At 73.8% G+C, this 53,892-nt stretch carries 53 protein-coding genes and 3 pseudogenes (1 of these 56 cut by a window edge); 19 read left to right on the top strand and 37 right to left on the bottom strand.

Annotated features, from left to right (window positions below):
- On the bottom strand, positions 1-1,614 hold the 5' portion of the coding sequence (locus AB0G32_RS21765; protein ID WP_361165502.1) for a dihydroxy-acid dehydratase. Its footprint begins 108 nt before the window's first position; the window shows 1,614 of its 1,722 coding nt (coding positions 1-1,614); it begins with the start codon at positions 1,612-1,614; the stop codon falls past the left edge of the window.
- Positions 1,615-1,624: 10 nt separating this feature from the next.
- Positions 1,625-2,611 carry an ABC transporter substrate-binding protein gene (locus AB0G32_RS21760; RefSeq protein WP_361165499.1) on the bottom strand — a complete coding sequence of 329 codons (987 nt, stop codon included), beginning with the start codon at positions 2,609-2,611 and terminating at the stop codon, positions 1,625-1,627.
- 201 nt (positions 2,612-2,812) lie between these two features.
- Here AB0G32_RS21760 and AB0G32_RS21755 point away from each other — a divergent pair, with 201 nt between their 5' ends.
- Positions 2,813-3,601 carry an IclR family transcriptional regulator C-terminal domain-containing protein gene (locus AB0G32_RS21755; RefSeq protein ID WP_361165496.1) on the top strand — a complete coding sequence of 263 codons (789 nt, stop codon included), beginning with the start codon at positions 2,813-2,815 and terminating at the stop codon, positions 3,599-3,601.
- Positions 3,602-3,715: 114 nt separating this feature from the next.
- Here AB0G32_RS21755 and AB0G32_RS21750 read toward each other — a convergent pair whose 3' ends face one another.
- From AB0G32_RS21750 to AB0G32_RS21720, 7 genes and pseudogenes are all read right to left on the bottom strand, one after another.
- The gene (locus tag AB0G32_RS21750) at positions 3,716-4,720 is read right to left on the bottom strand and encodes a helix-turn-helix domain-containing protein (protein WP_361165493.1); all 1,005 of its coding nucleotides are present in this window, start codon (positions 4,718-4,720) and stop codon (positions 3,716-3,718) included.
- 69 nt (positions 4,721-4,789) lie between these two features.
- Positions 4,790-5,752 carry an alpha/beta hydrolase gene (locus tag AB0G32_RS21745; RefSeq protein WP_361165490.1) on the bottom strand — a complete coding sequence of 321 codons (963 nt, stop codon included), beginning with the start codon at positions 5,750-5,752 and terminating at the stop codon, positions 4,790-4,792.
- Between the two features lie 287 nt (positions 5,753-6,039).
- Positions 6,040-6,438 (bottom strand): nuclear transport factor 2 family protein, encoded by a 399-nt coding sequence (locus tag AB0G32_RS21740; RefSeq protein ID WP_361165487.1) that lies wholly within the window; start codon positions 6,436-6,438, stop codon positions 6,040-6,042.
- A 246-nt stretch (positions 6,439-6,684) separates the two neighbouring features.
- Positions 6,685-7,593: a formyltetrahydrofolate deformylase gene (purU, locus tag AB0G32_RS21735; RefSeq protein WP_361165484.1), complete on the bottom strand. Its 909-nt coding sequence runs from the start codon at positions 7,591-7,593 to the stop codon at positions 6,685-6,687.
- The gene (locus AB0G32_RS21730; protein WP_361165481.1) at positions 7,590-8,462 is read right to left on the bottom strand and encodes a methylenetetrahydrofolate reductase; all 873 of its coding nucleotides are present in this window, start codon (positions 8,460-8,462) and stop codon (positions 7,590-7,592) included. The genes purU and AB0G32_RS21730 overlap by 4 nt, the downstream gene beginning before the upstream one ends.
- A gap of 138 nt (positions 8,463-8,600) precedes the next feature.
- Positions 8,601-9,947 carry an aminomethyl transferase family protein gene (locus AB0G32_RS21725; protein WP_361165478.1) on the bottom strand — a complete coding sequence of 449 codons (1,347 nt, stop codon included), beginning with the start codon at positions 9,945-9,947 and terminating at the stop codon, positions 8,601-8,603.
- A gap of 465 nt (positions 9,948-10,412) precedes the next feature.
- Positions 10,413-11,059 (bottom strand): annotated as a pseudogene (locus AB0G32_RS21720) (hypothetical protein); the annotation flags it as partial.
- On the opposite strand from AB0G32_RS21720, the pseudogene AB0G32_RS21715 reads away from it, so the two are divergent.
- Together AB0G32_RS21715 and AB0G32_RS21710 are read left to right on the top strand one after the other, a co-directional pair.
- A pseudogene (locus tag AB0G32_RS21715) lies at positions 11,058-11,330 on the top strand (LacI family DNA-binding transcriptional regulator); the annotation flags it as partial. The pseudogenes AB0G32_RS21720 and AB0G32_RS21715 overlap by 2 nt on opposite strands.
- A gap of 115 nt (positions 11,331-11,445) precedes the next feature.
- Positions 11,446-12,171, top strand: a complete 726-nt coding sequence (locus AB0G32_RS21710; RefSeq protein WP_361165475.1) for a substrate-binding domain-containing protein — start codon at positions 11,446-11,448, stop codon at positions 12,169-12,171.
- Between the two features lie 213 nt (positions 12,172-12,384).
- On the opposite strand, the gene AB0G32_RS21705 is transcribed toward AB0G32_RS21710, so the two are convergent.
- Positions 12,385-13,365 (bottom strand): pirin family protein, encoded by a 981-nt coding sequence (locus AB0G32_RS21705; RefSeq protein WP_361165472.1) that lies wholly within the window; start codon positions 13,363-13,365, stop codon positions 12,385-12,387.
- A 93-nt stretch (positions 13,366-13,458) separates the two neighbouring features.
- Between AB0G32_RS21705 and AB0G32_RS21700 the strand changes: the two genes are divergently transcribed.
- Complete coding sequence (locus AB0G32_RS21700) at positions 13,459-13,917, top strand: carboxymuconolactone decarboxylase family protein (protein WP_361165469.1); 459 nt, start codon at positions 13,459-13,461, stop codon at positions 13,915-13,917.
- Between the two features lie 65 nt (positions 13,918-13,982).
- Here the strand turns inward: AB0G32_RS21700 and AB0G32_RS21695 are convergent, their stop codons facing one another.
- The 3 genes from AB0G32_RS21695 to AB0G32_RS21685 form a co-directional block, all read right to left on the bottom strand.
- On the bottom strand, positions 13,983-15,497 hold the full coding sequence (locus AB0G32_RS21695) for a PLP-dependent aminotransferase family protein (RefSeq protein ID WP_361165466.1): 1,515 nt from the start codon (positions 15,495-15,497) through the stop codon (positions 13,983-13,985).
- Positions 15,498-15,779: 282 nt separating this feature from the next.
- The gene (locus tag AB0G32_RS21690) at positions 15,780-16,382 is read right to left on the bottom strand and encodes a LysE family translocator (RefSeq protein ID WP_361165463.1); all 603 of its coding nucleotides are present in this window, start codon (positions 16,380-16,382) and stop codon (positions 15,780-15,782) included.
- Between the two features lie 118 nt (positions 16,383-16,500).
- Complete coding sequence (locus tag AB0G32_RS21685) at positions 16,501-17,979, bottom strand: glutamate--cysteine ligase (protein ID WP_361165460.1); 1,479 nt, start codon at positions 17,977-17,979, stop codon at positions 16,501-16,503.
- 264 nt (positions 17,980-18,243) lie between these two features.
- Here AB0G32_RS21685 and AB0G32_RS21680 point away from each other — a divergent pair, with 264 nt between their 5' ends.
- Positions 18,244-18,594 carry a hypothetical protein gene (locus AB0G32_RS21680; RefSeq protein WP_361165457.1) on the top strand — a complete coding sequence of 117 codons (351 nt, stop codon included), beginning with the start codon at positions 18,244-18,246 and terminating at the stop codon, positions 18,592-18,594.
- A 67-nt stretch (positions 18,595-18,661) separates the two neighbouring features.
- Here AB0G32_RS21680 and AB0G32_RS21675 read toward each other — a convergent pair whose 3' ends face one another.
- From AB0G32_RS21675 to rpmG, 4 genes are all read right to left on the bottom strand, one after another.
- A complete protein-coding gene (locus tag AB0G32_RS21675; protein WP_361165454.1) occupies positions 18,662-19,105 on the bottom strand; it encodes a DUF3093 domain-containing protein in 444 nt (147 codons plus the stop codon).
- A gap of 95 nt (positions 19,106-19,200) precedes the next feature.
- Positions 19,201-20,130 (bottom strand): GNAT family N-acetyltransferase, encoded by a 930-nt coding sequence (locus AB0G32_RS21670; protein ID WP_361165451.1) that lies wholly within the window; start codon positions 20,128-20,130, stop codon positions 19,201-19,203.
- 61 nt (positions 20,131-20,191) lie between these two features.
- Positions 20,192-20,314 carry a type B 50S ribosomal protein L36 gene (gene ykgO / locus AB0G32_RS21665; RefSeq protein WP_361165448.1) on the bottom strand — a complete coding sequence of 41 codons (123 nt, stop codon included), beginning with the start codon at positions 20,312-20,314 and terminating at the stop codon, positions 20,192-20,194.
- Between the two features lie 23 nt (positions 20,315-20,337).
- Positions 20,338-20,502, bottom strand: a complete 165-nt coding sequence (rpmG, locus tag AB0G32_RS21660) for a 50S ribosomal protein L33 (protein ID WP_361165445.1) — start codon at positions 20,500-20,502, stop codon at positions 20,338-20,340.
- Between the two features lie 157 nt (positions 20,503-20,659).
- Between rpmG and AB0G32_RS21655 the strand changes: the two genes are divergently transcribed.
- Both AB0G32_RS21655 and AB0G32_RS21650 read left to right on the top strand, forming a co-directional pair.
- Entirely contained in the window at positions 20,660-21,127 is a 468-nt protein-coding gene (locus AB0G32_RS21655; protein ID WP_361165442.1) for a MarR family transcriptional regulator, read from the top strand.
- A gap of 66 nt (positions 21,128-21,193) precedes the next feature.
- On the top strand, positions 21,194-22,918 hold the full coding sequence (locus AB0G32_RS21650; RefSeq protein WP_361165439.1) for an MFS transporter: 1,725 nt from the start codon (positions 21,194-21,196) through the stop codon (positions 22,916-22,918).
- 41 nt (positions 22,919-22,959) lie between these two features.
- On the opposite strand, the gene AB0G32_RS21645 is transcribed toward AB0G32_RS21650, so the two are convergent.
- Positions 22,960-23,379 carry a tautomerase family protein gene (locus AB0G32_RS21645; protein WP_361165436.1) on the bottom strand — a complete coding sequence of 140 codons (420 nt, stop codon included), beginning with the start codon at positions 23,377-23,379 and terminating at the stop codon, positions 22,960-22,962.
- Positions 23,380-23,450: 71 nt separating this feature from the next.
- On the opposite strand from AB0G32_RS21645, the gene AB0G32_RS21640 reads away from it, so the two are divergent.
- Entirely contained in the window at positions 23,451-24,359 is a 909-nt protein-coding gene (locus tag AB0G32_RS21640) for a LysR family transcriptional regulator (RefSeq protein WP_361165433.1), read from the top strand.
- Positions 24,360-24,398: 39 nt separating this feature from the next.
- On the opposite strand, the gene AB0G32_RS21635 is transcribed toward AB0G32_RS21640, so the two are convergent.
- Genes AB0G32_RS21635 through AB0G32_RS21625 form a run of 3 tightly spaced genes read right to left on the bottom strand, consistent with a single transcriptional unit; the run spans position 24,399 to position 25,800 of the window.
- Positions 24,399-24,665 carry a hypothetical protein gene (locus AB0G32_RS21635; RefSeq protein WP_361165430.1) on the bottom strand — a complete coding sequence of 89 codons (267 nt, stop codon included), beginning with the start codon at positions 24,663-24,665 and terminating at the stop codon, positions 24,399-24,401.
- Between the two features lie 41 nt (positions 24,666-24,706).
- Positions 24,707-24,940, bottom strand: coding sequence for an MbtH family protein (locus AB0G32_RS21630; protein WP_361165427.1), 234 nt, complete (start codon positions 24,938-24,940; stop codon positions 24,707-24,709).
- A complete protein-coding gene (locus AB0G32_RS21625; protein ID WP_361165424.1) occupies positions 24,937-25,800 on the bottom strand; it encodes a hypothetical protein in 864 nt (287 codons plus the stop codon). Before AB0G32_RS21625 ends, AB0G32_RS21630 begins: the two co-directional genes overlap by 4 nt.
- A 220-nt stretch (positions 25,801-26,020) precedes the next feature.
- On the opposite strand from AB0G32_RS21625, the gene AB0G32_RS21620 reads away from it, so the two are divergent.
- Positions 26,021-27,349, top strand: a complete 1,329-nt coding sequence (locus AB0G32_RS21620) for a lysine N(6)-hydroxylase/L-ornithine N(5)-oxygenase family protein (protein ID WP_361165421.1) — start codon at positions 26,021-26,023, stop codon at positions 27,347-27,349.
- Positions 27,350-27,391: 42 nt separating this feature from the next.
- Complete coding sequence (locus AB0G32_RS21615; protein WP_361165418.1) at positions 27,392-27,721, top strand: antibiotic biosynthesis monooxygenase; 330 nt, start codon at positions 27,392-27,394, stop codon at positions 27,719-27,721.
- Positions 27,722-27,766: 45 nt separating this feature from the next.
- Here the strand turns inward: AB0G32_RS21615 and AB0G32_RS21610 are convergent, their stop codons facing one another.
- Together AB0G32_RS21610 and AB0G32_RS21605 are read right to left on the bottom strand one after the other, a co-directional pair.
- Entirely contained in the window at positions 27,767-29,557 is a 1,791-nt protein-coding gene (locus AB0G32_RS21610; RefSeq protein WP_361165415.1) for an aminotransferase class I/II-fold pyridoxal phosphate-dependent enzyme, read from the bottom strand.
- Positions 29,558-29,652: 95 nt separating this feature from the next.
- Entirely contained in the window at positions 29,653-30,882 is a 1,230-nt protein-coding gene (locus AB0G32_RS21605; RefSeq protein ID WP_361165412.1) for a styrene monooxygenase/indole monooxygenase family protein, read from the bottom strand.
- Between the two features lie 634 nt (positions 30,883-31,516).
- Between AB0G32_RS21605 and AB0G32_RS21600 the strand changes: the two genes are divergently transcribed.
- Positions 31,517-32,455 carry a TauD/TfdA family dioxygenase gene (locus AB0G32_RS21600; protein WP_361165409.1) on the top strand — a complete coding sequence of 313 codons (939 nt, stop codon included), beginning with the start codon at positions 31,517-31,519 and terminating at the stop codon, positions 32,453-32,455.
- Positions 32,456-32,523: 68 nt separating this feature from the next.
- Here the strand turns inward: AB0G32_RS21600 and AB0G32_RS21595 are convergent, their stop codons facing one another.
- On the bottom strand, positions 32,524-34,071 hold the full coding sequence (locus AB0G32_RS21595; RefSeq protein WP_361165406.1) for a carboxylesterase/lipase family protein: 1,548 nt from the start codon (positions 34,069-34,071) through the stop codon (positions 32,524-32,526).
- Positions 34,072-34,279: 208 nt separating this feature from the next.
- On the opposite strand from AB0G32_RS21595, the gene AB0G32_RS21590 reads away from it, so the two are divergent.
- Positions 34,280-34,744 (top strand): MarR family transcriptional regulator, encoded by a 465-nt coding sequence (locus AB0G32_RS21590; protein ID WP_361165403.1) that lies wholly within the window; start codon positions 34,280-34,282, stop codon positions 34,742-34,744.
- A 5-nt stretch (positions 34,745-34,749) separates the two neighbouring features.
- On the opposite strand, the gene AB0G32_RS21585 is transcribed toward AB0G32_RS21590, so the two are convergent.
- Together AB0G32_RS21585 and AB0G32_RS21580 are read right to left on the bottom strand one after the other, a co-directional pair.
- Positions 34,750-35,211 (bottom strand): anti-sigma regulatory factor, encoded by a 462-nt coding sequence (locus AB0G32_RS21585; protein WP_361165400.1) that lies wholly within the window; start codon positions 35,209-35,211, stop codon positions 34,750-34,752.
- A 191-nt stretch (positions 35,212-35,402) separates the two neighbouring features.
- The gene (locus tag AB0G32_RS21580) at positions 35,403-36,587 is read right to left on the bottom strand and encodes a PP2C family protein-serine/threonine phosphatase (protein ID WP_361165397.1); all 1,185 of its coding nucleotides are present in this window, start codon (positions 36,585-36,587) and stop codon (positions 35,403-35,405) included.
- A 121-nt stretch (positions 36,588-36,708) separates the two neighbouring features.
- Between AB0G32_RS21580 and AB0G32_RS21575 the strand changes: the two genes are divergently transcribed.
- Positions 36,709-37,143, top strand: coding sequence for a MarR family transcriptional regulator (locus tag AB0G32_RS21575; RefSeq protein ID WP_361165563.1), 435 nt, complete (start codon positions 36,709-36,711; stop codon positions 37,141-37,143).
- Positions 37,144-37,304: 161 nt separating this feature from the next.
- On the opposite strand, the gene AB0G32_RS21570 is transcribed toward AB0G32_RS21575, so the two are convergent.
- The 6 genes from AB0G32_RS21570 to AB0G32_RS21545 form a co-directional block, all read right to left on the bottom strand.
- Positions 37,305-38,273: a threo-3-hydroxy-L-aspartate ammonia-lyase gene (locus tag AB0G32_RS21570; protein WP_361165394.1), complete on the bottom strand. Its 969-nt coding sequence runs from the start codon at positions 38,271-38,273 to the stop codon at positions 37,305-37,307.
- Positions 38,274-38,754: 481 nt separating this feature from the next.
- Complete coding sequence (locus AB0G32_RS21565) at positions 38,755-38,991, bottom strand: hypothetical protein (protein ID WP_361165391.1); 237 nt, start codon at positions 38,989-38,991, stop codon at positions 38,755-38,757.
- Positions 38,992-39,102: 111 nt separating this feature from the next.
- Positions 39,103-40,101 carry a mechanosensitive ion channel family protein gene (locus tag AB0G32_RS21560; RefSeq protein ID WP_361165388.1) on the bottom strand — a complete coding sequence of 333 codons (999 nt, stop codon included), beginning with the start codon at positions 40,099-40,101 and terminating at the stop codon, positions 39,103-39,105.
- A 94-nt stretch (positions 40,102-40,195) separates the two neighbouring features.
- Positions 40,196-41,185, bottom strand: coding sequence for an MASE1 domain-containing protein (locus AB0G32_RS21555; RefSeq protein WP_361165385.1), 990 nt, complete (start codon positions 41,183-41,185; stop codon positions 40,196-40,198).
- A gap of 122 nt (positions 41,186-41,307) precedes the next feature.
- Positions 41,308-42,138, bottom strand: coding sequence for a PP2C family protein-serine/threonine phosphatase (locus AB0G32_RS21550; RefSeq protein ID WP_361165382.1), 831 nt, complete (start codon positions 42,136-42,138; stop codon positions 41,308-41,310).
- A gap of 82 nt (positions 42,139-42,220) precedes the next feature.
- Positions 42,221-42,670 (bottom strand): hypothetical protein, encoded by a 450-nt coding sequence (locus AB0G32_RS21545; RefSeq protein ID WP_361165379.1) that lies wholly within the window; start codon positions 42,668-42,670, stop codon positions 42,221-42,223.
- Positions 42,671-43,454: 784 nt separating this feature from the next.
- Between AB0G32_RS21545 and AB0G32_RS21540 the strand changes: the two genes are divergently transcribed.
- From AB0G32_RS21540 to AB0G32_RS21525, 4 genes are all read left to right on the top strand, one after another.
- Entirely contained in the window at positions 43,455-44,330 is an 876-nt protein-coding gene (locus tag AB0G32_RS21540) for a helix-turn-helix transcriptional regulator (RefSeq protein WP_361165376.1), read from the top strand.
- On the top strand, positions 44,327-44,563 hold the full coding sequence (locus tag AB0G32_RS21535) for a DUF397 domain-containing protein (protein ID WP_361165373.1): 237 nt from the start codon (positions 44,327-44,329) through the stop codon (positions 44,561-44,563). Before AB0G32_RS21540 ends, AB0G32_RS21535 begins: the two co-directional genes overlap by 4 nt.
- 60 nt (positions 44,564-44,623) lie before the next feature.
- Complete coding sequence (locus tag AB0G32_RS21530; protein WP_361165560.1) at positions 44,624-45,439, top strand: SAM-dependent methyltransferase; 816 nt, start codon at positions 44,624-44,626, stop codon at positions 45,437-45,439.
- 94 nt (positions 45,440-45,533) lie between these two features.
- Positions 45,534-46,118 (top strand): GNAT family N-acetyltransferase, encoded by a 585-nt coding sequence (locus tag AB0G32_RS21525; protein WP_361165369.1) that lies wholly within the window; start codon positions 45,534-45,536, stop codon positions 46,116-46,118.
- Positions 46,119-46,132: 14 nt separating this feature from the next.
- Here the strand turns inward: AB0G32_RS21525 and AB0G32_RS21520 are convergent, their stop codons facing one another.
- From AB0G32_RS21520 to AB0G32_RS21510, 3 genes are all read right to left on the bottom strand, one after another.
- Complete coding sequence (locus tag AB0G32_RS21520) at positions 46,133-46,897, bottom strand: class I SAM-dependent methyltransferase (protein ID WP_361165366.1); 765 nt, start codon at positions 46,895-46,897, stop codon at positions 46,133-46,135.
- A 219-nt stretch (positions 46,898-47,116) separates the two neighbouring features.
- The gene (locus AB0G32_RS21515) at positions 47,117-48,610 is read right to left on the bottom strand and encodes an MFS transporter (protein WP_361165363.1); all 1,494 of its coding nucleotides are present in this window, start codon (positions 48,608-48,610) and stop codon (positions 47,117-47,119) included.
- A 196-nt stretch (positions 48,611-48,806) separates the two neighbouring features.
- Entirely contained in the window at positions 48,807-49,292 is a 486-nt protein-coding gene (locus AB0G32_RS21510; RefSeq protein WP_361165360.1) for an ATP-binding protein, read from the bottom strand.
- 559 nt (positions 49,293-49,851) lie between these two features.
- Here AB0G32_RS21510 and AB0G32_RS21505 point away from each other — a divergent pair.
- Positions 49,852-50,727, top strand: coding sequence for an SDR family oxidoreductase (locus tag AB0G32_RS21505; RefSeq protein ID WP_361165357.1), 876 nt, complete (start codon positions 49,852-49,854; stop codon positions 50,725-50,727).
- Positions 50,728-50,829: 102 nt separating this feature from the next.
- Positions 50,830-51,111 (top strand): annotated as a pseudogene (locus AB0G32_RS21500) (type 1 glutamine amidotransferase); the annotation flags it as partial.
- Between the two features lie 64 nt (positions 51,112-51,175).
- Here AB0G32_RS21500 and AB0G32_RS21495 read toward each other — a convergent pair.
- Both AB0G32_RS21495 and AB0G32_RS21490 read right to left on the bottom strand, forming a co-directional pair.
- Entirely contained in the window at positions 51,176-52,654 is a 1,479-nt protein-coding gene (locus AB0G32_RS21495) for a sialate:H+ symport family MFS transporter (RefSeq protein ID WP_361165354.1), read from the bottom strand.
- A 23-nt stretch (positions 52,655-52,677) separates the two neighbouring features.
- On the bottom strand, positions 52,678-53,607 hold the full coding sequence (locus AB0G32_RS21490; protein WP_361165351.1) for a dihydrodipicolinate synthase family protein: 930 nt from the start codon (positions 53,605-53,607) through the stop codon (positions 52,678-52,680).
- Between the last annotated feature and the right edge of the window lie 285 nt (positions 53,608-53,892).

Genomic DNA, 53,892 nt, shown 5'->3' with positions numbered 1-53,892 from the left:
GCCGGGGGTGCGGACGGTCTCCGCGGTGGCGGGCTCGCGGGCGGCCAGGACGTCCGGGTCGACCTCCAGGTCGACCGTGCGGGTGACGAGGTCGATGCTGATCACATCGCCGTCGTGGACCCGGCCGAGCGGGCCCCCGGTGGCGGCCTCGGGTGAGACCTCGCCCACCACGATGCCCTTGTTGACCAGTCCGGAGAGCTGGCCGTCGGTGACGACCGCGACCTTCTCGCCGAGCTGGGCGCCGTCGAGGGCGAACACGAACGCCGAGGCCATGGCCATGCCGGGGCCGCCGTGCAGGCCCATGCCGCGCAGTACGACGACGTCGCCGGCCTGCACCTCACCGGCGGCGAGGCCCGCGATGGCCGTCTCCCGGGAGGGGTAGCAGCGGGCCGGGCCGCGGAAGCTGGTGGGCCGTTCCTCGTCGGCCGGCAGCTTGACGATGGATCCCTCGGCGGCCAGGGAGCCGCGCAGGATCACGATCGAGGGCCGGCGGGTGAACGGCTCGGAGAGCGGGCGGATGAACTCCGGGTCGGGGGCCGGCGTCCCGGCGACGAGTTCGCCGAGCGGGCGGCCGGTGACCCCGACGGTGTCCAGGTCCAGCAGCGGTGCCAGGGCGGCGAGGACGCCACGGGTGCCGCCGGCGTCGTCGAGCTGCTCGATGAGGTGCGGGCCGTTGGGCCGCACCGCGGTGATGACGGGGACCCGGTCGGCCAGTTCCTCGTAGGTGCGCCACACGTCGATGTCCAGTCCGGCTTCGACGGCGACGGCCTGGAGGTGCTTGACGGAGTTGATCGAGCCGCCCACGGCGAGCATCACGGTGACCGCGTTGCGGATCGCGGCCGGGGTGAGCACCGACCGGGCGGTGCGCTGCTCGCGGACCATCTCCACGATGCGCTGTCCGGCCGCCCGTACGGCGTCCCACATGACGGTGCCGTTGGCACGGGTGGGGGTGGTGCCGGGCAGCGTCATGCCGAGCACCTCGGCGGCCATGTGCATGGTGTTGGCGGTGCCCATGCCCGCGCACACTCCGGGGCCGCGGATGGCGGTCTCGGACATGGCGAGCAGGTCGTCGGCGGAGGTCCGGCCCAGCGCGGTGTTGCTGGCGTGCAGGAAGACGTCCTCGATGTCGGCGCCGCCCTCCTCGTGCAGCGCGCTGCGCTGGTAGCCGCAGGCGACGAGCAGGGTGGGCAGGTCGAGTCGGCCGCCCGCCATCATGTGGGCGGGGGCGGTCTTGTCGCAGGAGCTGAGGCACACCATGCCGTCGAGCAGGGCCCCCTCCACGACCACTTCGATGTCGTTGACGATGAGGTCGCGGGTGGGAAGTATGTACCGGCCGCCGACGCCGGCGCTGGTGACGAAGTCGGACGGGGCGGCGGTGCGGATCTCGAAGGACAGGCCGCCCGCCCGGCGGATGGCCTCCTTGAGCACCGGCACGATGTCGTCGAGGTGGGCGAAGCAGGCGGCCAGGTCGGACGAGGAGTTGACGATGGCGATCTTGGGCCGGGCCATCTCCTCGTCGGTGATGCCCAGCGAGCGCCATTGGGCCCGCCGGACGGCCCAGCGGGAACTGCCGACCGGGAGGTCGCTGCGCAGCCCGGTCGTCGGCTCACTCATGTCGGTCATGTCAGCCTGCCGCTCCCGACCACACCAGGTCGCTGTAGGAGATGTCGTTGTCGATGAGGCCCTGGGCGCGGGCGGCCTTGGCGAACGCCTCGACCGACGCCTTGGAGATCTTCGGTGAGAATGTGGGGAGCGTGACCTTCTGGGCCACGCCCGCCTCGATCGTCATGAACGAGGCCAGCTGGGCGCGGGTCTCCCGGGGATGGGCCTGCGCGTAGGCGAGGGACTCGTCGATGGCGGCCTTCAGCGCGGGGAACAGCTTGGGGTTCTTCTTCAGCTGATCCTCCGAGGCGCAGTAGACCGACGTGGTCAGACCGGTCTTCGCCATCTCCAGGTAGGGCGAGGCGATGACTCGGGTGTCCCCTTCCGCGGCGATGGTGTCGAACGGCTCGGCGGTGATCATCGCGTCGATGTCGCCCTTCTTAAGCGAGGTGATCGCGTCCGGGAAGGGCAGCTCGACGAAGTTCACCCGGTCCGGGTCGCCGCCGTCGGCGGTCACGGCCACCTCGCCCAGCATCTGCAGCAGGTTGTCGAGCGTGTTGACGCTGACCTTCTTGCCTTCCAGGTCGGCCGCCGACTTGATGCGGCTGTTCTTCAGGACCCGGATCATCGTGACGTCCTTGCCCGCGACGCCCGTGGAGTCGGACCCGGCGGCGATCACCCGCAACGGCAGTCCCTTGTCCCGGGCGGCCAGCACCGAGACGATGTTGCTGAACGCGAACTGGTACTCACCGCTGACCACCGGCGGCACCAGGGCCGCACCGCCCTGGGCGGTCTTGATGTCCAGCTTGATGCCGCGGCTGGAGAAGAAGCCCTGCTGCTGCCCCAGGTAGAGCGCGGCGACATCGATGACCGGTATGAATCCGGCGTTCACCGTCACCGGTGTCCCGGCCGAGGGGTTCAGACCGCTCGCGGAATCGCCGCCGCTGCCACAGGCGGTGAGCGACAGGGCCAGTCCGGCAGCGGCGGTCAGCGCCGTCCTTCTGCGCATGATCGGGAACTCCATCGTTCCTCCACGGAAATGGGGCCCTGAAGACCGGGCCCGGGGTGGGATGAGAGCGACCATACATTTCCGGACACCCGTGCGCTAGACGCACGCACACTCGTTCGCTGTGCGTACACTGCTGCTCGCACCGGTTCGGTGGATGTGGGACAGTGGGCGGCGCGATCGCGCCCAGACAGGAGATGCAGCATGGAACCGCTCGAAGTCGAGCCCGCGGACACGGACTTCATCCAGTCGCTGGCCCGCGGGCTGGAAGTGATCAAGGCCTTCGACGCGGATCATCCGTCCCGGTCGCTCAGCGACGTGGCCCGGGCGACCGGGCTCTCGCGGGCAGCGGCCCGGCGCTCGCTGCTGACCTTGCTGAAACTCGGCTATGTGCGCAGCGAGGGAACACTGTTCGGTCTCACTCCGAAGACCCTGGAACTGGGGCACGCCTATCTGCGGGCGCTCTCCACCCCGCAGATCGCCGAACCCCATCTCAGGGACCTGATGCACGACGTGCACGAGACCACGGCCCTGTCCGTGCTCGACGGTGACCATGTGGTGCATGTCGCACGGGTACGGGCCGGCGGGGTCATCACCGTGTCGATCAACGTGGGGTCGCGGTTCCCGGCCTACGCCACGGCCATGGGACGCGTCCTGCTCGCGGGTCTGGACGAGGACGACTTCCGCGGCTACCTGGGCCGGGCCGACCTCCAGCCGCTGACCGACCGCACGGTCCGGGACACCGAGGCGCTGCGTACGGTGATCGAGCAGGTCCGCGAGAACGGCTTCTGCGTCGCGGACCAGGAGCTGAACCAGGGCCTGCGGGCCGTGGCGGTACCGGTGCGCGACCGATCCGGATCCACCATCGCCGCGGCCAACATCGCCGTCAGCGCGGGTATGCGCGGCCTCGACGAGCTGCGGGCCATGGTGCCCCGGCTCCAGGCGTGCGCGGCCGCGATCGAGACGGACCTGCACCTGGTCGCCGGGCCCTGACGCGCCGGGCCGGCTAGCCTCGGGGGGACTCTCGCCGCCCCGTTCATCGGCCACGCCACACGTCCCAGCGCCGGACGTCACGGCGTTGCGGCGAGGTTCGGGGGCGAGCCCGGGTCAGCGCGAGGGCCGGAGACGTTGCGTCGTCCGTGCCACCGCGTACCGCACCCGCCCCTGGGGGGACGACGGGTCGTAGCCGAGGCGGTCGGTGGCCCGGGCGAGTCGGGACTGGACGGTCGAGTGGTGCAGGTACAGGAGACGGGCCGCCTCCCGCACCGTCGTGGTGCTGCCGATGGCGTCCAGGATTCTCAGTTCCTCGGGTCGCCGCGCCAGGGCGTCGAGTGTGACGACGTCCGGATGCGCGGCTCGTTCGTCCTCGGCGACCCGCGCCAGGAGGACCAGCGCGCCGAGATCGTCGGCCAGGACGGCAGGTCGGTTCTCGTCGCTGAGCCGCAGGGCCGTCACCGCGGTCGCCCAGGAGTCCGGCAGCCGCGAAGGAGATACCGCGGCACCGACACCGACCGGCCCGTCGGCTCCTTCCGGCCGCCACGAGGCGGCCACGACCTCCGCGCGGGCGAGCCCGTACCGGGTGGCGAGGACCGCGGACGACCCGGCGTGCACGGTGTCCGGCCCGACGTGACGGGCGACGGCCCGGTAGGAGCCGGCCGCGTCCAGCCGGAGCCTGGCCGCGGCTTCGGAACGCTGCTCGGCCGGTGTGCCCGGCGCGAGGAGGATCTCGACCGCGCGTCGCGGTTCCCGGGTCCGCGGCGACCGGGAGTCGGCGATGACCAGGGCCATCGCCAGGCGCTCCAGGACCATGTCGTCGTTGGCGTGCGGCTCACCGTCCCGTTCGAGGATCACGCGCCACCCGTCGCCGTCCGCACCCGGGTGCTGCGGGTCCGCTTCGGCGGCCGGGAGGCGTTCCCCCGACGCGGACAGCCGCAGGGGCGGCCGGCCCGCCCGCTCCAGGGCCAGCGGGCACCCTGTCAGCAGCGCCGCGCCACGGAGCAGCGCCTCGGTGCTCGCCTGCGAGGTGATGAGGGCGTCGAAGTAGGTGACGACGCTCAATGTGTCGCTGAGGTGCGGGTCCAGGGCGGTGATCCGCCCGATCAGGTCGTGCATGAGTGCCGCCTCGCCGTTCTCGCCGCCGCCTCCCGGCGGACGGGCGGCAAGAACACTAACGCCCGGATGTCATGTTTCCAGCAGCCTGGCGATCCAGCCGGCACGGGAGGCCGCCGCCTGGCGGGCCATACGTCCCAGTGGAGCGAGTCCCTCCCAGCCGTGGGTGCCCCCGGGCCACACGTGCAGTTCGGCGACTCCGCCGTCCGCCCAGATCCGGGAAGCATAGGCGACGACTTCGTCGCGGAAGACCTCGGCCGAGCCCACATCGAGGAAGGCCGGGGGAAGACCGGACAGGTCGCGGGCGCGGGCGGGCGCCGCGTAGGGCGAGACATCGGATGTCCCCCGGCGCGCTCCGAGCAGGGCGGTCCATCCCGTACGGTTGCTCTCCCGGTCCCACACCCCGATCCCCTCGAACTGCGCTGTGGAGACGGTCCGGTCGCGGTCGTCGAGCATCGGACAGCAGAGCATCTGCCCGAGGAGTCGCGGGCCCCCGCGGTCGCGGGCCAGCAGTGCCGTGCCCGCGGCGAGCCCGCCGCCCGCGCTGGTACCCGCGACGAGCAGCCGGTCGGGGTCGATCCCGTACTCCTCGGCGTGTCCGGCGAGCCAGACCAGAGCGGCGTAGCAGTCCTCCACCGGATACGGGTCCGGATGCTCGGGCGCGAGCCGGTAGTCGACGGTCACCACGACCGCGTCGTGCTCCACGGCCCAGGGCAGGACGACGGACACCCCGGTGAACCGGTTCCGCGCGATCATGCCTCCGCCGTGCAGGTGCAGTACGCCGGGCCCCGCCCCGGTGCGCCCTCGTCGGCTGAACACCGACGCGGTCAGCTCCGCCCCCTCGTAGCCCGGGATCATGATGTCGACGCGGTCGAGGTCGAACCGGCCGAGGTCTTCGTTCGAGGTCTCGCCACGGGCCCGCATCTCCTTGAGCGTGCCCAGCGTGACCGGCTGCAACGCTCCGTTCGCGGACACCATCGCGAGCGCTGCGGCGACCTCGGGATCGTAAGGGGGGCGCTTGGGTGTCGACGTCACGTGACCTCCGCCAGAGATGTGTCGTGTCCATTCCTGCACGGCCATCCTCGTACCGCGCGGGCGTCCCCGGACACCGCCAGGACACCGCACTGGCCACTGCCCCACCCGCCAACCGGCGGATACACCGAGGAGGCCCGCGAGCAAACGGGAACGGAGCGGCCGACGCGGCTCTTCTCGACGACGGCGGCGTCGGCGAAGCCGCCGGTGGATATGCCGCCGCAGCGGAAAGGTACCGGCATGCCAGACTCGCTCGCATACGGCCACCCTGACGGGCCCCGGTAGCGGGGTCACATCACGGCGTCGGTCTCCAGCGGGCCCGCGGTGATGCGTAGTGTCCGAATACGCACCGGTTCTTCCCTGTCGAGGTAGAAGATGTGCATGAACGGGGCTCGCACCACCTGGTCCGGATCGCTCTTCCTGGCCATCGTCGCCTCGCCGCGCAGCAGGCGGACGCCGTCATCCGCGGCCCAGAACTCCAGGACCTCGTGGGTGATGATCAACGGTGCGTCGATCTTGACGAAGAACGCCTTGATGGCCTCGACGCCCTGGATGTGCGCGGTACCGAAGAACATGTCGGTGTCCTCGGTCAGCGGTGCGAAGCCTTCGCCGAACTCCAGGGTGTCGATGGCGTCCATGAACTTCAGGACCCAGTCGGGTACGGCCGTCGCTCGTGTCGTGTGCTCCATGGTGGCTCCCGATCAGACCGTGACGGGCAGGGCGGCGAGGAACGTGTCGATCTCGGCGTTGACGGCCTGATCCGGGACAACGCCGTACCGGCGCTTTCCCTACCATCCAGGCATGGCGAGCGGCGCCGGACGGCGGCCCAGTTGTACCAGGCCATGCTCGGTGACGCCCGGATGAGGCTGCTGACCGATGCGCCGTACAAGCTGACCGAGGACGAGGTGCGCGCGTCCGCGGGTGCGAACGGTGGCTCAGGCGAAGACGATGGTGTGGTTGCCGTCGCGGATGACGCGGTCCTCGGCGTGCCACAGCACCGCGCGTGAGAGGACCGCGCGTTCCACGTCGGCGCCGCGACGCGTGAGGTCGGCGGCCGTCTCGGCATGGGTGACCCGGACGACGTCCTGCTCGATGATCGGGCCCTCGTCCAGGTCCTGGGTGACGTAGTGCGCGGTGGCTCCCACCAGCTTCACCCCTCGTTCCTTGGCCTTGGCGTACGGACCGGCGCCGATGAAGGCGGGCAGGAAGGAGTGGTGGATGTTGATGATCGGTACGCCGACCTTGTCGATGAAGTCGCCGGAGAGGATCTGCATGTAGCGGGCGAGGACGACGAAGTCGACGTTGTCCTTGAGCAGCCGCAGGTGCTCGGCCTCCGCGGCCGACTTGTCCGCGCCCCGGCAGGGCACGTGGAAGAACGGGATGCCGAAGCCGCTCACCTCCTCGGCCACATCGGGGTGGTTGGAGATCACCATGGCGACGCCGACGGGCAGTTGGCCCCGGCGGTGCCGCCACAGCAGGTCGAGCAGACAGTGGTCGGACTTCGAGGCGAAGATCGCCACCCGTTTGGGCACCGACAGGTCGCGCAGGGTGTACGTGAGTCCGTACTTCTTCACCAGTTCCTCGTCGAAGTCGGCGCGCAGCGCGGGCAGGGCGGCCCGGAGGCCGGCCAGGCCGAAGACGGTGCGCTGAAAGAAGGACCCGCCCTGGGGGTCGTCCGAGTACTGGTCGAGGGAGACGATGTTGGCGCCGTGCCGGCTGAGGACAGCGGTCACCGCGGCGACGATGCCGGTGGCGTCGGCGCCCTGGACGATCAGCACGGCCTGGTGGTCCGCGCCCCGGTTCTTGTTCGACGTGCCTGCCGGGGCGGCCTGCGTGACGGTCATGCGAGCGCTTCCTTCCTGAACCGGGCGATCCATTCGGCTGTGGCCCTGAGCCCGCCGAACGTATAGAAGTGGATCTTCACCTCGCCGTGGCGGGCCGGGTCGTACCCCTCCGCCAGCGCGCGCAGGAACGTGTCGGGCCCAGCGGTGCCCATGAGGTTGGTGATCGACAGGCCGTACTTCTTGGCTATGGAGGCGCTGGTGCCCACGCCGAACCGCGCCGCGTACGACATCAGGCGCCGCACACCCGCCGGCCCCGGAACGCCGATGCGGACCGGGAGGGCGATGCCGTGGCCGCGGACCTGCTCGATCCAGGCGAGCACGGGATCGACGTCGAAGCCGAACTGGGTGATGACACTGCCGCCCAGGCCCTGGGCGGCAAGGGCGGCGCTCTTGTCCCGCAGCGCCGACCACAGCACGTCCGCGGCGATGGCCGGATGCCCCTCGGGGTACCCGCTGATGCCGACGTGCCGGACGCCGTACTCCTGGAGCAGGCCCGATTCGATCAGGGAGAGCGAGTCCTCGTACGGGCCTTCGGGGCGGGCCGGGTCACCGCCGACGGCGAAGACGTCACGGCCCGTCCCGTCGGCCTTCAGGCCGGTGAGGAACTGCTCGAAGTCGGCGCGGGAGCCGAGGCGCCGGGCGGAGATGTGCGGTACCGGGACGAAGCCGAGGCGCCGCACCGCCCGGGCGGCGTCCAGTCTCATCCGCGGGTCCTCGTTGCCGAGGAAGGCGACGTTGACACGGGTGCCCCGGGGGATGGCGGCGGCGGCCTCTTCCAGCTTGGGCACGTCCTTGCCGGTCATCTCCAGGGAGAAGTCCTCCAGCAGCGACGTACTGACCGCCGCCGGGGGTGTGCTGAGGGGGTTCATCGTGCTCCTTGTCGAAACGGAGGTGTCGGGACGGAGGGGTCGGGACGGAGGTGTCGGGACGGAGGTGTCGGGACGCAGAGCCGTACGGTCTCCGCCCGGCGGCCGGAACCACGGCGCACCGTGCGGGTCCGGTGCGCGTCAGGCGTCGCGGCGGTACTCGGTGCGGGCGTGCCGGTCGAACGGGCTGGGCTGCACGGTGGCGCGGATGCGCGGGAGGCCGAGGTCGGCCTCGGGGTCGGTACCGCTGCCGGGGTGCTCGCCCCAGACCACGCTCACCTCGGTGCCCGGCGCGGCGTGCGCGGCGTCGATCAGGGTCAGGGACAGGACCGTGCCGACCGGGTCGATCGACGCGGTCTGCATGGTGACGCCGGCCAGGCCCGCGGCGGTCTCGACGCGGTGCCTGGCGTAGCTGAGGACGAACCCGGCGTCCGCTCCCTGGCCGAGCACCCGGCGCACGTCGTCCGGATCGAAGACCAGGGTGACCTTCTCGCGCAGGCCGGCCTCCTCCTTGGCCTTCAGCAGGGCGTCCCGCCCGATGAAGTCGTGACCGAAGTGGATCATCTTCCCGTAGCCCAGCTCGTACGGAGAGACGTAGTAGTCCTCGATGCTCTCCGAGAAGTAACTGCCGCTCAGGGGACGCTTGCCCTCGATGCCGAAGAGCGGGAGCCAGGCGCGGTACCCGGCCAGTTCGGGGTCGGTGTAGATGCCGGGGACCGGAGACGGGACCCAGCCGCTCTCCACGCTCGGGGTCGCGTACGCCAGCGCGCCGACCTGGATGATCCCGAGCGGCTCACCGGCCTCGAGGAACGCCTCATGGACGTACCCGGCGTGCTCCCAGGGCCCGATGAACTCGTATCCGGACTGGCCGGCCATGCCGTGCCGCAGTGCCTTGAAGGCGCGGCCGTCCAGGGTGACCGGCGTGGAGTGGAAGAACTTCGTCTCCGGGACCGGGCGGCCGAAGACGCGTGCGATCAGGTCCAGCGCCAGCGGGCCCTGGATCTGGTAGCGGAACAGCTTCGGGTCGCCGCCGCCGGGGCGGAACGCCGAGGACGGGTCGGTGGTGAAGGAGACGTCGTAGCCGCCTTTCTCCGCGTGGTATTGCACCCAGTGCTGGGAGGCGGGGACACCGCTGAGGACATACGCGTTCGCCGCCTCCCGGGACAGGATGCCGTCGGTGACGATGTGTCCGTGCCGGGTGACCGGGACATATTGCTTGGCCTGGCCGACGGCGAACTTCTCGAAGTTGTTCGCACCGTGGTCCGCGAGGACGCGGGTGGCGTCGGGGCCCTCGATCCACATGTCGAACATGTGGTGCGACAGGTTCAGCAGCGCGACGCCCTCGTGCCAGGCGCGCTGTTCCCGGCGCCAGCCGCTGTACTCGCGCTCGACCACCTCGGGCGTCCACGGCTCCGCGTCCGGCTGCCACAGCAGGTTGACGGGCGAGCCCGCCCTGTCGATGCCGTCCTGGAGGCTGGGGGTTGTCATACGGCTCCTTCCGACCACATCCGCTCCGGGGTACTGAATCGATCTAGTACGGCGACTCGCCATGCTGGCTCCGCCCCGGACGGACAGCGAAGTGAAAACAATGGAACAGGAACTGAGCTAAAACGATCTAGCGCAAGCTAGCAGAGAGACTTTCCGCAAGGCCAGACGGATGCCCAGCCCTTTTCACCGACCCCTCGACCCGCCGGTCCAGGCCGCGGCCATGCACACCGCGTGGAGACTGGAGCGGACATCGTGGACGCGCACGCGGCTCTCACCCGGCTGTGTCCCCGGCCCGCTGGCCCGCTCCGAGCGGACCGGGGACATGCGCGGCCGGGCGTCGTCCCCGTCCCCACAGGAAGGTCCGGCATCGTCCCGCGCCACGCCCTCCGCCGGGGGCGGGATGGCGACAGCGCCAAGGCCGTCCGCCACGACGGCGTCCAGTACCCGCGCGCCGGTGGAGTCCGGCAGGCCGGCCGCCGCGAGACGGTCCGGCAGCGTGGCGACCGCCCTGCTGGTCAGCAGCGCCCCCAGGATGGCGGGGCATAGGGCGCCGCCCACCTGCCGGAAGGCGTTGTTGCCCGCCGCCATGCCCGCCTGGTGGTGCGGTACGGACGAGACGGCGGTGGCGGTGATGCAGGGAAAGGCCAGGCCGACGCCGAGACCGAGCAGCGCCGGCCGCCAGGCCAGGGACGCGAAGGAGGTGTCGACGCCGAGGACGGTGACCATCAGCAGCCGCAGGCCGGCGTCCAGGGTGCTGAGCTGCTGCACCATGCCCAGGTAGAGGCTGAGGACGAAGAAGAACCCGATCAGGCCGAGGAAGCTGTCATGACGACCAGTGCCGAGCCGGTCAAGGCCACGCCGGAGGAGAACGCGGCCACCAGCGCGACGATCACCCGGACGTCGCCGAACGAGGTCGCCCCGCCCTTCTTGCGCCCGTGCACGTCGCCGAAGACCCCGGCGGTCGGGATCAGCGCGGCCACCGGCAGGACGAACGCGTCGGACACCCACGAGAGGTCGGACGTCGAAGCGCCCAGCGTCTCCTGGATCACCGGCAGGCTCACCGAGACCGTCGTCACCGGGAAGCAGCCGACGAACACCCCCGGACACGCCATGACCAGGGTCGCCGTACGCCGGTCCCGACGCTCTTCCACCACTGCGGTACTCACGGCGAGCCAGACGCAAGTGCGGCGGTCGGCGTTCCGTGGCCGGACGGCTTCCCTAGAATGGCCGCAGGATGGCCGAGCACCGTCCCGCAGGGAGTGCGGTGCTCCGAACCACATCGGAGCAGGGGTGATGGGCAGTTCCGGAAGGGTCACGCTGAACGACGTGGCCGCCGCAAGCGGTGTCTCCCGCGCCACCGTCAGCTTCGTCCTCAACGACGACCCCCACCAGACCATCTCCGCCGCCACCCGCGACCGGGTCAGACAGGCCGCGCGCCCTCGGCTACGTACCGCACGGCGTCGCCCGCGCACTGCGCGAGGGCACCTCCCGCGTCGTCGTGCTGAACATCGACGCGGGCATGGAGGGCAAGTACTCCCGCAGTTACGTGCGCGGACTCGACGCGGAACTCGCCGCCCACGAGCACGTCCTGCTGGTCCGGCACGGCCACCACACCCCGCAGTCCACCCAGCAGGTCCTGGCCGCCATCGCCCCCCGCGCCGTCATCCGCTTCGGCGAGACCTACCTCACCGGCCGCGAACTCGACGACCTCGGCGGCGGGTGGCGCGACGGTCTTGCCGCCCACTCCGCGCTGCAGGTCCGCCATCTGGTGGAGCACGGCCACCGCCACCTCGCCGTGGCCCTGCCCGACACCGAGTCGCCGCTCGCCGCGGCCCGCCTCAAGTTCACCGGACACGCCGCGGCGAACCTGGGCATCGCCGTGCCGGACTCCTTCGTCACCCCGCAGGCCCGGGACGCCTGTGCCGAAGCGGTCGCGGCGTTCCTCACCGGCGCTCCCGAGGTGACCGCGATCGCCGGGTTCAACGACGATGTCGCGCTGCGCGTCCTCACCGCCCTGCGCGATCTCGGCCGCGGCGTCCCGGACGAGGTCGCTGTCATCGGCTTCGACGACAACGGGTACGGAGAGTACGTCACGCCGGCGCTGACCACCGTCAACGTGGACGCCGAGGCCCACGGGCGGCTGAGCGCCCGCCTCGCCCTGGGCCTCGACACCAGTGGCCTCCGCCCGCCGCCCGCACGGGTCGTGGTCCGCCAATCGGTCTGACGGACGCCCGTGCCGACGACGGCCGGCCGCCGACGCGGGCCACGGGCAGTACCGGGGCGCCTTCTCCAGGTTCTCCTTGGTGACGGGCGCCGGCGATCACTTGACAGGGATGCAGATGCGCCACCTAGTGGGCCGGCGCCGGCTGGCCGCGCCGCAATGGGTCACCGACTCGGCCTGCTTCGCCACATCAGCGCGGGAGGACGTCTACGGGGTTCATCGCCTGTTTCCGCGTGGCTTCAACGGCACGTTGGGCAGCACCGGGGCGGGCAGCGAGTCCCCGTCATACCCCTTTACCTCACCGAATCGTCGGCCCGCCATCCAGTCCTCACGCGCCTGTGCGATTGCCTCAGTCGACCGTGCGATGAAGTTCCACCACATGATGATCTCCTCCTCGAACGGCGTCCCCCCGAGCAGCACCGCGCGGGACGGTTCGGTGGCGGCGTTGTGGAGGGTCAGGGTGTCGGTGCCGGCGGGGACGTAGCCCAGTTCCGCGGCGTGTACGGGGCTGTCGTTCAGGTGGATCTCGCCCTGGTCGACGAGGAGTCCGTGCTCGAAGGCGGGGTCGACGGGCAGGGTGACCGTGGTCCGCGGGGCGAGGGTGAGTTCGGCGCCGAGGAGGGGGGTGAAGGTCCGCACCGGGGAGACGGAACCGGCCAGCGAGCCGAGGAAGACCCTGAGCTCCGCGCCGGCCACCTGGACGGGTCCGGGCACGTAGTGCTGGAAGTCGCGGTCGGTGTCACGGTGTTCGGAGGGCAGCGCCACCCACAGCTGGACGCCGTGCAGGACGGTGGTGGTCGGCGTGGACACCTCCGAGTGGCAGATGCCGTGGCCGCCGGTCATCAGGTTGAGCTCGCCGGGGCGGACGTAGGCGTGGGTGCCGAGGCTGTCGCGGTGCTCGATCTCGCCGCTGAACAGCCAGCTCACCGTCTGGAGACCGATGTGCGGGTGGGGCGCCACGTCCATGCCGCCGGTGCGGGTGACGTCGTCGGGGCCGTAGTGGTCGGCGAAGCACCAGGCGCCGATCAGGGTCCGGGCCCGCTGCGGCAGGGTGCGGCGGACCCGCATGGCCCGCGGACCGCCCAGTGGAACGTCACGCGGGGTGAGGACCTCGACCTGACCCGCGTCCGGCTGCGGGCCCTCGTTCCGCGTGGGTCCGCAGCGCTTCTGTGCGGGCTCCGTCTCGACATTGCTCATCGGGGACCACCTCCGCCCCTCATGCTACTTTCACATTCAATCACCTGCCTGCTCGCCCCGGCGGCGGCGCGTCCCGTCCCAAGGAGTCCCGAGTTGAGCAGCCGCGTCTTCATCGACAAGCAGAGCCCCGAGGCGTACCGGGCGCTGGTGCGGACGTCGGAGGCGGTCCGGGCGGTGGCCGCCGACGCGGGGCTGGACCGGGCCCTGGTGGAACTGGTCAACCTGCGGGTGTCGCAGATCAACGGCTGCGCCTTCTGTCTGCACGTCCACACCCGGGCGGCGGTGCGCGCGGGCGAGACCGCGCAGCGGCTCGGGGTACTGGCCGCCTGGCGGGAGGCCGGGCTGTTCAGTGAGGTGGAGCGGGCCGCGCTGGCGCTCGCGGAGGCGACCACCGCGCCGGCCGACCTCGGTGCGCAGGAAGCCGCCTACGCGGCGGCCCGCGCGGTGTTCGACGAGGCGCAGATCTCGGCGGTGATCTGGATCGCGGTCACGATCAACGCGTTCAACCGGGTCTCGGTCATGAGCCGGCATCCGGTGCCGTCGGAGGGGTGAGTACGCCGGCCTGTCCAGCGCCGGCGACGGCGACGGCGACGGCGACGGCGACGGGTCAGGTCAGGTCAGGTCAGGTCGCGCAGTGCCCGGCCGAGGGCGGCGACCCCTTCCTCGATGACACCGGGCGAGTCGGCGGCGTAACCGAGGACCAGGCCCGGGCGGCCGGGCAGTTGCCGGTGCCAGGACAGGGGCTGGCACTTCACACCGCGGGCGAGCGCGGCGGCGGCCAGCTCCGTGTCGGGGACTTCGGGTGAGTACGTGACGGTCAGGTGCAGGCCGGCTGCCGCGCCGTGCACCACCGCGCCCGGCAGCTGGGCGGCGAGGGCGGCGACCATCGCGTCGCGACGGCGGCGGTGGCGGCCGCGCAGCAGCCGCAGGTGCCGTTCCAGCAGGCCGGAGTCCATCAGCCGGGCGAGGACCAGTTGCGGCAGGACGGCGTTGCCCAGGTCGCTGAAGCGTTTGACTCCGGTCAGCGCCTCCCGGTAGCGGGGCGGGGGTACCAGCCAGCCGATCCGCAGCTCGGGGGCGAGCAGTTTGGAGACACTGCCCATGTAGCAGAGCCGGTCGGCGAGTCGGGCCCGCAGCGCGGGCACCGGGGGCCGGTCGTAGCGGTGTTCCGCGTCGTAGTCGTCCTCCAGGACCAGTCCGCCGTCGGCCGCCCAGCGCAGCAGCTCACGGCGGCGTTCCCCGCTGGTCACGACGCCGGTGGGGAACTGGTGGGCGAGGGTGATCAGTACCGCGGGGGCGCCGGTGGCGCGCAGCGCGCCGACCCGCAGGCCCTCGTCGTCGACCGGTACCGGCGGGGTGGCGAGGTCCCCGCCGCGCAGGTGCTGGCGGGCGCCGAGCGAGCCGGGGTCCTCCACGGCGACGTCGGTGATGCCGTCCGCCCGCAGGACGGGGTGCAGCAGGGTGAGTGCCTGGGCGATGCCGGCGACGATCAGTATCTCGTCCGGTTCGACGCGGATGCCGCGGCCGCGCGCCAGCCAGCCGGCGACGGCGCGGCGCAGCCGTGGGTCGCCGCGGGGGTCGCCGTATCCGAGGTCCTTGGCGGAGAGCTCGGCGAGTACCGTCCGTTCGGCGCGCAGCCAGGCGGCGCGGGGGAAGGCGGACAGGTCGGGCCGGCCGGGGGTGAGGTCGATGCGGGCGGGGGCGGCGCGCAGGGCGTCGAAGACGTCGGCGCCGGGTTCGCCGGTGAACAGCTCGCCCGGTGCGGGCCGGCCCGGGTGCTCCCGGGGCGCGGTGTCCGGGTGCCGCCCGGTCCCGCGGGGCGCGGGCACCGGCTCGGCGGGGGTCGCGACCACCACCGTGCCGGCCCGTCGGCGTCCTTCCACCTGGCCGTCCTCGGTCAACCGCCGGTACGCCTCGGTGACCACTCCTCGGGAGACGCAGAGTTCGGCGGCCAGGACCCGGGTGGGCGGCAGCCGGCTGCCCACCGGCAGTCGGCCGTCGGCCATCGCCTGCCGCAGCCGCCGTGCCAGCCAGTCCGCCTTGCCGACCGCGGGCGCCTCCCCCGCGTCCAGTTGCAGGAAGTCGGAGCCGTGCGCACCCGGTCCGGGCGCCGCGGCCGTGTCGCTCGTCACCGGTCCCCCTCCGCCACCGGGCCCATGCTGCCATCCGGCGGTCCTGGGGCGCGGCGGCACCGGACGGGGCGCGGTCCGGTCCGGGCGGATGCCCCTCGCCGGGCCGGTACTTCGGGGAAGTGGCTCTCGGAGGCGCCGGACAGCCGGGCCAGGGTCCGGGCGGTGTACTCCGCGACGCGCGACGTCACGTCGGGGGTGCCGTCGGCACCGGTGGCGTGCAAGGTCCCCGCGACGAGTCGGGGAGGTCCGGCCAGCTCGCGTCCGCAGGCCGGAAGCGCGTCGTCATGACACCGCCAGCCATGCGCTCAGGCCCACGAAGCAGGCGGCGGAGGCACGGTGGATGCCCGCCATCACCCGGGGCCGGGCCAGGACACGGTCCCGGACCGCCGCCGCGCACACGCCGTACGCGGCGAACACGACGAAGGTCAGGGCCACGAAGACGGCACCGAGCCGGCCCATCGTGCCGAGGGAGTCCGGTGCACCGGCGGGCACGAACTGCGGGAGGAACGCCACGAAGAACACGGTGAGCTTCGGGTTGAGCAGGTTGACCAGTACCGCGGAGGTGATCACGCGGGCGGCGGGCCGCGGCCCGCCGCCGTCGACGGCCGGCGCGTCGGTGGCGCGCAGCGCGGTCCACGCCAGGTACAGCAGGTAGCCGGCACCGAGGTACTTCAGCGCCTCGAAGGCGAGGGTGCTGGTGCGCAGCAGCGCGGCGAGACCGGTGAGGGTCGCGGCCAGGTGCGGCAGTACCCCGAGGGCGCAGCCGAACGCGGCCACCAAGCTCGCCCGGCGGCCGTGGGAGAGGCCGGCCGCGAGGGTGTACAGCACGCCGGTGCCGGGGGTGGCCACCACGGCCAGGGTGGTCAGCAGGAACGTCGGGCTCAACAGGACCTCCGAGCGGTGCGAAGTCCTCTCACCCTGGCGCCGTCATGGTCCTGGGGACAGGGCCAAAGCCCGTCGGTCCGCGTGGTCCAAAGGGGTGCCGCGCGTCCGTGCGGCGGGGTCAGTCGACCGGCCAGGTGTGCACCGGGGCGTTGAGGTGCATGTAGTCGATGTACTGGCGGGTCATGCGGCGCAGCGCCTCGTGCCGGTCGCAGCGGGCCGCGGCGCGGATGTGGTGGAACATCTCCTTCTGCCAGGTCGCCCCGTTGCGGCCGGTGACACAGCGCTGCTCGATGACGCCGAGCAGCGGCTCGCGCCAGGCCGCGTCCAGGCCGGAGCGTTCGAGGCCGCGGTGGGCCAGCGGCAGCAGTCGGCGCAGCACCAGTTCGGCGACGGGCACCTCGCCGGTGCCGGGCCAGTACAGCCGGGCCTCGATGCCGTGCCGGGCCGCGGTGTGCAGGTTGTCCTCGGCCGCCGCGAACGACATCCGGGACCACACCGGGCGTTCCTCCTCGGCCAGGGCGCGGGTCAGACCGTAGTAGAAGGCGCCGTTGGCGAGGGTGTCGGCGACGGTGGGGCCGGCCGGCAGGACCCGGTTCTCCACCCGGACGTGCGGGCGGTCGCCGGCGACGGCGTAGACCGGACGGTTCCAGCGGTAGATGGTGCCGTTGTGCAGGGTGAGTTCGCCCAGTTCGGGGATGTCGCCGCGGTCCAGGGTCTCGGCGGGGCTCTGCTCGTCGCACAGCGGGAGCAGGGCCGGGAAGTAGCGCAGGTTCTCCTCGAAGAGGTCGAAGACGCTGGTGATCCAGCGTTCGCCGAACCAGACCCGGGGCCGCACGCCCTGCGCCTTGATCTCCTCGGGGCGGGTGTCGGTGGCCTGCTCGAAGAGCGGGATACGGGTCTCGTGCCAGAGTTCCTTGCCGAACAGGAAGGGCGAGTTGGCGGCCAGCGCGACCTGGACGCCGGCGATGGCCTGCGCGGCGTTCCAGTACCCGGCGAACTCCTCCGGTGACACCTGGAGGTGGAACTGGGTGCTGGTGCAGGCGGCCTCGGGGGTGATGGTGTCGGCGTAGGTGCGCAGCCGGTCCACGCCGTCCACCTCGATGCGCAGGTCCTCGCCGCGGGCCGCGAAGATCTGGTCGTTGAGCAGGCGGTAGCGCGGGTTCTCCGACAGGGCGGCGGCGCCGGCGTCCCGCTGCCGCAGGGTGGGCAGGATGCCGGTCATGATCAGCTGGGTGCCGACCGACCTGGCCCGCTGGTCGGCGTGGTTGAGCGCGGCCCGGATCTCGGACTCCCAGGCGTCGGGGCCGCCGGCCGTCAGACTGCGCGGCGGGATGTTGAGCTCCAGGTTGAAACGGCCCAGCTCGGTGTCCCAGGCGGGGTCCGCGATCGCCGCCAGCGCGTCGCTGTTGCGCATCGCGGGCTCGGCCCGGTCGTCGACCAGGTTCAGCTCGATCTCCAGCCCGACCTGGGGCCGCTCCGACTCGAACCGTGACTCGCGCAGCATCTGCGCGAACGAGTCGAGGCACTCCTGCATCTTGACGCGGTAGCGGCGGCGGTCCTCTCGGGTGAAGACCAGAGCCGGAACGTCCCGTCCCATCGGCTTCCTCCCGGGTTTCTCCCCTCAGCCTGGCACTCCCGGGCGGCTCCCACCAGGCGGGACGGGGCCCGTCCGGTGGGCGGCGGGCCTCCCGCGGCCCGGTGCCGTACGCCGTCCGGGTGACCGGCGCGCCTCTGGAGGGCGTCGGCGGACGCGTCGGTGACTGTGACGTACGCGTCCGCGGCCGGTGGGCATCAGGACCGTTTCCGGGGGCACTCTCACCGCCGGAGACACCGGAGTGAACGGTGGGGATCGGAGGCTGCCATGCTGTCGTACCGTCTGGAGCACGAGGTGCTGGTCATCACGGTGGAGGAGGACCCCGGGATCGGTGGCCGGGCCGCGCTGGCGGGCCGGATCACGGATCTGGTCGACGCCCACCGGGCGAGCCCGGTCGTCGTCGTCATCGGCGAGCGGGCGGCGGGCAGCGCGGCGGTCAGTGCCGTGCTGCGGGCCCACCAGTTCTGCGGCCGGCTCGGCGTCCTGATGTCCGTGGTCACGCACAGCGCGTCGCTGCGCCGGCTACTGCGGGCGGACGCGGACAGCCGCGGGCTGCGACTGGTGGTGCACGCCCGCGTGGACACGGCGATCAGCGGCAGCTTCGCCGCGGCGGCCTGATCCGCCGGTCGCTCCCGGGAGGGCGGCGGCCGGGGCGGGCGAGGGACCGGCACGGGTCCCGACGTCGTCAACGGCGGGCGAAGGACAGGACCGCGAGGAGCGTGGCGGGGCTGCGGGTGGACAGGTAGAGGTAGGGCGCGGGGCGGTCCGGGCCGGCGAGTTCGATGCGCACGGCGGTCGGGACGTAGCTGCGCAGCACCATCGCCGCGGACACGTCGGCCCGCCGGGTGCGCCACAGGAACGCCTCCTCGGCGTCCAGGATCTCCACCATGCCGAGGGACGTCAGGGGGTAGCGCAGCGGGCCCGCCGTGAGGTGCCCGCCGGTCACCACGATGCCGGCGGAACCGTAGGCGTACAGTCCCAGGGCGGTCAGCAGCACCGTGACCGCCAGGCCGCCGGCCGCGGCGGCGGGACCGAACGGCAGCAGGACCGCGGCGGACATCGCGCCCGGCAGGGCGCTGAGCCAGAACCAGGTTCTCGGTACGGCGAGGCGTTCTTCGTACAGACGCATGGCACCAGCTTGTCAGGGCGGCACGGCCCGTCTCGGCCACCCCCGGGGTCGCGGCGAGCCCCCGGAGCGCGCGGCGGGGTGCGCCGGTGCCGCTGTCAGGTGAGGACGGTCTCCCAGGTGTCGACCGCGTAGTGGAGTGTCATGCCGTGCCGGCCGTACAGCCGGGGCGCGCCGGTGGCGTTGGCCGTGTCGACGCCGAGGCCGACGGTGTCCCGGCCGCCCGCGGCGAACCGGGCGAAGGCGTGCCGCAGCAGGAGTCCGCCCAGGCCGCGGCCGCGTGCCTCGGGCAGTACGCCGACGTTGCGGATCCAGCCCATCGCCGCCCGGTCGTCCCGGGCGATCAGGAACCCGGCGTCCCCCGTCTCGTCGGTGCCGGCGATCCACGCCAGGGACCAGTCCAGCCGCTCGGCGTCGACGGCGTCCAGCCACTGCCGGTAGCCGCGCGGCTGGAAGCCGAAGTGCTCGGCGAACGACGCCTGGTACAGCTCGTGCACCCGGACCCGGTCCGCCTCGGTGGCGCAGGCCCGCAGCCGCACCCCGGGCGGCGGCTCGGGGGCGTGGTCCCGCGCCGGGTCGAGCGGGCGGTGCGGCACGTGGTAGCGCCGCACGGTGCGCCAGCCGCGGGCCGTGAGCAGCGCGGTGTCGGTGGTGGGCGCGGCGTTGAGGTGCAGGCGGACCACGGCGCGCCCGGCGCCGTTGCCGCGCGCCGTGGCCAGGGCGCGCGCCTCCATCGCGGCCAGCAGCCGCAGCCCGGCCGGCTGGTGGCCGGGCAGCACGTAGTGGTCGATGTCGACGCGTTCCCCGCCGGAGTCGTCCCACAGCAGTCCGTACGCCACCGGCCGGCCGTCCTCGACGGCGATCCAGGAGCCGTTCGCCAGGTCCGTCCCGGGGCGCTTCAGGTCGGCTTCGACGGTGTGCTGGTCGGTCTCGGGACGGCCGATCTCGAGCACGTCGATCTCGTTGAGCAGCGCGGTGACGGCGGCGGCGTCCTCGAGGGTCACCGGCCGCAGGAAGGCAGCGGGCATGGGAGCAGGGTCGGTGGTGACGGCTCGTGACCGCGACGGCTTTTCGCCGGCCCCGAGCGGGTCAGCCCTGGCGGGCCTTGGCGCGCGGGTCCTTCTTGTTGATGACGAACGTGCGGCCCCGGCGGCGCACCACCTGCGCGCCGGGCCGGGCCTTCAGCGCCCGCAATGAGTTGCGTACCTTCATGGCGGTCTCCTCTCCTGACCTGGTCAGCGCTCTTCGCGGAAGGGGACGTGCTGCCCGGCGACCGGGTCGTACTTGCGCAGGACCAGCCGGTCGGGGTCGTTGAGCCGGTTCTTGCGCGTCACGTAGGTGACGCCGGTGCCCGCGGTCGATTTCAGCTTGACGACGGGACGTACGGTGCTGCGTGCCACGGTGTTCCTTTCCTGGAGCCGGTCTCGGTGACCCGCTCATGTCATTCTGATCGGCACAACAGCGGTCTCCTCCCCCGCATTCCCGGCCCTCCCGAGCCCGCTCCCGGTGCCCGCCGGAAGCCTTGCTGCACGGTACACGTATATGCATAATCGCCTTATGCAGAAGCCGGTCGTGGGCGATGACGCCGACCCGGACGGCGAGGTGTCGTCCGAAGAGCTGATGATCGCCGTGGAACTCATGGTCCGCCACGTACGCCGCAGCGCGGTCGCCGGCGGGCTCAGCACCGCCGCCTCCTCCGCCCTCGGGCGGCTGACCCGCGAGGGCCCTCAGCGGCTCACCGACCTGGCCCGGGACGAGGGCGTGTCCCAGCCGAACATGACCCAGCTCGTCACCCGCCTGGAGCGGGACGGCCTGGTCCGCCGGGCCGCCGACGCGCGGGACGGCCGCGGGGTGCTGGTGGAGGTCACCGACCCGGGCCGGGAGGTCTTCGGCCGGCGCCGCGCGCAGCGTTCCCGGGCCCTTCAGTCGCTGATCGACACCCTCGGGGAGGCGGAGCAGCGGGCCGTGCGGGTCGCGCTGCCCGCCCTGGCCCGCGCCATCGAGGAGCACCGGGCCAAGCCCTGACCCGCACCCGGCTCCGCCGCCTGCCAGCCGTTCCCGTACAGCCTCGTACCAGGGAGAACACCGCGCATGAGCACCGCTTCGCACGACAAGGCCGCGAGTCCGTTCAAACAGCCCAGGGCCGTCTGGGCGGTCGCCTTCGCCTGTGTCATCTCGTTCATGGGCATCGGGCTGGTCGACCCGATCCTGCCCGCCCTCGCGGAGAGCCTGCACGCCTCACCGAGCCAGGTCTCGCTGCTGTTCAGCAGCTATCTCATCGTCACCGCCATCGCCATGCTCTTCGTCGGCTGGGTCTCCAGCCGGATCGGCGCCAAGCGCACCCTGGTGACCGGGCTCGCGGTCATCGTGGTGTTCGCCGCGCTGGCCGGCAGCACCGGCTCCATCAACGGCATAGTCGGTTTCCGGGCCGGCTGGGGGCTCGGCAACGCGTTGTTCATCGCCACCTCGCTCGCCGTCATCGTGGCCTCGGCGAGCGGCGGCTTCAGCGGCGCGATCATCCTGTACGAGACCGCGCTCGGCCTCGGCATCGCGGTCGGGCCGCTGCTCGGCGGCGAGTTGGGCGCCATCAGCTGGCGCGGCCCGTTCTTCGGCGTCGCCGTCCTGATGGCCGTCGCCCTGGTCGCCACCGTGCTGTTCGTGCCCGGTCTGCCGAAGCCGGCCCGGCCCACCTCCCCGATCGCCCCGCTCAAGGCACTGCGCCACCGCGGACTGCTGACCATGGGCATCATGGCGCTGCTCTACAACTGGGGCTTCTTCACCATGCTCGGCTACGCCCCCTACCCGATGGAGCTGGACGCCCATCAGCTCGGTCTGGTCTTCTTCGCCTGGGGCCTGCTGGTGGCCGCCTTCAGCGTGCTGTTCGCCCCCCGCCTCCAGGCCCGCTACGGCACCGCGCCGGTCCTCTACGCCAACCTGCTCGGCCTCGGCATCGTGATGGCCGTCATCGCCGCGGGCGTCGACTCACCCGGTGTGGTGATCGTCGCCGTCATCGTCAGCGGCGCGTTCATCGGCATCAACAACACCCTGACCACCCAGGCCGTCATGCTCGTCTCCCCCGTCGAGCGCCCCGTCGCCTCCTCCGCGTACGGCTTCCTGCGCTTCATCGGCGGCGGGCTGGCCCCGTACGTCGCCGGCAAGCTCGCCGACGCCACCGACCTGGGCGTCCCCTTCTACCTCGGGGCGGCCACCTTCCTGCTCGCCATTCCGGTACTGGCCAGCGGCCACCGGCTGCTGCGGCAGGCCGAACTGTCCACCGCGGAAGGGGAGCCGGTGCCGCCGGCCCTGGTCCCGGTCGGCCGGCCGGCCGCGCCGGGCACGCGGCCGGTGGTGGTGGCGGTGGGCGACCACGACCGGGCCGCCGCCATCGTGGACGCCGCGGCGCGCATCGCCCTCGACACCGGCAGCCCGCTGGAAGTGGTGCACGTCCAGCAGACCGCCGTGGTCGAGCAGCAGGCCGTCGACACCGAGAGCGACCAGCGGGCCCGGGCCGCCGTCACCACCCACCTGGACCGGCTCGCCGGGCACGGCGTCACCGCCACCGGCCAGATCCTGACCAGCGTCGGCGACCACGCCGCCGCCGGCCGGACACTGGCCCGGCACGCCGCCGAACTGGGCGCCCGGTCGGTCGCGGTCGGCCGCTCACCGCGCGGTCCGCTCACCCAGTTCGCCGACGGCAGCTTCACCAGCGCCCTCACCCGGGCCGCCGACTGCACCGTCGTCCTCGTCGACCCCGATGCCACGCCCCGGCGGCTGACCGCCGACACACTGGCCGAGCTGCGCGACAGCGCGGTCTGAGACGGTGGGCCGCCCCGGGCCGCCGGCCGGGGCGGCCACCGTCAGGGCGTCGGCGTCGGCGGGGTCATGCGCTCGTCGTAGCCGGTGGCGGGGTCGACGGTGCGGCCCGCGGCCCACCAGTTCTCGCGCGCCGTCTCGAGCACGGTCATCAGAAGGTCCTCCGCGGGCACCCCGGGACTGTGCCGCAGGTTCTCGACGACGGCCGCGAACAGCGCCGCCTTCTGCTCGGCGGGGCGCTGGTTGAAGCAGAACTGGACGAACATGGCCCGTTCCCCGCGCGGCAGCCCGAAGACCACCGGCTGGATGCGGAAGTTGTCGGGCTCGACCTCGTGGAAGACGTGGAACTGGTCGTCCTCGGGAATCCCCAGCACGTCGACCATGGCCCGGTGCAGGCCGCGGGAGACGTCGTGCCGGTACTCGGGCGTCGTGCCCCGGCGCAGATACACGTTGATGAAAGGCATGCCAGCACGCTACGAGCACCCAGGGCCATGCGGCCAACGAATGTCTGGCACACCCCCTATGCTGTCCGCTCATGGACATGACGCTGGTCGGGCTACGGGTGCTGCGCGAGGTGGCGGAGCGGGGCACGTTCACGGCGGCGGCCGAGGCGCTCGGGTACACGCAGTCGGCCGTCTCCCGGCAGATGGCGGGCCTGGAGCAGGCGGCCGGCGTCCGGCTCTTCGACCGGCACCCCGGCGGGGTACGGCTGACCGGTCCCGGGCGCGCGCTGCTGCGGCACGCGGTGGTCGCGCTGGACGCGGTGGCGGCGGCCGACGAGGAACTGCACGGCACCCGGAGCGACGGCGGCGCCGTCCGCCTCGGCTTCTTCCCGCCGGCCGGCCCGGTGCTGGTGGCCGCCGCGCTGGCGGCGCTGCGCCGGGACCGTCCCCGGCTCCGGGTGACGACCCGGGAGGCCACCACCCCGGCACTGGTGCGGGCGGTGCGGGCGGGCACCCTGGACCTCGCCGTGGTCACCTCCCGGCCACCGCACCGCTCCCCCGACACCGGCGACCCGCCGCTGCGGGCCGAGCCGCTGCTCGAGACGCGGCTGGCCGTGGCGGTGCCGACGGACGGCCCGTTCGGCGCGCGGGACCAGGTCGGCGCCGCGGAGCTCGCCCGGGAGCCGTGGATCGCCGGGCCGGGCGGCGCGGCCGAACCGCTGCTGGGCGTCTGGCCGGGACTGCCCGGCCGCCCGGTGGTCCGGCACACCGCGCGGGACTGGCTGACCAGGCTGCACCTGGTCGCCGCCGGGGCCGGGGTCACCACGGCGACCCCGGCGCTGCTTCCCGTCCTGCCCGCCGGGGTGCGGCTGGTGGACGTGGCAGGGGTCGCCGAGGAGATCCGCCGGATCAGCCTGGTACGGATGCCGGGCGCGCTCGCGGCACCGGCACAGGCGGTGACGGCCGCACTGCGGCGAGAGGCCGACCGGACCATCGGCTGAGCGCCGCCACGGGCCGGCGCGGGCAGGGACGCCGGGCGGTCAGGGGGTGTCCCCCTGCCAGTCGAAGCACCGGGCGTCCGGCGGACGGGGCGCGTAGACGGCCCGGCCGCCGGGGCCGTACCTGCCTATCTCGGTGGGCAGGGCGATGCTCTCCGGCCGGCCGTCGCCGAACGTGCCGGTGACGTCCAGGAGCAGACCGTCCAGCGGGCCGCCCACCAACTGTGCGTACACATGTCCGGTCCGCGGCCCGGGGTCACCGTGCTCGGCTCCGTAGACCCGGCCGCGCATGAACTCCGCCTCATCCATGCCGAACAGCCTCGCACCCGGCACTGACATCGCGGCCTCGGTCAGCCGTCCATCGCCTCGGCCAGGCTGCGGGGCCGCAGGTCCGTCCAGTGCGTCTCCACGTGGTCCAGGCAGGACTGCCGGGCGGCGGGGCCGTGCACCACCCGCCAGCCGGCCGGGACCTCGGCGAAGCCGGGCCAGAGGCTGTGCTGGTGCTCGTCGTTGACCAGGACCAGGTAGACCCCGTCGGGGTCCTCGAACGGGTTGCTCGTCGCACCGCTCGTCACGTCACTCATCGGTCGGTTCCTCCCTCTCTGCGGGTACGGGACTCTCCGCGGGCGCGGGGAGCCAGGCGCAGTCGTCCGTCGGCCGTCCGGCGGGCGGACCGGCCCGTGCGGTACATGCGGGAGCCGGGCCGGCCGAACGGATCGGCGACGAACCGTCCGGCCGTCGGGACCGGGCGGCTCGGGCGCCCGCCGGACGGCCCCGTGCCGCCCAGGTACAACTGGCCGGTGACACCGGCCGGAACCGGCTGGAGGTACCCGTCCAGGACGTAGGCCCGCGGGCCCGGGCCGGTGTCGTCGGCGCGGGCGAGGGCGTCGGTCAGCAGGGTCCGGAGGTGGCCGAGGGCGCGGTCGGCGGTGGCGGCGTCGAAGAGCCCGGGGTGGCAGGTCGCGCGGGCCGCGCCGCCGCGTACGTCGAGCAGCAGGTCGAGGGGGGCCCGGAAGCCGGTGGCGGGCCGGCCGGCGGTGGCGAACGCCGTGTTGAAGAACAGGCCGCCGCCGCGCGTCGGCGCCGGACGCACCTCGTCGGCCGGCATCTCGACCGGCAGCCGCTGGCCCTCGGACCGCTGCCACGCCTCGGTCACCCGCCGCACCAGTTCCCGGAAGCCGGGCTCGTACCGCGGCGACACCCGCACCGGGAGCCCGTCGTGACCGGCCGTCAGGTCGGTCACGCCGCTGTAGCGGTGCAGCAGGGCGAAGAAGGCGGCCGGCAGTACCGGGCCCGGGGCGTCCGGCACGCCGGTGAGGGTGCGCGTGCGCCGGTGCGGGGACGGCCGGCGCGGGTGCGGCCGGTCGCAGGGCAGGGGCACCTCCGGGGGCGGCGGGGTGAGCAACCGCCGCCAGTGGGCCAGGGCTTCCTCGGCACCGCACACGACAACGCGCCTCCCGACAGGTCGCTCGCGGCCCCGGGGCCGGACCGGCGCCATCGTAAAGTAAGGGTCCCCTGATGCACAGGGCGCGCGGCCGTGCCGGGACCACACCCTGCCCACCCGTTGCTAGGTAAGCCTAACCTTATCTAGCATGTGCCTGCTGGGAGCAGCCTGTGTTCTTTCCGGGGAACGCCGGGTTCCCGCGACGGGAGGCGATGACGCGGTGACGACGTTGCACAGTGGGCCGGATTCCGTCTACGACGTGCTGGGCATCGGATTCGGTCCGGCCAACCTCGCCCTCGCGATCGCCCTGCACGAACACGGCGCCGGCGCGGGCCCCGAGGCGCCGTTCCGCGCCGGGTTCCTGGAACGGCAGCCGCGGTTCGGCTGGCACCGGGGCATGCTGATCGACGACGCCACCATGCAGGTGTCCTTCCTCAAGGACCTGGTGACCATGCGCGACCCCACCAGCGACTTCAGCTTCCTGTGCTACCTGCGCGAACACGGCCGGCTGGCCGACTTCCTGAACCAGAAGACGCTGTTCCCGCTGCGGGTGGAGTTCCACGACTACTTCGAGTGGGCCGCCGCCCGCGTCGGCCGGCTCGTCGAGTACGGCGCCGAGGTGGTCGCGGTGCGGCCGGTCACGGAGGACGGCGAGGTCCGCTGGTTCGACGTGGTCAGCCGTGACCCGGCCGCGCCCGACCGGCGCACCGTGCGCCGCGCCCGCGCCCTGTGCGTGGCCACCGGCCTGGAGCCCCGGCTGCCGCCCGGCGCCGTGCTGTCCGACCTGGTCTGGCACACCAGCGAACTGGTGCCCCGGGTGGCGGAGTTGGTCCGCTCCGGGCGGCCGGTGCGGCGCGCGGTCGTCCTCGGGGCCGGCCAGAGCGCCGCCGAGGCCGTCGACTACCTGCACCGCAAGCTGCCGGACGCGGAGATCTGCTCGGTGTTCGCCAAGTACGGCTACACACCCGCCGACGACAGCCCGTTCGCCAACCGCATCTTCGACCCGGCGGCCGTGGACGTCTTCTACGGCGCGCCCGCCGAGGTCAAGCAGTCCCTGTTCGACTACCACCGCGGCACCAACTACTCGGTGGTCGACATGGAGTTGATCGAGTCGCTGTCCCGGACCATGTACCAGGAGCGGGTGCAGGGCAGGCAGCGGCTGCGGATGCTCAACGTCTCCCGCATCCGCGAGGTCGAGACCAGCGACCACGACGTCCGGGTGACCGTCGAGTTCCTGCCGACCGGCGAGCGCGAACTCCTCGCCTCCGACGTCCTCGTGCACGCCACCGGCTACCGGCCGCAGGGCATCGGGGACAGCCTCGGCGAGATCGCCAAGCTCTGTCTGCGCGACGACGAGGACACCCTGCGGGTCGGCCGCGACCACCGGGTGCAGACCGCGCCGGGCGTCACCGCCGACGTCTACCTCCAGGGCGGCACCGAACACACCCACGGCCTCAGCTCGACCCTGCTGTCCACCACCGCCGTACGCGCCGGGGAGATCTGCGCGTCCCTGCTCGCGCGGCACGGCGTCCGGGCGCCGCGCGGGTGACCCGGACCGGCCGCCGCGGGGCCGGTACGGCAGGATGAGGCCATGAGCGTAGTCAAGATCAACGTACTGACCGTGCCCGCCGAGCAGCGGGAGACGCTGGAGCAGCGCTTCGCCTCCCGGGCGGGCGCCGTGGAGAACTCCGACGGCTTCGAGTGGTTCGAGCTGCTGCGTCCGGTCGAGGGCACCGACACCTACCTGGTCTACACCCGGTGGCGCGACGAGGAGTCGTTCCAGGCGTGGATGGAGGGGCCGATGAAGTCCGCCCACCAGGGCGGCGGCGCGGCGGGCGAGCGTCCCAAGCCGGCGGCGAGCGGGTCCACGCTGTGGTCCTTCGAGGTGGTCCAGCAGACGGGTCCGGCGGCCGGCGCGTAGCCGGGGCCGGCCCGGCCGGTGCCCGGACCGCCGTACGGGACCGGGTCAGCCGGCCGGTCCGGCGGCCGTGGCGGCGACGGCGGTGGTCCGGGGCGTGCCGGTGGTGGCCGCCGGGCCCGGCCGGAGCGTCTCCAGGGCGGCCTGGCAGGCGGCGACGATACGGGTGTTCTCGGCGGTGTCCCGGACCGCGACGCGCACCGCGCGGCCCTCGTAGCTCGGTGACAGCGGGGACAGGTCGCGCAGGTACACCCCGTGGCGGCGGCACTCGGCCACCATCCGGGCGGCGCCCGGATGGTCGGGCGGCAGGGTGAGGGTGAGGAAGTTCGCCACGGACTCCTCGACCGCCACCGTCTCGTCCAGGGCCGCCAGGCCGGCGGCGAGAGCGCGGCGCAGGGTGTGGGTGCGCAGCCAGCGGTCGGTGTAGTACGCCGGGTCGCGCAGCGCCGCCACCGCGGCCAGCTGTGCCGGGAGCCCGATCTGCCAGGGCGGCGTCCAGTCGCGCAGGAGGGCCGCGGTGGCCGGTTCGGCCACCAGGTGGGCGACTCGCAGGCCGGACAGCGCGTACATCTTCGACAGCGAGGCGCAGACCACCACCCGCGGGTCGGTCGCGGCGAGTTCGGCGAGCGACTCGGTGAGTCCCGCGTAGCCGAGGTACGCCTCGTCGATCCACCAGCGGGTCCGGGGCGGCGCGGCGGCGAGCAGCGGCCGCAGGCCGGCGGCGGGGGCGTGCACGCCCGTCGGGTTGTTCGGGTTGACCAGGACGACGAGGTCGTAGTCGCCGGCGGCGACGGTGGCCGCCAGCCGGTCCGGGTCGATCCGCCAGCCGTCCTCGCGGCGCAGCCGGAACCGGTCGACCCGGCAGCCGATCACCCGCTCGGTGACATGGGCGTACTCGCCGTAGCAGGGGTCCGTCAGCAGGACCCGGCTGGCCGGGGTCAGCCACCGGCCGAACGCCCGGTAGATCAGGTCGGACGAACCGGCGCCCACCGCGAGCGTCTCCACCGGCAGCGCGCGGGCGGCGGCGATCCGCGCGAGCAGGCCCTCGGCCCCGGCGGGCGGCGAGGTGCGGGCGGTCCAGGCCGGGTCCTCGGCGAGCGCCGCCCGCACTCCGGGGGCCGGCGGGAACCAGGCGTCCAGCACGTCGGCGGCGACGATCCGGTGGCGCCGGTCCAGGTCGGTGAAGTCGGTGCCGATGGCGGTGAACGAGGCGCCGCCGTGTTCGCAGCCGTCCGGCGGAACGGCGAACGGCACGTCCAGCCGCCAGTCGGTGCGGGCGCGCAGCCGGTCGACGGTGGCGCGGTGCCGGCCGGTGGCGGCCCGGCTCAGCTCGCGCACGCTCGCGGTCAGCACCTCGAAGGACGGGGCGCCGCTGCGGACGGTACGGCCGGCGGGGCGCAGTCCGGTGGCCAGGTACATGGGGAGCAGGTCGGTGCGGCCCATCGCCACCACCCGGCGTCCGCCCCGGGCCGCGATCCAGCGCAGCGCCGCGTACATCAGCAGCGGCGCGGCGGCGGTGGACCGGCGCTCCGGTTCGACGGTGAGCAGCCGCACCTCGAACACGCCGTCCTCGGCCAGCACCGGCAGTTCCTCGCGCGTGAGGTACTTCTCCAGCGCGTAGCGGCCGGCCCGGGGCGGTGTCACGCTGACGAAGCCGGTGCGGACCGGGCCGTGCGCCACGACCAGGTACACGTTGTCGCCGTCGAGTCCGTCGTGCAGCTGTCCGGACGGGTGCGGCGGATGCTGGCCCAGTTCCCGTGCGTACACCCGGTGGCGCAGTTCGTGGATCCACGGGAGATCCTCGGTGGTCGCCATGCGCACTTGCGGGTCACGGGCCATGAGCAACTCTTCCGCCGCGGGATGGGCTCCCATCGTGCGGGCCGGCGGCGGGGCGGGGCAGCGCGGTGGGACGCAGCCGGCGTGAGTACGCGTACTCAGGCGCGGTCGGGCGCGGTGTGCCGGGCCAGGAACGCGCGGGTGCGCTCGGGGGTGGCGACGATGCGCCACTGCCGGTCGGGGTGGCCGAAGTTGTCGGTGAACTCGTCGGCGGCGCCGCGCAGTTCGCTCATCGCGCCCAGCAACCGCCGTACGTGCTCGGGTGGCTGGAGCATGAGCTCGGACCAGCCGGCCGCGCCCCGGACGACCTCGGCGCGGCGGGCGGCGACCCGGCGGCAGAACAGTTCGTCGAAGACGGGGTCCGCCAGGACCGCCTCGGCGACGACCGCCGCGCTGTACGAGGCGATGTTGGCGCCCTGTCCGACGATGGGGTCGACGACGGTGTGGGCGTCGCCGAGGGCGAGCGCGTACCGCCCGCCGGGCAGTCGCGCCCAGTCCGCCCGCACGGTCGGCACGACCGCCGTCCGTACCAGGTCGAGCGGGCCGGTGAGGCCGAACCCGGCCGGGGCGGTGCGGGCGGCGACGGTGGGGTGGTGGGCGGCGAGTTCGTCGAGCACCGCCCGGCGGAACGCGGCCGGATCGGCCCGGTGGTCGATCTCGCAGAGGGCGTCGGCGCCGCCGCCGGGCACGCACTCGAAGAGCAGCGCGGTGACGTGTCCGTCGCGGGAGTAGAGCGGTATCTCGATCAGTTCGCCGCGGCCGGGGGCCAGGGACAGGGTGACGCCCTTGGGTTCGGCCGCCGCGATGCCGTGGTAGAGGCCGGCGCACAGCCGGCGGCGCGGCGCGGTGGCCGAGCCGGGGCCGTCGAGCCGGGGGAAGAGACCGGCCAGCGGTCCGCGTCCGGCGGCCACCACGAGGAGGTCGTGCCGGGCCGCGAGCCGCTCCACGTCGGCGGCGGCCACCGGGCCGATGCGCAGTCGGCCGCCGCGTTCCTGGAACACGTCGGTCAGGGCGGGCAGCACCAGGCGGTGGTCGACGCCGCAGGAGGGGCTGGTGAAGTCGCCGCGGAAGGACAGCGGCCCGGGGCCGCCGACGTAGTGGTGGTGGCAGGTGTAGCCGTATTCCTCGGCGGACCAGAAACCGACGCCGAGCGCCGCCTCCCGGCGCAGGGTGGGGGCGTGGTGCGCGACGGTGGCCGGCAGCCGGCCGGTGGCCACCTGGGCCGGGGTCCGGTCGCTGTAGAGGGTGACGGGCAGGTCGTGCTGCCGCAGCAGGAGGCCCAGGTGGAGACCGGCGATCCCCGCCCCGATGATTCCGATGTCCGGCATGGCGACGCTCCTGGGAGGCGGCCGTCGCACCCCGTCCGCGCGGGGACCGCGACTTGGCGGCTGGCTGGTGCGTGGCGTGCGTGGGCTTGCCCGGGGAAGCCCTACCCTCCCGCGCGGCCGGTATGCGCGGCGTTCCGCGGGGCGAGACGGCGGACGCGGGGCCAGGCCGCCCGTCCCGCGCCGGACGTGGCCGGCGCGGCCGGCCGGCGACGGCGGAGAACGTGTCCGCGCCGGTGTCCGACGGACGTCCGGTGCGCGGTCGGTGGTCACGGCGGCACCACGGCGGCCCGTTGACAGCCGCGCGGCTGGATCACACAATCGGTCCATGCTCATCTACTGGTTCGAGTCAGCTGCGGGGCCTCTGCGCGTCCCGAGGCGAACCGGGTGTGAGCGCTCCGGCCGTTAGCCGGAGACCTTCCGCGAGTCCGAGTCCGAGTCCGTTCCCGAGGGCTCGGCGTTTTCACCGCTTTCACCGGCGTCCCGTCGCATCGGACGCCCACCCGCCGTTGCCAGGGCCGGCCATGACGGCGGCGCGCCGCGGACGGCCCTTTCCCGCGTACCGGGTGTCCCGTCCGCCCCGCCCCGCGCGTCCGCCGTCCCGCCTGCCCGGCCCCGGCCCGAAGGAGAGGACCCCATGACCGCCACGGCCGACCTGCCGGCAGCCACGCTCCGCACCGCGCGCATCCCGGGAGACGGGATCTACGAGGGGCCGCGCGTCCTGCGCCGGCTGCCCGACGGGTGGCAGGAGCGCCCGTACGAACTCTTCGACGTCGTCCCGCAGGCCCGCACCATCGGTGCCGAGATCCGCGGGGTGGACCTCTCGGGTCCGCTGTCTCCCGCCCTGCGCGCGGAGCTGGACCGTGCCCTGCTGGAGTGGAAGGTGCTCTTCTTCCGGTCCCAGCACCTCAGTTCCGACCAGCAGCGCGCCTTCGCCCGGAACTGGGGCGAGCTGGAGACCAACCCGCTGCTGGCCACCGGCGCCAGCGAGGACGTCGTCCGCTTCGACAAGAGCCGCGGCGCCGCCCCCACGTTCGAGAACGTCTGGCACACCGACGTCACCTTCCGCGAGCGCCCGGCGCTGGGCGCGGTCCTGCAACTGCGCGAGGTGCCCCCGTTCGGCGGTGACACCATGTGGGCGGACATGGCCGCCGCCTACGACAACCTCCCCCAGCGGGTGAAGGACCGGATCGACGGCGCCCGCGCGGTGCACGACTTCATCCCCGGCTTCGCCCGCTTCTACGGTCCCGAACGGCTCGCCCCCTTCCAGGGCCTCTTCCCGCCTGTCGAACACCCCGTCGTGCGCACGCATCCCGCGACCGGGCGGCGGATGCTGTTCGTCAACACGTCCTTCACCACGCACATCACCGGCATGGACCGCGAGGAGAGCGACCGGCTGCTGCGGTTCCTGTTCCAGCAGGCGCATGTGCCGGAGTACCAGGTGCGGTTCCGCTGGCAGCCGGGCGACATCGCGTTCTGGGACAACCGCGCCACCCAGCACTACGCCGTGGGCGACTACGGCACCCGGCGTCGCGTCGCCGAGCGCGTCGCCATCGCCGGCGACCGCCCGTACTGACCCCGCGTCGCGGGCCCGGCCCGGGACGGGGTGACCGTCCCGGGCCGGGTCGCGCGGTCCGTCGCGGATCAGGAGCCGGACTGGTTCCACAGGTCGCACTTGTGCTGTTCGGGGAAAGCGGTTCCCGAGGTGATCGCATCGGGGGCGAGGGTCTGCACCTGCGGGTGGAGCGGCCAGCGCGGAGCGCCGGCCGCGTACGGGACGCCGGTCTTCGCGAAGTTGGTCCAGTAGCCGAGCATCGAGTCGGCCAGGGCGTTCTGGGCGGGGGTGCCGTCGACGCCGCCGAAGACGTAGCGGATCTCGGAGCCGTGCGGGGCGCCGATCGGGAAACTGATCGGCAGGGCGAGGTAGTCCATGGCCTGCCGATCGGCGAACTCGTACTGGTAGGAGCGGACGTACCGGGCGGCCAGACTCGCCGTCCGGGACTGCGGGCAGGCGAACGGGGAGTCGGTGAGGATCGCGCCCAGGGCTTCGGCGGGCGTTCCGTAGTCGGTGAGCGGGTAGCGGGCGAGGATCGCGTCGGCCCGCTCGCCGTACAGGGCCCGGACCGCCGGCGGGTATCCGGCGGCGGTGAGCGGGCGGCCGGCCAGGTCGTAGGTGGTCGCCACGGAGAGCCGGCCCTCGTCGGCGGTGGTGCCCTGGAGCACGGGGACCCGGTGGAACCGTCCGCTCTCCAGCGCGTCGGTCACCTGCCGGGGCAGTACCGCGCCGTCGACGTTGGGCGTCCAGCGGGCGGTGGGACTCTGCGCGGCGCTGAGCAGCCGGTCGGCGGGCAGCGCGCGCAGGCACGCGGCGTCCGCGCAGCCCAGTGACTGGGCCCAGGCGGTGCCGCCGCGCTCCTGCGACTCCTGGGTGGGCAGGGTGAAGCCGCAGCCCGACTGGGCGATGGCCCGGTCGAACAGGCCCGCGGTGCGCGGCGAGACCAGGTTGTGGCAGACGCTGCCGCCGCCCGCCGACTCGCCGAAGATCGTGACGTTGGCGGGGTCGCCGCCGAAGGCCGCCGCGTTGTCGCGCACCCAGCGCAGCGCGGCCTGCTGGTCGAGCAGGCCGTAGTTGCCCGACACGCCCTCGGCGGACTCCCCGGCCAGGCCGGGATGGGCCAGGTAACCGAAGGCGCCGAGCCGGTAGTTGAGGGTGACGACGACCACGTCGCCGTCGGCCGCGAGGGTGCTGCCGTCGTAGAAGGCCCCGGAGCCGACGGTGAAGCCGCCGCCGTGGATCCAGACCATCACCGGCCGTTTGAGCGGGGAGGGCCGGGCCGGGGTGTGGACGTTGAGGTAGAGGCAGTCCTCGCTGGGGGTGCCGGGTCCGGCCAGGTCGCCCCACGGGCTGCCCGAGGCGGTCTGCATGCACGGGTCACCGGGGGTGGTGGCGTCGCGGACGCCGGACCAGCGCGCGGGCGGCGCCGGCGGGCGCCAGCGCAGCGCGCCCACCGGCGGGGCGGCGTAGGGGATGCCGAGGTAGGAGTGCGCGCTCTCGCCCGCCGCGCCCTGTACCTGGCCGTAGCGGGTGGTGACGGTGGGGCCGTCGGCGGCGACGGCGGGAGTGGACCACGCCCCGGTGGCCAGCAGCAGCAACGCGCCCGCCCAGACTCCGAGTTGTCGTGCCCATGACATTGCGGTTGGCATTACGGGTACCTCCGTCGGGAGAGGGTGCCAAGCGACGACCTCCGCAGTCTGGCCGTACCGGAGCCCGGCCCGCACCACGCGAATCACCGGTCCCCGGACGCGTCCGGGCCGGCACCGGACCGTCCGGCTCGCGGCCGGGGACGACAGCCGGGGCCCGGTCCTGCTTGCGCCGCGGGTCTTCGGGTACAGCCTTTGCATGACCCGTCTCGACGGTCCCGGTGGCGACCCCCAGGCCGTCGCCCGGGAGCTGGCCGACGCCGTGGACAGTCTGACGGCCCTGTGGTCAGTGGCGGCGCAGGGCGCGGCGCTGCGGCTGTCCCCGCATCAGCTGCGCGCGCTGCGGACCGTGCGGGAGGCGCCGGGGCTGAACCTGACGGGCCTCGCCCGGCGGCTGGACATCGGCCCGCCCACCGCCAGCCGGCTCTGCGACCGGCTGGTGGCGGCCGGGCTGCTGGAGCGGGACGCGCATCCGCACCGGCGGCGGGAGGTGCGGCTGCGGCTGAGCACCCAGGGCCGGCGGGTACTGGACGAGGTGGCCGACCGGCGGGCCCGGGCCCTGGCCCACGCGCTGGCGGGGATGGCACCCGCCGACCGGGCGGCGCTGCGCCGCGGACTGCGCTCCTTCCGCCAGGCCGTGGAGCCGGGGCCCGCCGCGGAGTGAGCCGTTCAGCACGGTAGCGCCGGGTCCCGGACGACGACCGTGACCGTGGTCCCCCGGCCGGGTTCCGTTTCGATCGCGAACTCGTGGACCAGCCGTCTGGCCCCGCTCAGGCCGAGCCCGAGGCCGCCGCCGGTGCTGTAGCCGTCGCGCATCGCCCGCTCGACGTCCGGGATGCCGGGACCGGTGTCGGTGAACACCAGCCGCACGCCCCGGGCCCGCTCGCCGCCCAGCGTGCCGATGTCCAGCTGTCCGCCACCGCCGTGCAGCAGGGTGTTGCGGGCCAGCTCGCTGGCCGCGGTGACCAGTTTGGTCTGGAGCACCAGGCCGAACCCGAGGCCGGCCGCGGTCCGCCGGACCTGCTGCCGGACCCAGGCCAGGTCCGCGTCGGAGCCGATCGGCAGGGTGCCGGTGGACGCGCGCACCTGGGCCGGCCCGGCGGCGGGCCGGTCCTGCGCGGGTGCGGTCATCGCGGACTCGCCGGCCCGGCCGCGGCGGCCCGTTCCCGGCGGTCGGTCGGGGAGACCCCGGCCCGCTCCGTCACCCGCATCGTCTCCCTCGGCGCGACCGCCCGGGCCGCCGTCGGCCGTACCGTCCCGCCATTTATTGCCGTATGACAAACATTAGCCCGGCGCGGGCCGCGGGAACAACAACGCGGGGGTCAACGCCCGTGCCAGTCCAGGCAGACCACGAGGGCGTCGTCGTCCGGCGCGCCGCGGCCGCGGTGGCCGGTCAGCTCGCGCAGGACGGCGCGCGGCACCTCGGCGGCGGGCAGCAGCCGGGTGGCCTGCACGGCCCGGGCCAGCGCGCCGTCGCCGTAGACCTCCCCCTTCGGCGAGACGGCCTCGTAGACCCCGTCGCTGACGGAGACCAGCCGGTCGCCGGGCCGCACCTCGAACTCCTGCGCGACATAATCGGTCTCCTCGAACATGCCGAGCGGCAACTGGGCCTCGAAATCGACCCGTTCCACCCGTCCCGCGCGCAGTCGCAGCAGCAGCGGGGAGCCGGCGTCGACCACCCGGGCGCGTCCCGTGCCGAGTTCGAAGTCGAACATGAGGACGGAGAGATAGCGGCGGCCGCGGTAGTGGGCGAAGACCGCCTGGTCGGCCAGGCACGCCTGATCGGCGATCGGCAGGCCCGCCCGGCGCGCGTTGCGCAGGGCGTTGACCGCCAGGTTGGTCAGCAGCGACGCCTCGGTGCCCTCGCCCATTCCGTTGGTGACGTACAGCATGAGGTGGTCGGCGGTCGCGGACCAGTCGAAGTTGTCGCCGAAGACGGCGTACGCGGGCTCCAGTTGGGCGCCGAGTTCGTACTCGGGCCGGGCGCAGGAGCGGCCGGGCAGCAGTTGCCACTGCATCTCGGCGGCCAGGGTGAGCCGGTCCGTGCGGCGGGCCAGCAGATAGCGGTCGGTGTCGCGTTCGGCGACGATCAGCTCGTGCCCGAGCACTTCGGCGATCTCCGCGAGCTCGGGCAGGACGGCGCGCGCCCGGTCCGCGTCGGGCAGTTCCACCGACAGCACGCCGAGCCGGTCGCCGCGCACGGTGACCGGCAGCTGCACTCGGGCCCGGCCGTCGCCGGCCGGTTCCAGGTACGGCTCCTGGGCGCCGAAGGCCCGGCCCGCCGGGCCGTTGTGCACGGAGACGGGGTGCCCGGTCTCCGGCGGCGCGGTCACCGGCCGCAGCACGGTGAGGCCGTAGTCGACGAGATAGAGCTGGACGCCGTCCGCCGCGTACCCCCGCGCCAGTGCGCGGCGGGCGGTCTCGGGCAGTTCGTGGGGCGCCGCCGTGCGCAGCGCGCGTACGGCGGTCTCAAGTCTGTTCACGGCAGTGAATGCACCTGTCCTCATCATCTGTTCGGGGCGCGGGCCGGCGGCGCGCGCCTAGTAGGCTGACGGCTCGTCCAGCGCCTGCGAGAGGGTGATCGTGAGCGTCTTCCGTCCCCGCCCGGAGCCCGCCGAGGTCGCGCGGGTGACCGCCACGGCCGCGGAGCTGCTGGAAGTTCTGTGGGGCCGGGCCTCGACCGCCCCGGCCTCCGCGTCCCAACTGCGCGTCCTGCACATCCTGGAGCACCACGCGGGCATCACCCTGGGCACCCTCGCCGACTCCCTCGCCTCCACCCCGCCGTCCACCAGCCGGCTCTGCGACCGGTTGCAGGCGGCCGGTTTCGTCGAGCGGGTGACGAGCCCGGAGGACCGGCGCGAGGTCCATCTGCGCCTGAGCGGCCGGGGCCGCGCCTTCCTCGCCGACCTGCGCGAGCGGCGGGAGCGGGAGGTGCGGTCGGTGCTGGCGCTGATGCCGGCCGCCGACCGCGGCGCGCTGCTGACCGGGCTGGAGGCGTTCTGCGCCGCCGCGACGGCCCGGACGCGCGGCGACGTCCGCGAAGTCGACGGCCGTACCGCCTGACCCCCCGTCCCGCCGGGACCCGCCGGCCTGCCGCCCGTTCATGTGTGACCCGGCCACCACGTCCGGGGCCGCCTCCTCTCGCGAGCCGGATACCCCGTGCGGCGCGCGATGTGCCCGGCCCGGCCTGTGGCGAACGTCTCGGGGCCGGCGTCCGCCCCGGTTCAGCCGGCGAGCAGCGCGCCGAACCGGGCGGCGTCGACGTTGCCGCCGGAGGCGATGACGCCGATCCGCCGCGGCGGGTCCTCGACACGGCCGGCCAGCAGGGCGGCCAGCGCGGTGGCGCCGCTGGGTTCGAGGACGATCTTCAGGCGTTCGAAGGCGAACCGCAGGGCCTGCACGATCTCCTCGTCGGTGACGAGCGCGATGGCGTCCACGAGGCGCCGGTTGACTGCGAAGGTGATCTCGCCGGGGGTGGGCAGGGCCTGGCCGTCGGCGATGGTGTGCGGGACGGGCACGGTGACGCGTCGGCCGGCGGCCAGGGAGCGCTTGGTGTCGTCGCCCGCTTCGGGTTCCACGCCGATCACCCGGACCGCCGGGTGCAGCGCCTTCGCGGTGACGGCGCTGCCGGCGATCAGCCCGCCGCCGCCGACCGGCACGACCAGGGCGTCCAGCGGGCCGGTGTCCTCGAACAGTTCGAGCGCGGCGGTGCCCTGGCCGGCGATGACGTGCGGATGGTCGTAGGGCGGGATCAGGGCCATGCCGCGGTCCCGGGCGAGGGCCTCGCCGAGCGCGGTGCGGTCCTCGGTGTAGCGGTCGTAGGTGACGATCCGCGCGCCGTATCCGGCGGTGGCCTCCCGCTTGGCGCGCGGGGCGTCCGCGGGCATGAGGATCACGGCGGTGGTGCCGAGTTCGCGGGCGGCCAGCGCGGTGGCCTGGGCGTGGTTGCCGGAGGAGTAGGCGGCGATGCCCTTGGCCCGCTGCTCCGGGGAGAGCCGGGCGGCGGCGTTGTAGGCGCCGCGGAACTTGAAGGCGCCGACCCGCTGGAAGTTCTCGCACTTGACGAAGACCTCGGCGCCGATGCGCGCGTTCAGCGTGCGGGAGGTCAGTACCGGGGTGCGGTGGGCGACGCCCGCGAGGCACGCGGCGGCGTCGCGGACGTCGTCGAAGGTCACGGGCGAGGCGGCGGCCATGATGCGTCCCTGGGAAGGTGCGGCGGTCCGGGCGGACCGGGTGCGGAATTCACAACCGGCGTCAGCCTAGTGACGGGGCGCGTACGGGACACGCGCGGTCCGGGGAGGGGCCCGGCGGGGGGGAGGGGCCGGCCCTGGGCCCGGTGGGGCCCGGTAGGGGGAGACTTCGGGCCGGGAAGGGCTCCGGACAGGAAAGGGCCCCAGGCCGGGAAGGGCTCTGAGCCGGAGAGGACTTCGACAGGGAAAAACTCCTCCGGCACGGAGAGCGGAGAGAGCCCAGGCCAGAAGCGGCTCCGGCAGGGAAAGGCCCCGGGCCAGAAGCGGCTCCGGGCCGGGGAGGGCCCCAGGCCGGGATGGGTCGCGGCCGGGGGGGAAATGCCTGGGAAGGCTTTGGGCCGGGATGGGCCCCGGGCCCGTCCCGGACCGGTGTGCGGTCCGGGGCGGGCCCGGGGGTCGGACGGGGGCGAGCCCCGGTCCGGGACTAGTCGCGGCCGGACTCGATCTCCAGCTCGGCGCCGCGGTGCTGCTCGGCCTTGCCGGCCCAGGTGACACCGTTCTCACCGCCGACGTTCATGAACTGGCCCGCGGCCTTGTGGTCGAAGTAGCCCGCCTCCAGCTCGAACCCGTGCGGGCCCTCGTTGGCGGTGGCGGTGCCGGCACCCATCATCGCGGCGGTCAAGGACAGCAGCCCGGCGGCCACGAACGTACGCATACGCATGCGTGTCTCCCTATCTCGTACAGGTTGGACGTCGCCATGCCTTCCCCCCGTGCGCGGCCGTCGGCCCGGAACCCGGCGACGATCACCCGGACGGTCATCCGGAAGACACGCTCAGCGCAGCGCCGCCGCCTCCCGGCCGTCGGCGCCGTCGTCGCCCCGCAGCCAGAGGGTGCGCCGCGGGAAGGGCAGGGCGATGCCGGCCGCGTCCAGGGCCTCCTTGACGCGGCGGCGCAGCTCCCGGGTGACGGCCCACTGCTGCATGGGCGCGGTCCGCGCCGCCAGCCGCACCGTCACCCCGTCGGCGTCCACCGACTGCACGCCCCAGACCGCGGGGTCCTCCAGCAGGACGCCCTCGAACGCGGAGTCCTCGCGCAGCGTCCGCCCGGTCTCCTCCAGTACCCGGTAGACCTCGTCGAGGTCCGCGTCGTAGGCCACCGCCACGTCCAGGACGGCGCGGGCCCACTCCTGGCTGTCGTTGCGCACCCGCATGATCTCGCCGTTGCGGATGTGCCACAGCCCGCCGTTGAGGTCCCGGACGTGGGTCAGGCGCAGTCCGACCTGCTCGACCTCGCCGACGGCCTCCCCGAGGTCGACGGAGTCACCCACGCCGTACTGGTCCTCGATCATGATGAGCATGCCGGAGAGGTAGTCGGCGACCAGGCTCTGGGCGCCGAACCCGATCGCCAGGCCGACCACCCCCGCGCTGGCCAGCAGCGGGCCGAGCGCGATGCCGACCTGGTCCAGCACCATCGCGACGGCGATCACGAACAGCACGACGGAGACGATGCTGCTGAGCACCGAGCCGATGGTCCGCGCCCGCTGTTCGCGGCGTTCCCGGGCGCGGGAGCGGTCGCGGTGCAGCACCGCCGGGCCCCGGCCGCCGCGCCGGGCCGGTTCCCGGGCGCCGTCGCCGGGTTCCAGGATGCGCTGCACGACGCGGGTGATGGCCCGTTTGGCCAGCATCCGCACCAGCGCCACACCGACCACGATGAGGGCGATGCGCAGGGGTATCCCGATGAGTGCCGTCACGTGGTCGTGCGCCCAGTCCGGCATCGCCAGTGCCGGTGCCGCGGCGGGGTCGGGGGTCGAGTGGTCGGGTACGTAGGCCATGGACCGTGCTGCTCCTGTCGTCGGTGGGGAGGCGATGATCTCGGGCGCGCCTACCCAGGGGCAACGGAAAGCATGGTGGCGCCGGACCACCGGACTACGACAGGGGTCCGTCCCCGCCGGGCCGCCGGCCGGGCGGTGAGTCCCCCGCGGTGAGGTGCTCCAGCGCGGCGGCCAGTTCCAGGCAGGCGCGTTCCACGGATTGCCTGGTGGTGCGCTGTTCGGTGATGACCGCGGACAGCAGGAGCGCGGTGAGCGCCATGGTGCCGTTGAAGGCCTGGAGTTTCATCATCACCTCGGTCTCGGTCAGCCCGGTGAACGGACCGCGTCCGTCGGTCGCGGCGAGGGTGGCCAGGACGGAGGCGAGGAGGGCGCACAGGATGCTGCCCGCGAGCTGGAAGCGCAGGGCCGCCCAGATCAGCAGCGGGTACACCAGGAACTGCACGTCGAGGGTGCTCTGCGTGGCGAGCGGGACCAGGACGCAGGCTACGACGGCCAGGCCGCCGGCCTCCTTCCAGCGGACCTCGCCGAGCGGGGCCCCGCGGGCCCGGTGCAGCACGAGCAGCAGCGGGGTGACCAGGACGACCCCCATGGCGTCGCCCACCCACCAGGCCAGCCAGACGGGCAGCAGACTGCCGGTGTCGACCTTGCCCGCGGCGAGGAGCAGGGCCACCCCGGTGCAGGCGCTGATCACCATGCCGGTCAGGGCCCCCAGGAACACCAGGGCCAGGCCGTCGCGCAGCCGGGCCAGGTCCGCGCGGAAGCCCGCCCTGCGCAGCATGAGGTAGGCGCAGACGGGGGCCGCGGTGTTCCCGGCGACGACACCGATGGTGGAGGGTCCCGGGGTCGACAGGGAGAGGACGACGCACAGGGCGCCGAGTGCGATGCCCGGGGCCGCGCGCAGCCCGAGGATCAGCAGACAGGCCAGCGCGACGCCGGTGGGCGGCCAGATGGGCGTGACCACTGCCTGGTCCACGGCGAGCCCGCGCAGCAGTCCGAGGCGTCCGGCCGCGTAGTAGCCGGCCGCCACGCCCAGTGTCTCCAGCGCGAGGACGACCGGTCGCCGCCGGCCTCGGATACCCACCACCCGGCCATCAGACAACGGTGCCGCCCGGTCGGCCAGACGGGATCGGCCGGGTGCCGGGTGCCGCCGGGCGGAGCGGGCGGGCCCCGGGGCGGCGACAGGCGGGCCCGGGTGAGGTCAGGACCTCACGTCCCGGCCCGGCAGCCGTCGTGGCCGACGACCAGTACCGCCGCGTCGTCCTCGTGTCCCACCAGCGCGGCGTTCTTGATCACCGCGCCGGCCAGCGCATCGGCCTCCAGGTTGGCGACCGCGGCGGCCCCGGCCAGCCGGACCACCTGGTCCAGGCCCTCGTCGACGCTGAGCGCGGGGCCCTCCACCACTCCGTCGGTGAGCAGGACGAAGACGCCGCCCGTGGTGAGCCGGTACCGGGTCACCGGGTACTCGGTGCCGCCCAGCACGCCGAGCGGCGGCCCGCCCTCGTCCTCGGCGATCCCGGCCCTGCCGTCCGCCGTGGCCCACACACAGGGGATGTGTCCGGCGCGGGCGCTCTCCAGTACCCCGGTGGCCGGGTCGAGGCGCATGAAGGTGCAGGTGGCGAAGCGGTCGCCGCCGAGGGAGAGGAGCAGGTCGTTGGTGCGGGCCAGCAGGTCGCCGGGGTGGCCGGTGACGGAGGCCAGCGCCCGCAGGCCGGCCCGGACCTGCCCCATGAACGCCGCCGCGTCGATGGTGTGGCCCTGTACGTCGCCGACGGACAGCCCGATGCGGCCGTCGGGCAGGGTGAAGGCGTCGTACCAGTCACCGCCCACGTCCAGCCCGGAGTGGGCCGGCGAGTAGCGCACGGCCAGGTGGAAGCCGGGGATGACGGGCAGGTCACCGGGGAGCATGCCGCGCTGGAGGGCGACGGCCAGTTCCACCCGGGAACGCTGGAGTTCCGCGTGGCGGCGCGCCTGGGTGGTCAGCGAGCCGAGTCTGGCCAGCAGCTCGTCGCCGCCCGGTGCGGGGCGCTTGCCGAACATAGTCACTCCGGTGGGTGAGCCCGTTCAGCACGTTAATCCGCTTCACACCTTTTGTCATCCTTCGCCCGGACGGCCCGCGGGGTCAGCCGGAGGCGTCCAACTGCCAGCACGGCGGGCGGCCGGCCAGCCGGCAGGTGAGGACGTAGAGGGGGATGGGCGGGGTGTACGGCGAGCCGGTGCGGGGCGCGTGGATGAGTCCGGGCCGGTCCGCGCCGGGCTTCGGCCGGTGGGTCGTGGTCCAGGACGGGTCGGCCACCCGGGCGCCGACCGCGTAGGTGGTGCCGGGCGGCCAGATGACGCCGATCTCCGAACCGGCGGGGACGATCCACCACCAGCGCCGGCCGTCGGCGAAGACGCAGCCGACGCGCGGGAGGCGGTCCATGATGTGCGCGCCGTGTTCCCGGGGCAGGCCCACGGCGTCGTAGCCGAGGTCCGCGGAGAGCGGCGCCGGTATCCGCAGCCGCCCGGCGTGGTCGGGCGGGCACGGCCGCGGGCGGGGCGACGACAGGTCGGGGCGGAGCGGTCGGTTCATGAGGGGGGTGTCCTTCGGCCAAGTGGGGGATGGGCCGGGCCCGGCGGCACGGGCCGCCGGTGGTGCGGGCGGCGGCCGCTCTCAGCGGGGCACCGCCGCGGTGCTGTGCTCTGTTCTCGACGGGCGGGCTGCGGCGCGGGGCGGGCGGATTCGAGCCATGCGGTGGAGCCGGGCCCGCGCGGTCCGGCGACCCGGTGTCCGACCAGGGGTGTGCTCGGACCGGGCAGCGCCCTGCCCGCACCGGCCGGCGCCGCGCACCGGTGGGCGGGGCGGGACGGGAGGGCACCCGGAGGCGGGCCGGTCGGGGCCGTCGGCCCGGGGAGTCGACCGGTGTGCCCGCCTCCGGGTGTGCGCGGCGGCCGGGCGCGCCCCGGTGGTCGACCGGAGTGCGCCCGGCCTCCGCGCTGCCGCCCCGCGGCTCCGGCTCGGGCGGGCCGGCCGCGGGTGGCATGGCTGGGGTGACGCGCCGGTCCGGTGGTGGCCGGGCGGCTCGTCCGGCGTCCGGCGGAGGAAGGGCCGTCCATCGCCGTCGCCTTCCGTCCGCCTTCGCACCGGGAACGCCCGGACCGCCGGCAGCCGGTGCGGCATCACCGGTGTACGTGACAACCGGAACGGTGACTCCACTGTGGCACCTTCCGACCACGCCTCGCAACCGGCAAGTTGAAAATTGCAAGTGCCCACGTGCATGCTGCTCCTCGCGGCGACGTGGCCGTGTGTGCCCGTGTCACCTCGGCCCATGAGACGGTGACCCGGAAACTTTTCCGAGCGAGCGAGGGAGTGCGGCGTGCGGGCGGAGACCGACTGGGGCGGTGCCCCCTCCGTTCTGCGCATGATCCTCGGCAAGCAGCTGGAGGAGCTGCGTTCCCGGGCCGGGCTGTCCTTCGAGGAGGCGGGCGAGGCCATCGGGGTCAGCCACTCCACGATCCGCCGCATGGAGGCCGCCAAGGTGGCCCGGCTGCGGCTGACCGACGCGGAGAAGCTCCTCCAGGTCTACGGGGTGACCGACCAGCAGGAGATCGACACCTTCCTGAAGTCGGTCCGCGAGGCGAACAAGCGCGGCTGGTGGCACACCTACCGCGATGTCATGCCGGACTGGTACGCCGCCTATCTGAGCCTGGAGCAGGCGGCGTTGCAGATCCGGGCCTACGAGAGCGAGTTCGTCCACGGGCTGCTCCAGACGGAGGCGTACGCGCGTGCCCTGCTGGGCGCCGGCAATCCGCACGCCCCGGCCGAGGCCACCGAGCGCCGGGTGGCGCTGCGGATGCGCCGGCAGGCACTGCTCACCCGGCAGGCGCCGCCCCGGGTGTGGGTGGTGATGGACGAGACGGTGCTGCGCTGGCCGGTCGGCGGGCCGGAGGTGATGCGCGCGCAGCTCGGGCACCTCATCGAGGTCAACCGGCTGCCGCAGGTGACGGTGCAGCTCATGCCGTTCGCCAACGGGCCGCATCCGGCCATGCGGGCGGGCGCGTACCAGCTGTTCCGGTTCCGGGCCCGCGAACTCCCCGACGTCGTCTACCTCAACGGCCTGGTGGGCGCCGTCTACCTCGACAAGGGCGACGACGTGGTGGTGTACCGGGAGGCGCTGGACCGGCTGGGCGCCCAGGCGACGCCGGCCGCCCGGACCGAGGCGGTTCTCGACGCGCTGCGCAAGGAGTGGTGACGGTGGACCCCCGGCCGCCGCACGGCACGCCCGCTCCCGCGCCGGAGGGACGGCTCACGGCGTGGAGCGACGCCGCCGCGGGTTCGTGCTTCGAGGTGCGGCGGCTGGCCGACGGGCGGGTGGCGATGCGCCGGTCGGCCGACCCGGGCGGGCCAGAACTGGTCTTCCCGGCGGACGAGATGGCGCGCTTCGTGTCGGGTGTGAAAGCCGGTGCCGCCGACTTTCTGCTGTGAAGTGTGCTTTCTTTGTTGAGCGTTGGCCCGAACCTAACGACCTGTATGGGAGACATGACGGTGCCCGACAACGGATGGCCCGCTGACCGCATCGACACCGACCACGCGCACTCGGCGCGGATCTACGACTACATCCTGGGCGGCAAGGACTACTACCCGGCGGACCAGGAGGCGGGCGACGCCATGGCCCGGGAGTGGCCCGCCCTGCCGATCCACATGCGTGCCAACCGGGACTGGATGAACCGGGCGGTGCGCTGGCTCGCCGAGACGGCCGGGATGCGTCAGTTCCTGGACGTCGGCACGGGCATCCCCACCTCTCCCAACCTCCATGAGATCGCCCAGGCGGTGGCGCCCGACGCGCGGGTGGTCTACGTCGACAACGATCCCATCGTGCTCACCCTCTCCCAGGGGCTGCTGGCCAGTACGCCGGAGGGCAGGACGTCGTACCTGGAGGCCGACTTCCGGGATCCGGCGGCCATTCTCGACGCGCCGGAACTGCGCGAGACCCTCGACCTGACCCGCCCGGTGGCACTGACGGTGATCGCCATCGTGCACTTCATGCTGGACGCGGACGACGCGGTGGGTGTGGTGCGCCGGCTCCTCGAGCCGCTGCCGTCGGGCAGTTACCTGGCGATGTCGATCGGCACCGCGGAGTTCGCCCCCGAGGAGGTGGCGCGGGTGGCCCGGGAGTACGCGGCCCGTGACATGCCGATGCGGCTGCGCACCCTGGCCGAGGCCGACGAGTTCTTCGAGGGTCTGGAGCTGGTCGAGCCGGGCATCGTGCAGGTGCACAAGTGGCACCCGGACGGCGCCGGTGAGCAAGGCATCCGCGACGAGGACATCGCGATGTACGGGGCGGTCGCCCGCAAGCCGTGACGTCTTCGCGGGGCGCCGGACACCGACGGCCCGCGCGGCCCCGGGGGGCGCCCCCGCCCCGGCGGGCCGCACCCGTCTCTGGCAAGCTGACGGTGTGACAGCGCCCGAGACAGTGCACGCCCTCGCGTTCGCCCAGATCAGCCGGCCCGACCAGCTCTCCCCGGCGCTGCGCCGGGAACTGCTCGCCTGCTGGGCGGCGGTGGCCAACGCCGGCGGTGCGGTCATCCCGGCGGACTGCCCGCTGCCGCCGGTGTCGCCGGCCCATCTCGCGCCGGCCCTGGACCGGCTCGTCGGGAGCCTCGCTCCCCGGCACGCCCGGCTGCTCGTGGCCACCGCCGACGGCGCGCTCGTGGGCTGGCTGCTGGTGCGCCGCGAGGCGCATCCGCTGGAGGCGCACTGCGGTGTCGTCAACCACGTCCAGACCCAGGTGTCGGCGCGCGGTCTGGGCATCGGGGCGGCGCTGATGCGGTACGCCCGGGACGTGGCCCGCGACGAGCTGGGCCTGGAGCGGCTGAAGCTGACGGTGCGGGCCGGCCTCGGACTGGAGGACTTCTACCGCAAGGCCGGCTGGACGGAGGTCGGCCGGTGGCCGGGGGCGCTGCGGGTGGCGCCCGGCGACGACCGCGACGAGATCCTGATGGCCCTGGCCCTCGGGGACGGGCGCCCCGCCAAGGGCTGACCGCCGAAACGGGGTCAGTCCTTGACCGCCACCAGCACACAGCTGTCCCCGAACTGCCAGACCGGTGCGATGTGCCGGAAGCCCGCCCGGCGCAGCAGCTCGGTGTGCCGGCCGAGCGAGAGGTCCTCCGCGCCGCCGCCCCCGGCCGGCCGGCGCCGCTCGCGTTCGGCGAACAGGTCGGCGAGTTCCGGGTCCCGGGCCGCCGCCGCCCACCAGGACCGCCAGTCCTCGTGGGTGTGCGCACCCGTCCGCTCGGCGCGCCGGCGTCCCACGTGCGCGGTCAGGCCGGCGCAGGGTGCCGCGGCCGGCGGGAAGTGGTCGCCGTTGACCAGGACCCCGCCGGGCCGCAGCAGCTCGGCGAGGGCCCGGTAGGTGTCCAGGAGTGTGGGCTCGTCGAGATAGTGCAGGGCGGTGGTGGAGACGGCGGCGTCCAGGCCGCGACGCAGTCCCAGGGTCTCGGTCCAGCCGTCCGCCCCGATCACGGCGTCCACGTACCGGGCGGCGTCGGCGTGATGGGTGCGCCCCAGCTCCAGCAGCAGGGGGTCCATGTCCACGGCGACGATCTCGGCGGCCGGCAGCCGGTGGGCGAGCCGGGCGGACAGCGAACCGGGGCCGCAGCCGAGGTCCAGCAGGAGCGGCCGGGGGCCCGCCGTCGCCGTGCCGTGCTCGACCACGTCCGCGATCACCGTGAACCGCTCCTCGCGGTCCACCGCGTAGCGCCGCTGCTGCCGCTCCCAGCGCTCCACCCACGCCCTGGCCGTTCCCATGCTCACGCCCATCTGGTCGCGCCACCTCTTCCGTTTCGCACCCGTACCGTCCGAGGCAGAAATCTACAGGTGGAAACGGTTATCACTTACCACTCGGGGCGGCGGCCGGGCAGTCGCCACGTGTACCTGCCCGGTGGGCACCCCCGCCGGTCCCGGTACCGGGCCGAGTTGCTGCGGTGCGAGGAGAATCCGCCGGTGCGTCCGGCGGGCCGCCCGACGCCCCGATCGCCGTCAGGCGGCGTCCCGTCCCGTCTCCAGCGGCGGGGCCGCCACCGGGCAGTGCATCCGGCACTCGGGGCCGCCCCGCTCGGGCCGCGCCGGGGTGCGTACGGCGGTCCAGGCGATCAGGGCGCCCGCGACGAGCAGCCCCGCGCAGATCAGCATCGCGGAGTGGAAGGCCGCGTCGAACTCCCCGGGTTCGCGGTACGCGTCCGGGCCCATGCCGGTCAGCAGCGGCAGCGCCGCCACCGCCAGCAGGCCCGCCGCGCGGGCGGCCGCGTTGTTGATGCCGCTGGCCAGGCCCGCCCGGCCGGTGTCCACCGAGGCCAGCACGGTGGCGGTGAGCGGCGCGACCAGGGTGACCATGCCCAGGCCGAGGACGACCAGGGCGGGCAGCACGTCCCGCGCGTACCCGGCGCCCTCCCCCACCCGCAGCATCAGCAGCAGGCCGGCGGCGCACAGCAGCGGGCCGGCGGTGAGCGGAAGGCGCGGCCCGATCCGCTGGGCCAGCGCGCCCGAGCGGCCGGAGAGCAGCAGCATCAGGGCCGTGGTCGGCAGCAGCGCCGCGCCGGCGCCGAGCGCCGACCAGCCGACGACGACCTGGAGTTGCAGGGCGCACAGGAAGAAGAACCCGCCGAACGCGGCGTACACGCACAGGGTGACCACGTTGACGGCGGTGAACAGCCGGGACCGGAAGACGGACGGGGGCAGCAGCGGGTCCGGCCGCCGGCGTTCGACGAGGACGAGGGCGGCGCCGGCCAGCAGGCCGGCCGCCCCGGCGAGGGGTACGGCGTCGATCAGCGCGTAGGTGAGGAGCGCGAGGAACAGCGCGCCGAGGACCGCGCCGGGCAGGTCGAAGCGGCCGGTGCGGCGCGGGCCGCGGGACTCGGGGACGTGCCGCAGGGCCACCGGTACGCACACCGCCGCCAGCGGTACGTTCAGCAGGAACACCCAGCGCCAGCCCGGTCCGTCGACCAGCCAGCCGCCGAGGAACGGGCCGACGGCCGCGCCCACGCCGCCCAGGCCGGACCACAGGCCCACGGCCCTGGCCCGGTCGTCCGGGTGGAAGGACGCCTGGATCAGCGCGAGGGAGCCGGGGGTGAGCAGCGCGCCGCCGGCGCCCTGGAGGACCCGGGCGACGATCAGCACCGCCGGGTTCGGGGCCAGCCCGCACAGCAGGGAGGCGAGTGCGAACCAGACCACGCCGACGACGACCACCCGCCGGCGCCCGTACCGGTCGCCCAGCGCGCCGCCCAGCAGGATGAGTCCGGCGAGGGTGAGCAGGTAGCCGTTGACGGTCCACTGGAGCACCGGGAGGCCGGCGCCGAAGTCGCTTCCGATGCGGGGCAGCGCGACGTTGACGACGGTGGAGTCGAGCATCGCCATGGCCGAGCCGAGCACGGTGGTGAGCAGCACCCAGCGGCCCGCGGCCGTCCCCGTGCGCACGCCGCCGGCGGTCGTCCGGTCCGCCTGTGGCGGCCGGGGTCCCTCGCTGCCGCTGCCCATGCCAGGATCATCCCCGCACCGCGCCCGCACGGCCAGCCTGCCCCGCCGGGCCGTCTCGTCGACGTGACCCAGGCGGTGCCGCGCGAGGCGGGTGTCACCGAGGGCGGCACCGCCGGCGTCGGTGGTGTCCCGGTGGTGTCTGCCCCTGTCGGCGCACCGGTCGCCCGTCAGGGGCGCACCCGGACAGGTGCGTCCGTCAGCCCGTGCTCCCCCCGTCGCTCCCGCGCGGGTCGTCGGTGATGCGCACCGCGGCCCTCGTCCGTTTGCCCACCGGTTCCCGGTCCACCTCGAAGCTCTGGGAGACGGCCAGGACGATCTCCAGCCCGTGCTGGCCGACCCGGCCCGGGTCGCTGGTCCGGGCCACCGGCAGGCCCGGGTCACTGTCCCGGACCGTCACCTCCACCTGCCCGCCGACCAGTTCCAGGTCGACCAGCGCCGGACCGGACGTGTGCTTGCAGGCGTTCGTCAGCAGTTCGCTGACCACCAGTTGCACCGCCTGCGCGGCACGGTCGGGCACCCGGAATCCGTGATCGTTCTCCAGCCGCAGCAGGAACGCGCGTGCCAGCTCCCGTGCCCGCGCGACATCACCCGGTACGCCCTCGTACGCCGCCGACATCCAGACCAGCCCGTCCTGGAGCCGGTCCTTGTTCCGGGCAGCCCCGTTCTGGGCAGCCTTGCTCATCCGATCCGCCCGCTTCCTGAGCTCTGACCGCTACGGCAGCCGTCTACCCAGAAAAATCCGGAACCATCAGACTCGGGCCGTCTCCGGTCACCCCCGCGCGAAGACGCAACCCTTCGATCACCCCGTCAGGAGACCGCACGGCCGGACGGGCGGGGCCGCGCGGCCCGGGCCAGGTTGTTGTAGACGCGTCTCAGATGCTTGGCCGCGGGACACGGGGTCGCGTCCGCGCGGCACTGGCGGCAGCTTCGCTGATGCGACTCGTACTCCTCGCGCGCTCGGTCGAGGGGCTGGTTTAAGGACGACATGCGGGACTCCTGGGGGGAGGACAGGGAGACACCGCGGACCACACGCGACGGGACCTCGGGGGCCGCGGGAAGGGGGGTGACGGCCCCGGAAGTTGCCTGAGGCTCTCACCTGCAATGATGATCTTGTTACTGCGGGTACGGCAAGGCGCGGCCGATCACATGAAGGTCACGACCCCGCCCGCCGCGTTGACAGCTCGTTTTTCGGGATCCGGCGCGGGCACCCGGGACCCCGCTGTCGAAGAAAGGCCCTTGCCGTGCACCAGCCGCACCCCGCCCACCGGCATCCGCAGCCCGAGTTCCCCGCCCAGGACCAGCCCCATCCCGGCTGGACCGGCCCCATGGACCCGCCCCCGGACCACGGCGAGCAGTCCTACCGGGGCAGTGGCCGGCTCGACGGCCGCAAGGCCGTGATCACCGGCGGGGACTCGGGGATCGGCCGGGCGGTGGCGCTGGCCTTCGCCCGCGAGGGCGCCGACGTGCTCTTCACCCATCTGGCCGAGGAGAAGGACGACGCCGCGGAGACCGCCCGGTGGATCGAGGACGCCGGGCGCCGCGCCGTCCCCGTCTCCTGCGACATCCGCGAGGAGGACCAGTGCCGGGCCCTCGTCGAACGGGCCGTCGACACGTTCGGCCGGATCGACGTCCTGGTGAACAACGCGGCGTACCAGATGGCCCAGCCGGACGGCATCGAGGCGATCGGGACGGAGCAGTTCGACCGGGTGATGCGTACCAACCTCTACGGCATGTTCTGGCTGTCGAAGTTCGCGCTGCCGCACATCCCCGAGGGCGGCAGCATCATCAACTCCGCGTCCGTGCAGGCGTACAAGCCCAGCCCGCAACTGCTCGACTACGCGATGTCGAAGGGGGCCATCGTCACCTTCACCCAGGGGCTGGCCCAGATGGTGATCGACCGGGGCGTGCGGGTCAACGCCGTCGCCCCGGGACCGGTGTGGACCCCGCTGATCCCCGCGACACTGCCGGACACCGTGGAGTTCGGCGCGCAGGCGCCGATCGGCCGGCCGGCCCAGCCGGCCGAGATGGCACCCGCTTATGTCTTCCTGGCCTCGCCGGAGGCGTCCTACATCACCGCGGAGATCGTGAACGCGACCGGTGGCACCCCGCTGCCGTAGCCAATCGGCGCGCACGCCGGCCCGTCGGCGGACGGCGTATCGCTCGACACCGTGTACGCCTACGCCGGCGACCCGCTCCCCCGGCGCCTGACGCACCCGGGCCTCACCGCGCTGCCGCCGGGTGCGGTGTGGCTGATGGCGAGCGAGTCCTGCCGCCCGTACCAGGCGTTCCGGGTCGGCGGGGCCGCCTGGGGAGTGCGGTTCCAGCCCGAGGCGGACGCGGCCCGGGTCCGTGCGTGGGCCCCGGCGGGGCTGCGGGCGCGCGGGCCGGATCCGGACGGAGTGGTCCGTACGGCGGAGCGGGACGAGGACGCCGCCACCCCGGTCTGGCGCGAGGTGGCCGGGCGCTTCGCCGCGCTGGTCCGCGGGCGCGCCCGCGCCTGAACCGACGGGCCGGGCGGGCCGGGCGGGCCGGGCGGGCCGGGCGAAGGGAACTCCGGCCCGGAGATCAGCACGGCCGTACGTCCGGCCGGGGTTCGCCCCGCTCTCGTGGTTCCGCCGCCGCGAGGAGGTGGTCCGGTACGGCTTCCGGGTCGATCAGCCGGTTGAGCCGGCCGGGGACGTCGAAGCCGATCAGCACCACCACCACCAGGGTCAGCGTGAAGGTGAGGACCGCCAGCGACTGGCCCAGGGACATCCCCGAGGCCAGCCGGGCGCCCAGTACCGGGGCCACCGCGCCGCCCAGCGCGCCCACGTTGTAGGTGAAGCCGAGGGACGCGGCGCGGGTCTCGGTCGGGAAGTGTCCGGCGATGTACTTGGGCAGCAGCCCGGAGATGCCCTGCATGCAGGCGAGCAGCAGGAAGAGCAGCAGCCCCAGGCCGACCGGGCTGTCGTGGACGGCGAAGACCGGGAACACGAACGCCGTGCCGGCCAGCAGGGTCCAGCCGTACGTCCGGCGGGTGCCGAACCGGTCGCCGAGGAAGCCGGTGGCGACGCAGCCGGCCATGGTGCCGAATCCGGCGAAGTAGAGCGCGTCGCTGACCTGTCCGGGGGTGTAGCCGAGCTCGGTCTTGAGGTAGGTGGGCAGCAGGGCCTGCACCGGCCAGCTGTAGAGGAACGCGCAGAACACGGTGACGCACAGCGCGACGAACAGCAACCACCGTTTGCGGCCGCCCAGTTGGACGGCGAACGCGGTCAGACAGCCGGCCGCGACGACCGACAGCACCGGCACCAGACCCGCCCCGAGCGGGGTGAACACCGCGAAGAGCGATCCGGTGGCGGCGACGGTCAGCACGGTGTTGACCGTGGCCCGGCGCGGTCCGGCGAACAGCGGCCGGAAGGGGTTGGGCCGTTCGGCGGCGGCGCCGACCCGCTCCGCCCAGTCGTCGGCCTCGGGCAGCGCCCGGCGGACCCACAGCGCGACGGCCACGGGCAGCAGGCCGATGTAGAACAGCCAGCGCCAGCCATGGCCCGGCACCACCTGCTCGTAGACCTCGGCGGCCAGCACGCCGCCGAGCGAGAAGCCGGAGATCAGGAAGCCCGAGGCCCGGTTGCGCAGCCGGGCCGGCCAGCTCTCCAGGACGTAGGTGGCGCTGGCGCTGTACTCCCCCGCCATGCCCAAGCCGATCAGCAGCCGGGCGGTGAACAGGCTGGTGTAGTCCCAGGCGAAGCCGCAGGCGAAGGTGCCGACGGAGTACAGCAGGATGCTGGCCACCATGGCGCTCTTGCGGCCGAACCGGTCGCCGAGGGCGCCGAGCACGGCGCCGCCGAGCCAGCGGGTGATGAAGGCGCCGGAGACCAGGCTCGCGGACTCGACGGTGGACAGGCCGAAGTCGTCGGCGATCTCGGTCAGCACCAGGGTGATCAGGACGAAGTCGAAGCCGTCCAGCAGGTATCCGATCCAGGCGGCGAAGAAGGACTTCCACTTCTGCCGGGTGATCTCCCGGTACCAGGGCGGGGCGGTGGCGGGGGTGCGCGGGGACGGCATGGCGGCTCCGATGCGGGTGGGCGTTACAGCAGTCCGGCGTCGGTGAGGCGGTCCCGGACGCGAGCCACGGCCGGCTCGTCGAGCGGGACCTGCGGGGCGGCGGTGGCGGGGCAGTCGATGAGGCCGAGGAGGTGGGCGGCGGCCTTGAAGGCGCCGAGGGCGGAGGAACCGGCGCCCATCCGGGCCGGGTCGCCCGCCTCGGTGAGCGCGAACAGGGCGGCCAGCCGGTCCTGTTCGGCCCTGGCGAGGTCCCAGTCGCCGGCGACGGCGGCCTGGTAGAGGCGTACGTAACCGCGGGCGTCCACGTTGCCGAGGCCGGGCACCACCCCGTCCGCGCCCGCCAGCAGGGCGCCGTCCACGGTGAGTTCGGAGCCGGTGAGCACCGAGAAACCGGCGGTGCGGCGGCGCGGGTCGAGCAGCAGCCGGCGCAGTGCGCCCTCGTCGCCGCTGGAGTCCTTGAGGCCGGCGAGGGTGCCGTCGGCGGCGAGGGCGAGCAGTACCTCGCGGGGCAGCTTGGTGTGGACGGCGGCCGGGATGTCGTAGGCGAACAGCGGCCGGCCGGCGGCGGCGCGGACACGGCGGAAGTGGTCGGCGATCTCGACGGGGTGGGTACGGGCGTAGAAGGGCGCCGTGGCGACCAGTGCGTCGGCGCCCGCCCGGACGGCGTCGGCGGCCCGGTCCAGTACCCGGGGCGTGGTCGTCTCGATGACCCCGGCCAGTACGGGGACGCGGCCGGCCACGGCGGCCACGGCCGTCTCCAGTACGGTGCGCCGCTGGGCGTCGGTCAGGTAGGCGGCCTCGCCGCTGGAACCGAGCAGGAACACTCCGTGCACCCCGGCCTCGACGAGATGGCCGGTGAGCCGGCGCAGTGAGGCGGTGTCCACCTCCCCCGCCGGGGTGAGCGGGGTGAGGACCGGGGGGATGACGCCTCGCAGGGGCGCGGGAAAGGGCATGCGTGCTCCAGATCGGGCAGTTCCCCGTACCGGTCCCGAACCGTTCCGTCAGCTCGGGCTCGGGCTCGGTGGGGAGCGGATCGCCGGGGCCGAGACCCCGCTCGACGATCAGGATGCCATCGGTCGCCGCGCGCGCCGAGGAGAAGACCGCGCTCGCGCGGAGAGTCGCGCGGCGCCGAGGCCGGACCCGGGTACCGGCTCGCGGGCCGGGGGCGAGGGCTGGGGTCGAGGGCTGGGTGCCAGGTGCCGAGGGCAAGGGAGTCGGGCGCCGGGGGGCGGGGCAAG

The sequence above is a fragment of the Streptomyces sp. NPDC023723 genome, assembly GCF_040639815.1.
GTDB lineage: Bacteria > Actinomycetota > Actinomycetes > Streptomycetales > Streptomycetaceae > Streptomyces.
This window is presented reverse-complemented; position numbering and strand designations above follow the sequence as displayed.

Excerpts from the sequence above, each read along its gene's own strand:
- AB0G32_RS21760 (WP_361165499.1), bottom strand. The coding sequence starts at position 2,611 with ATGCGCAGAAGGACGGCGCTGACCGCCGCTGCCGGACTGGCCCTGTCG.
- AB0G32_RS21755 (WP_361165496.1), top strand. The coding sequence starts at position 2,813 with ATGGAACCGCTCGAAGTCGAGCCCGCGGACACGGACTTCATCCAGTCG.
- AB0G32_RS21750 (WP_361165493.1), bottom strand. The coding sequence starts at position 4,720 with ATGCACGACCTGATCGGGCGGATCACCGCCCTGGACCCGCACCTCAGC.
- AB0G32_RS21740 (WP_361165487.1), bottom strand. The coding sequence starts at position 6,438 with ATGGAGCACACGACACGAGCGACGGCCGTACCCGACTGGGTCCTGAAG.
- purU (WP_361165484.1), bottom strand. The coding sequence starts at position 7,593 with ATGACCGTCACGCAGGCCGCCCCGGCAGGCACGTCGAACAAGAACCGG.
- AB0G32_RS21730 (WP_361165481.1), bottom strand. The coding sequence starts at position 8,462 with ATGAACCCCCTCAGCACACCCCCGGCGGCGGTCAGTACGTCGCTGCTG.
- AB0G32_RS21725 (WP_361165478.1), bottom strand. The coding sequence starts at position 9,947 with ATGACAACCCCCAGCCTCCAGGACGGCATCGACAGGGCGGGCTCGCCC.
- AB0G32_RS21705 (WP_361165472.1), bottom strand. The coding sequence starts at position 13,365 with ATGAGCAATGTCGAGACGGAGCCCGCACAGAAGCGCTGCGGACCCACG.
- AB0G32_RS21685 (WP_361165460.1), bottom strand. The coding sequence starts at position 17,979 with ATGGGACGGGACGTTCCGGCTCTGGTCTTCACCCGAGAGGACCGCCGC.
- AB0G32_RS21680 (WP_361165457.1), top strand. The coding sequence starts at position 18,244 with ATGCTGTCGTACCGTCTGGAGCACGAGGTGCTGGTCATCACGGTGGAG.
- AB0G32_RS21675 (WP_361165454.1), bottom strand. The coding sequence starts at position 19,105 with ATGCGTCTGTACGAAGAACGCCTCGCCGTACCGAGAACCTGGTTCTGG.
- AB0G32_RS21670 (WP_361165451.1), bottom strand. The coding sequence starts at position 20,130 with ATGCCCGCTGCCTTCCTGCGGCCGGTGACCCTCGAGGACGCCGCCGCC.
- ykgO (WP_361165448.1), bottom strand. The coding sequence starts at position 20,314 with ATGAAGGTACGCAACTCATTGCGGGCGCTGAAGGCCCGGCCCGGCGCG.
- AB0G32_RS21655 (WP_361165442.1), top strand. The coding sequence starts at position 20,660 with ATGCAGAAGCCGGTCGTGGGCGATGACGCCGACCCGGACGGCGAGGTG.
- AB0G32_RS21650 (WP_361165439.1), top strand. The coding sequence starts at position 21,194 with ATGAGCACCGCTTCGCACGACAAGGCCGCGAGTCCGTTCAAACAGCCC.
- AB0G32_RS21645 (WP_361165436.1), bottom strand. The coding sequence starts at position 23,379 with ATGCCTTTCATCAACGTGTATCTGCGCCGGGGCACGACGCCCGAGTAC.
- AB0G32_RS21640 (WP_361165433.1), top strand. The coding sequence starts at position 23,451 with ATGGACATGACGCTGGTCGGGCTACGGGTGCTGCGCGAGGTGGCGGAG.
- AB0G32_RS21635 (WP_361165430.1), bottom strand. The coding sequence starts at position 24,665 with ATGGATGAGGCGGAGTTCATGCGCGGCCGGGTCTACGGAGCCGAGCAC.
- AB0G32_RS21630 (WP_361165427.1), bottom strand. The coding sequence starts at position 24,940 with ATGAGTGACGTGACGAGCGGTGCGACGAGCAACCCGTTCGAGGACCCC.
- AB0G32_RS21615 (WP_361165418.1), top strand. The coding sequence starts at position 27,392 with ATGAGCGTAGTCAAGATCAACGTACTGACCGTGCCCGCCGAGCAGCGG.
- AB0G32_RS21610 (WP_361165415.1), bottom strand. The coding sequence starts at position 29,557 with ATGGCCCGTGACCCGCAAGTGCGCATGGCGACCACCGAGGATCTCCCG.
- AB0G32_RS21605 (WP_361165412.1), bottom strand. The coding sequence starts at position 30,882 with ATGCCGGACATCGGAATCATCGGGGCGGGGATCGCCGGTCTCCACCTG.
- AB0G32_RS21600 (WP_361165409.1), top strand. The coding sequence starts at position 31,517 with ATGACCGCCACGGCCGACCTGCCGGCAGCCACGCTCCGCACCGCGCGC.
- AB0G32_RS21595 (WP_361165406.1), bottom strand. The coding sequence starts at position 34,071 with ATGTCATGGGCACGACAACTCGGAGTCTGGGCGGGCGCGTTGCTGCTG.
- AB0G32_RS21590 (WP_361165403.1), top strand. The coding sequence starts at position 34,280 with ATGACCCGTCTCGACGGTCCCGGTGGCGACCCCCAGGCCGTCGCCCGG.
- AB0G32_RS21585 (WP_361165400.1), bottom strand. The coding sequence starts at position 35,211 with ATGACCGCACCCGCGCAGGACCGGCCCGCCGCCGGGCCGGCCCAGGTG.
- AB0G32_RS21580 (WP_361165397.1), bottom strand. The coding sequence starts at position 36,587 with ATGAGGACAGGTGCATTCACTGCCGTGAACAGACTTGAGACCGCCGTA.
- AB0G32_RS21570 (WP_361165394.1), bottom strand. The coding sequence starts at position 38,273 with ATGGCCGCCGCCTCGCCCGTGACCTTCGACGACGTCCGCGACGCCGCC.
- AB0G32_RS21565 (WP_361165391.1), bottom strand. The coding sequence starts at position 38,991 with ATGCGTATGCGTACGTTCGTGGCCGCCGGGCTGCTGTCCTTGACCGCC.
- AB0G32_RS21560 (WP_361165388.1), bottom strand. The coding sequence starts at position 40,101 with ATGGCCTACGTACCCGACCACTCGACCCCCGACCCCGCCGCGGCACCG.
- AB0G32_RS21550 (WP_361165382.1), bottom strand. The coding sequence starts at position 42,138 with ATGTTCGGCAAGCGCCCCGCACCGGGCGGCGACGAGCTGCTGGCCAGA.
- AB0G32_RS21545 (WP_361165379.1), bottom strand. The coding sequence starts at position 42,670 with ATGAACCGACCGCTCCGCCCCGACCTGTCGTCGCCCCGCCCGCGGCCG.
- AB0G32_RS21520 (WP_361165366.1), bottom strand. The coding sequence starts at position 46,897 with ATGGGCGTGAGCATGGGAACGGCCAGGGCGTGGGTGGAGCGCTGGGAG.
- AB0G32_RS21515 (WP_361165363.1), bottom strand. The coding sequence starts at position 48,610 with ATGGGCAGCGGCAGCGAGGGACCCCGGCCGCCACAGGCGGACCGGACG.
- AB0G32_RS21510 (WP_361165360.1), bottom strand. The coding sequence starts at position 49,292 with ATGAGCAAGGCTGCCCAGAACGGGGCTGCCCGGAACAAGGACCGGCTC.
- AB0G32_RS21495 (WP_361165354.1), bottom strand. The coding sequence starts at position 52,654 with ATGCCGTCCCCGCGCACCCCCGCCACCGCCCCGCCCTGGTACCGGGAG.
- AB0G32_RS21490 (WP_361165351.1), bottom strand. The coding sequence starts at position 53,607 with ATGCCCTTTCCCGCGCCCCTGCGAGGCGTCATCCCCCCGGTCCTCACC.